Raw genomic sequence first — 57,671 nt, 5'->3', positions numbered from 1 at the left:
CGATAGTGGCGACGCTGCTTGCGGCCGAGCTTAATGCTCAGACTTTCGGGCCGCCGCCGACTGTGACCAGCGTTCGCATCGTGCACGAGCGCGGCGCTCCGGCGGTGGAGATTCTTTCCAGCGGCGGTCCGGTGATTCCCGAGGTGCAGATGATCGATTCGCCGCCGCGGCTGGTGATCGATCTGTCTAACTCGCGGTTGGGGCCTGCGATGCAAAAGCGCGTCGCCATTCACAAGGGGAACATCCTCGCGATTCGCATCGATCAATTTCAGCAGAAGCCGCCGGTCACCCGTATTGTTCTCGATCTGCTCGAGCCTTATGGCTATACCTGGGATGGCGCGGGCCCTCGGTTGATGGTTCGGCTGAAACCAGCCGGCGAAATGAGTGCCGGGCAGAAACTGCGCGTGGAACCGCCGACGGTTTCTGGATTATCGGTTTCTGGAATATCGGCGAAGGCTGTTCCTACTGTGGTACCGGTGACTGGCGGATCGGGGGCGATGGTGGTTCCGGGCAGCCGCATCGGTTCGGGATCGTCGGTGACCGCGGGTTCAGAAACGGCGGTGCTGCGGGTTACCGGCGGAGGGGAAGTTCGCATCTGCCCCGGCACCACGGTTTCCGTGACGCCCTCGCAGAGCAAGCGTGACCTGATGTTCGGCCTGAGCACGGGCGCGATCGAGGCGCACTATTCGCTGCATGCGTCGGCAGACGCAGTGCTCACGCCGGACTTCCGCATTCTGTTTGCGGGGCCGGGAGAATTCCATTTTGCCGTCAGCGCCGACGCTCACGGAACAACATGCGTGCGCGCGCTGAAGGGGAATACCTCATCTGCGATCGTCTCTGAGTTGATGGGCGACCGGATTTATCAGGTTAAGCCGGCCGAACAGGCGGTGTTTCATTCCGGACAGATCGATAAGGTAGATGGCGACGTTCCATTGGAGTGCGGGTGCCCGGCGCCGTCGCCGGTGATGCGGGCGCAGGCTGCGTATGCGCCGAATGTGCCGGAGTCGGAATTGCCGGAGAAAGTGCGGGTCGGAGGTAATGAGACGCCGGTTCCGCCTGGTCGGGTCGCGGCGGGACCGGGGGACTCCGCAAATGGAGGTTTGAGCGGGAGTTCGGTGAGCGCGTCGGCTTCGGGTTCGAGACTGTCCAGCGGACCCGAGACGGCCCCGCTGCCGCCATCACGGGCCGATGAAGTGCACGTGCAGGTGGATGCGCCGCTGGTATTCAACGCGAAGAACCGCGCTGCCGTGGCGCCCGCGCCGGTGCAGGCCGCGCAGGATTTGCCGACGGAGGATTCGCCGGCGCGGCAGGCTCATCTCGACATGGTGGTGCGGATGCCGCCAGAGAAGTCTGACCACCGCGGATTCTTTCGCCGGGTCGGGGGATTCTTCGGAACGTTGTTCAAGTAAGAGTCGGTTGGTCTTTTTCCCGCGTGGCCCCGGACGAATTCCTCCGGGCAAAGCAAGAGCGGATGGGGTGCGGGCGGACGAAAGCGTCCGCCGCTATGTGGTTCGGGCCTTGGATTCCGATTTTCCTGAGGGCCGAGGGCTGACGCCTGCTTCACCTTAGCTGCGGTTGATGGCGCGGCGCAGGGGTTCGACCTTGTCGCGCAGATCGTCGGCGAGATCGGCGCCGCGGCTGGCCACGTCGCGTACGCGGTCGCCAACGTCGCGCACCCGCTCTTTGGCTTCGTCGGTCCATTCGTCGAACGTGTCCCGTGCGTCTTCGTATCCGCGTTTCAGGTCGCGCCGAAGCTGCCTTCCGGTTTTGGGAGCGAGCAGGAGTCCGACAAGCGCTCCCGCGCCCAGTCCAATGAACAAGAATGTGATAGCCGTGCCAATGTTGCTGCCTTCTGACGATTCATACCTTCCGGTTCGCATGATAAATGACCTCTTTTCTGCCCGGTGATGCGGGGAGCATGGTCTTAAGTCCGGCCAGGTACGATTCTAGTCCTATAAAAGAGGTTGCTGCGAATCGAATTCGCGGGTCGGATTGCCAGCTTGCATGCGGCGAATTCAGATTTGGTCCTCGACAATTTCGCTCTTGATCCTGGCCATTGAACTCGCAGCAAGAGTCAAAGGCAGCGAACAAGAGTGTCCGCACTACACACTCGATTTCCTTTCCCTTGGGCCTCCGTGTAAAATGAAGCCTTACGCCACTATGGCAGCGGAACCTGTGGCTTGCCCACCTTCCGTTGTTCTGCAAGAGCAATCGTATTCATTTAAGAGCTTCATTGAACAGCAAGGAGATTTTTCTAAGCGATGTCGATCCCTGCCACCCAACTTCGTCCGGGCATGATCATTCGGCACAACAATGATCTGCATTCCGTTTTCAGCGTCGAGCACCGGACGCCCGGCAACCTGCGGGCGTTTATCCAGGCCAAGCTGCGCAATCTGCGCACCGGCGCCATGTTCGAGCACCGCTTCCGCTCCCCGGACCCCATCGAGAAGGTCAACGTGGACGAAGTTGAGATGCAGTTTCTCTACGCCGACGGCGACAGCTACTACTTCATGGACACCTCGAACTACGAGCAGACCCACCTCAGTAAGGAAATCCTGGGCGACGCCGTGGATTACCTGATTGCGAATCTCGAAATCAAAGTGGAGTTTTTCGACGGCAAGGCGGTCGGGATCGAACTGCCGCAGACCGTCATCCTGACCGTAGTCGAAACCGAGCCGGGATTGAAGAGCGCGACCGCTTCAAGCGTGACCAAGGCTGCCCGCACCGAGACCGGGCTGGTGGTGCAGGTTCCTCCATTCATCAATGAGGGCGAGAAGATTAAAGTGGACACGTCGGAAGGCGCGTATCTGTCCAGAGCGTAAGGCGATCGTCGATTGCAGATTTTAGATTTCAGATTGCAGATTGAAAACCGGACACACATTCGTGTGGATGGAATGTTCAATTTGCATTCTTAAATCATGAATCTGCAATCTGAAATCGTCAATCTGAAGTTTCTTCCAGAATGACCGCCAGCGAGAAACCCATCGAAGCCCGCCGCCTTATCGTCCGCGGACGCGTGCAGGGCGTCGGTTTCCGCTGGTTCGTCGAGCGCGAGGCGCACATTCTGGGCATCGCCGGATGGGTGCGCAACAATCATGATGGCAGCGTCGAAGTTCTGGCTCAGGGCACGCGCGACCAACTTTCGGGGCTTCATTCGCGTCTGCGTGAAGGGCCGCGCGCCGCTCGAGTGGACGCGGTCGAAGTAGCCGAGGCCAATCCAGTCGCGGGAATGAGTTCATTTCGTATTGAAGGGGCGTGGTAAGGCAAGGTTTCACAGTTGCCGGGTTTCAAAGTTTCAAGGTAAGTGCAGCGCCGTCGGTTTCACTTTGCAACCTTGAAACGCCGCAAGGTTTGAAACCGTGAAGATGAGAGAGGAAAATACCGGTGCCGTCCGTGTCTATGAATGCCGACCAATTGAAACATCTCATCCGCGAGATTCCCGATTTTCCGAAGAAGGGGATTCTCTTTTACGACATCACCACGCTGCTCAAGGATAAGACCGGCTTCGCGACGCTCATCGACAAACTGGCGGAGCATTATATTTCGCAGGATGTCGATCTGGTGCTGGGCATGGAAGCGCGCGGATTTATTTTTGCGCCGGCGCTGGCCTATCGCCTGAACGCGGGCTTCGTTCCCGTGCGCAAGCCGGGCAAGCTTCCGGCGGCATGCGTGAAATACGATTACGCGCTCGAATACGGGACGAATTCTTTGGAGATTCACAAGGACGCGATTCAGAAAGGGCAACGGGTGCTGATCGTCGACGATCTGCTGGCCACTGGCGGGACCGCGGAGGCGACCGCGAAACTCGCCTCCTCACTCGGTGCCGAGATCGCCGGCCTGGGATTTGTGGTGGAACTGAAATTCCTGAACGGCCGTGACCGGCTGAAAGAGTATGAAGTGATGTCGCTGCTGCGCTACGACAAATAGATCTTCGGTCTTAGGGCTGGATCTTAGGTACTGACGCAGAGGTATAACCTACCGCCAGACACGAGCGATCATCCAGGCAAGGCCGGCCCAGAAGGCTGTGCTGAAGCCAATCGACAGCGCCATTCCTGAAATCGCGCCCCAGTTGATGCGGCGGCCGCGTGCTTCGAATTCGGAGTCGGAGTCGAAGGCAAACCAGGAGGGTAAAAATCCGATGTCGAGTGTTACGTCCAGGGCCCTCGCCGAGCGCCTGCTGGAGCCAAGAACGTGGGTGCCTGCCGTAGAGGGAAACTGCAACATTCTGTAGCTCATGAAGCACCTCCTCCTCTGCACGAGCAACTTACTTGCCAACTTGGGGCGCGAACCAAACTACTGAAAATAAGAGGCTCGTTTCCGCTATCGGGTTGCCGGACTTCTCTGTTGTGTCAATAATCCCCATGCCGCACTCGATCTTTGCCGCATTTTGTGATTCCTTGCGGCAGCAGTTTCTTGCGCAGCAGAGTGCGCTGATGTAAGAAACCCGGCACCTCTACAGTAGTTTCGGCCGGGCTCTAGGGCTCTGCCAGTGACAAACGGGAGTCCTTGGGCAGGTAGCCCTTGCGCCGGAACCAGTCTTCCATGGCGTCTTTGAGTTGATCGAGAGGGACGCTGGAACCAATCTCCATCTGGCCGTCAGCGAGCGGGAGGGTGTCGTCAAAAACGCTGGCGTTGGTGAAGTTGCGCATGGAGAAGCTATCGAGCCACTTCAGCGGGCAGGGAAGCGGTCGGCCATCGGAGTCATACTCGACGCGAATCTTGCGGGCGAACATGAAATGATTTAATCACATGGGTGTTCTGACTGGCAGCGCTACGACTGGAATCCTTATCGTTCTAGTGCTGCGCCCGCGGTCCGGCCGCCTTCACTTCCGGCGGAGGATCGAAATTTTCGAAGTTCCTGGCGAAGCGGTTGCGCAGCTCTTCGGCGGCTTTGTCATAGGCGGCTTTGTCGGGCCAGGCATGGCGCGGGTTCAAGACATTTGCGGGCACGCCGTGACAATGCTTCGGAATGTTGAATCCGAATGTTGGCTCAATCTCAAACTCCTGCTTGATCAGCTCGCCCTCGACGGCGGCGTCGACCATGGCGCGGGTGTAAGGAATATCCATGCGCTTGCCGACGCCGTAGGGTCCGCCTTGCCAGCCGGTGTTGACCAGCCAGCATTGCGCATTATGTTCGCGCAGGCGGCGACCCAGCATCTCGGCATAAATTTTCGGAGGCAGTGGCATGAAGGGCGAGCCGAAGCAGGTCGAGAAGGTTGCGGACGGCTCTTTCACGCCCGCTTCGGTTCCGGCAACTTTGGCCGTGTATCCCGAAAGGAAGTGATACATGGCCTGCTCGGGCGTGAGCTTCGAAATCGGCGGCAGCACGCCGAAGGCGTCGGCGGTGAGGAATACGACATTCTTCGGATGCCCGCCAATGCCCGGAATCACGGCGTTTTCGATGAAATCTACGGGATACGCGGCGCGAGTATTCTCGGTCTTCGAGTCATCGTTGTAGTCGGGAATGCGCGTGTGCGGGTCGAGAGTGACGTTTTCGAGGACGCATCCGAAGCGCAGCGCGTTCCAGATTTGCGGCTCGTTCTTCTTCGAGAGCTTGATGCACTTGGCGTAACATCCGCCCTCGAAGTTGAAGACGCCGTTGGCGCTCCAGCCATGTTCATCGTCGCCGATCAGGTCGCGCGAGGGATCGGCCGAGAGCGTAGTCTTGCCGGTGCCCGACAGGCCGAAGAACAGGGCGCTCACTCCGTTGTGCCCGACGTTGGCGGAGCAGTGCATGGGGAAAACATTGCGCTGGGGCAGCAGAAAATTCATGATGCTGAAGATCGACTTCTTCATTTCGCCGGCGTAAGACGTTCCGCCGATCAGCACCGTGCGGCGGGTGAAGTTCAGCAGCACGAAAACTTCGGAGTTCACGCCGTCGCGCCGGGGATCGGCTTTGAACTCGGGCGCCGCGATCACGGTGAATTCGGCACGATGATGTTTGAGTTCTGCCGCCGTGGGACGCAGGAATAATTGCCGTACGAATAAATTGTGCCACGCGTATTCGTTCACGATGCGAACTGGCAGGCGATAGGCGGGATCGGCGCCGCAGAAAAGATCCTGCACGAAAAGCTCGCGCCCGCGCAGGTGCTCCATCACGCGCTCATAGAGAGCGTCAAATTTCTCCGCATCAATCGGCTGGTTTACGGCTCCCCAGGCGATCGAGTTCGCGGTGGTTTCATCCTTGATGATGAATTTGTCTTTAGGCGACCGGCCGGTGCGATTCGTATATCCGACAAGTGCGCCGTTGGCGGCCAACTTCGCCTCATTACGCCGGATGGAGTGCTCCACCAACAATGCCGGAGAAAGATTGAAGTGCGTCCGGCCTTCGCTCAGCAACTCGGCTACGTCGCTGACGTGCATCGTGGTAGCCATCGGAGGATCTCCTCTACGCGCCCGCAAAACAGTCACAAAAGCGCAAACATTATATTCTCCCTCAAAGAGACCCCGACTGCCAAATTTTGTGGCTTCGCCGATGCGTTGGTCTACCTGGAAATTCCAGACTTTGGTTTTACCTTCGTGAGCCTTAGTGTCCTTCGTGGTTAATGGTGTTGTTTTCAGCGGGGGAAAATCGATTCGCTATTGGGAGGTTTTGTAATCGCAGGCGCTGCGGCAGGGTTCACAATAGAGGAGACCGTCATTGCATAGACGGATGTCGATCACGGACTGGCAGAGGCAGCAGAATTTCTCGCACTGACACGAGGCCTCCTGTTGTTCGCACTGCGCGCATTTGTATCGGGCAGGGCCGGGTCGGGTGCTCACGAAATGACTGTAGCGCGAAGCGGCAAAGCGCGAAAATGACCTTGGTAACGATTGCCGATCGATTGCAGATTGTCGATTTCAGATTGCAGATTGAAAACCTTGGCGGCTTCAATCTAAAATCCGAAGTCCGGTTCACCGCCGCCCGCCAAACGCCCAATTTCCTCGTGGCCTATAATTCCAAACAATGACCTTCCAACAGTTGCTGGATGGCGCGGAGGTTCTCTCGCAAAGCGGAGACCCAAGCGTTAATGGTGTGGAATATGATTCGCGCCGGGTCAAGGCAGGTTGCGTATTCGTGGCCATGCACGGGGAGAGCTCCGACGGAAATCGTTTCATCGATCAGGCGATTCGGGCGGGCGCAGTCGCAGTGGTCACCGACTCGGCCGATGAAAAGCAGCGTGAGGGAGTTGCATGGGCGGTGGTGCCCCACGGCCGGCGGGCTCTGGCGCGGCTGAGCGCGAATTTTTATAAGCGTCCCGGCGAGCGGATTGCGGTTACGGGGATCACCGGGACGAACGGCAAGAGCACGACCGCATTTCTGATCGAGTCAATCTTTACAGCGGCGGGACGTAAGAGCGCCTTAATCGGGACGATTGAATATCACGTTGCGGGCAACATCTATCCCGCGCCCCACACTACGCCGGAAGCTCTCGAACTGACGCGCCTTTTCAACCAGGCGCTGGGTCTGGGGGCGACGGACGCGGTCATGGAAGTGTCGTCGCATGCGCTGGCGCAGGAACGTGTATTCGGCGTGCCGTTCGACGTGGCCGTATTCACCAACCTGACGCGCGATCATCTCGATTATCACAAGACGATGGACGAATATTTCGCGGCCAAGCGTGTGCTCTTCGAAGGCTGCAGTACCGATCCGCCGCGCGCGGTGGTGACGAATCTTGACGACGAATATGGAGCGAAGCTGGCCAGGTTCAGCCGCAAACGCAGCGCTGTCGTGCTGTCCTACGGCTGGACGCAAGGAGACTTTCACGCTGAGAACGTGGACATTAGTCCGCGCGGCACGCGCTTCGACATGGCCACGCCGCAGGATAAAATTCCGATTTTCTCTCCGCTGATCGGGCGGGTGAATGTGTACAACATTCTGGCTGCGGCGGCGGCCTGCTTCGCGCGCGGCTGCAATCCGCAGGCGATCGCGCGCGGAATCGAATCGCTCACGCACGTGCCTGGGAGATTCGAACGCGTCGATTGTGGGCAAGCCTTCACTGTGGTCGTCGATTACGCGCACACCGACGACGCGTTGCGCAATCTTACGGCGTTGGCCCGCGAGTTTGTGCAGCGCGATGGAGGCCACGCCAGAGTCGTGACCGTATTCGGTTGCGGCGGCGATCGCGATCGCGCCAAGCGTCCGCTGATGGGCGAGGCCGCCGGGCGCGGCAGCGATTTTGTCGTGCTCACTTCCGACAATCCCCGCAGCGAGGATGCGTGCGCCATCATAAACGACGCCATTGTCGGCCTCCAGAGGACCGGGGTGAAATACAGCGTTGAGCCGGATCGGCGTAAGGCGATTGCGCTGGCCATCGCAGAGGCGCGCCCTGGCGACATTGTGTTGCTGGCCGGAAAAGGACACGAAAAGATTCAGGTCACCCGCGAAGGCGCCCTGCCGTTTGACGACGTAGAAGTGTCTCGTGCGGCTCTGCGTTCGGCGGGATTCGAATGCGAAGAAGTGAGCGGCGGAAAGCGGGCATGAAGCTGACGCTCGCGAAAATCGCGGAATTCATTTCTGCCTGCGGTGAGTTTCCGCGGGAAGAAGTGGCGCAGGGCTATTCCATAGATTCGCGCACGATCGAGCGCGGTGAACTGTTCTTCGCGGTCAAGGGAGAACGCCTCGACGGCCACGACTATGTGGTCGCGGCTCTGGAAAAAGGTGCGGCGGCGGTCGTTCGTAAAGATCAACTGAATCGTTACTCGGACCAAAGCCGGCTCCTGGCGGTGGACGATACGCTCGCCGCGCTCCAAGACCTGGCCGGCGCAGTGCGCCAGCTTTGGGGCAAGCCTCTGGTGGGCGTTACCGGTTCGGCAGGAAAGACGACGACCAAAGAAGCGATTGCGCATGTTCTGAGCGCACGCTTCCGCGTGCTCAAGTCCGAGGGCAACTTTAACAATCATTTCGGCCTGCCGCTGATGCTCTTGAAACTGGAGCCGGGGCACGACATTGCTGTGATCGAGATGGGCATGTCACACGCCGGCGAAATTCGCGCCTTGGCTAAGATCGCGCGACCGGAGATCGGGGTGGTCACCAATGTCGCTCCGGTGCATCTGGAGTTTTTCGATTCGATCGGCGGAATCGCGCGGGCCAAGTATGAATTGATCGAGTCGCTCCCGGTCACTGGCATCGCTGTCCTCAATGCCGACGATGAATATGTCTCGCAGTTCGGGCGCGATTTCAAGGGCAAAATAATTACCTACGGCATGCGAGCCATCGCCAACATCCGCGCCGAGAATGTGCAGACGCGAGGCGACGGCGGTTCCGACTTTGACGTCGTGACGGCCGCTGGGCGCGAGCATGCCCATCTGCCCTTGGTCGGGGAACACAACATTCTGAATGTGCTGGCGGCGGTGGCCGTGGGAGTGGCTCGAGGATTGACGCCATCCGAAGCGGTTGCCTCGCTCGCGAGTCTCACCCCGCCCGACAAGCGTGGGCAGGTTCTCCAATTCGGCAACATCACGGTCATTAACGATTGCTACAATTCCAATCCGAAGGCGCTGCATGCCATGGTCGATGCGCTGGCCGCAATGAAAGCAGGTCGTCGCATTGTTGTTGCAGGAGAGATGCTGGAACTTGGTTCGTCGGCTGAGGAACTGCACCGCGCCGCCGGACAGCATATCGCCGGGAAAAAGATCGACGTTCTTATTGGCGTGCGCGGACTCGCCCAGTCGATGGTCGAGACCGCGCGGCAAGCAGGTGCGAAGGCCGAATTCGTGACGACGCCCGAAGAAGCTGGCGAATGGCTGGCCTGCGAAACGCGTTCGGCCGACGTGGTGCTGCTCAAGGCTTCGCGCGGGGTGAAGCTTGAGAAGGCGTTGGACGCATGGAAGAAATTGAAAGATTGAGTAATGGGGTAATTGAGTAATTGGGAAACTGCAGGACGCGACCGCGCCGAAATCCAATTGTCCAATTACTAAATTCCCCAATTACTCAATTCGTGGACGGAGGCTGATTGCTCTATTGGCTGTTGTTCGTCAAGCTGCAACATTATGTTGCGCCGTTCCGCATCTTTCGCTACGTCACGTTCCGCACGGCGTTTGCCAGCCTGACAGCTCTCTTCACCGCCTTGATTGTTGGGCCGCTGGTTATTGGCCGGCTGCGCGACTTTCAGATCGGACAGTATATTCGCGAAGAGGGTCCGAAAGCTCATCAGAAAAAAGCGGGCACGCCCACGATGGGTGGACTGCTGATCGTGATTGCAATCGTCGTCCCCACGCTGTTGTGGGCGGACCTGAGCAATCGCTTCGTGTGGATCGCCGTTTTCTCTACCTGCGCCTATGCCGCCATTGGATTCGCCGACGATTACACTAAGGTGACCCGACGCCGCAACCTCGGCCTCACCGCACGCGCCAAGTTAGGATTGCAGATCGCCACCGGCATTGTAGTTGCCTCGATGTTGATTGCCATGCAGGCCTACGGCATGTACTCCACCCGGTTGATCGTGCCGTTCTTCAAGCAATACCAACCCGATCTTGTAGTGCAAAGCCTGGAACGTTTTCCGCATGTTTGGTTTCTGGCATTTCTGCCGTTCATCGCTTTCGTCGCGTTCATCATCGTAGGGGCGAGCAACGCGGTGAATCTTACCGACGGGCTCGACGGACTCGCGATTGGCTGCACTGTAATCGCGGCCGGTGCGTTGACGGTGCTGACCTACGTCAGCGGCCACGCCACGTTCGCTACTTATCTCGAACTCCCGCGCATGCCGCAAGTCGCTGAGCTGACTATTTTTTGCGGGGCGATGGTGGGTTCGTCCATCGGATTTCTCTGGTACAACGCGCATCCCGCAGAAGTTTTCATGGGAGACGTCGGATCGCTGGCCCTGGGTGGCGCCATCGGCACGGTCGCGGTCATCATCAAGCAGGAGTTGCTGCTGCCATTTATCGGCGGCGTGTTTGTGATCGAAGCAGTCTCGGTGATCCTGCAAGTCGGCTCGTACAAGCTGCGCAAGAAGCGCATCTTTAAGATGGCGCCACTGCATCATCACTTCGAACTGATGGGCTGGTCCGAATCGAAGATCATCGTGCGGTTCTGGATCGCATCGTTGATTTTCGCGCTGTTCGCGCTGACGACGCTGAAATTGAGGTAGGAGAACCTGGCCACGGATCTTCACGGATTACACGGATAGGCCTTTAATTGTTTATTTTCTTGATCTGTGTGAATCCGCGTAAATCCGTGGCCGAGAATTTGACGCTGTGTGTCTGTGGGTCTGTGGTGAAATGGTTGCGATGGAACTGAACGGAAAACGCGTGCTCGTGGTCGGCCTGGGCAAGTCGGGCGTGGCCTCGGCTTTGTTTATGAAAGCGCGCGGCGCGCAGGTGACGGTTTCCGACACCAAGAGCGGCGACGAACTGCACAACGAAATTCCCGTGCTGCTCGATCACGGCATCGCGGTCGAAACCGGCGGACACGGCGAACGCACCTTTCGCGGCCAGGATTTAATCGTGGTCAGCCCGGGCGTCCCCGTGGATGCGCCGCCGCTGGTGCAAGCGCGCGCTCTTGGCGAGTCTGTGATTGGCGAGATTGAACTCGCGGCACAATTTCTTCCTGGGCCTATCGTCGCCATCACGGGATCGAATGGCAAGACGACCACTACGACTCTTACCGGCGAAATTATGACGGCCGCAGGTTTCGCGGCTCTGGTCGGCGGCAACATCGGAACGCCTGCCATCTCGCTGGCCGAGCGCGCCACGCCGGAGACCGTAATTGTGCTCGAGGTATCGAGCTTTCAACTGGAAACGATTCAAACCTTCCGCCCGAAAGTCGCCGTCGTGTTGAATGTCACGCCGGACCATCTCGATCGACATCGGACTTTTGATGCCTATGTGGACGCGAAAGCCCGCATCTTCGAGAACCAGCAGGGAAGCGATTTCGCGGTGCTCAATGCAGACGATCCCACGTGCGTCGAGATGGCGGCGAGGACCCCCGCGCAGGTCTTCTGGTTCAGCCGGCAGAAGGAAGTGCAACAAGGCGCATGGATGCGGGACGGCAACATCGTCTTCCGCAATGGCGGGGAAAAGCAGAAAAGCGATCAGCGTGAGATCATGCTGGTCTCAGAAATTCCGTTGAAGGGCGCGCACAATCTGGAGAACGTGCTGGCTGCGGTGTGCGCCAGCGCGCTGATGGGCTGCGCCCCCGAAAAAATTCGCCAGGCCGTGTGCGACTTCAAGGCGGTCGAGCATCGCCTGGAATTTGTCGCCACGATCCGCGGCGTAGATTACTACAACGACTCCAAAGCCACCAACGTCGATGCGACCATCAAAGCGCTGGAGTCGTTCCCCGCCAACATTCACCTGATTCTTGGCGGCAAGGACAAAGGCAGCGACTATAGCGTCCTTAACGACCTGCTGCGCCAGCGCGTGAAACGCGTGTATACGATCGGCGCCGCGGCGGCGAAGATCGAATCGCAAATTGGTTCTACTTCCGGAGGCCACGGGAAAGATGGCGGCCCAGAAATCGTCCACGCCGAGACACTGGAGAACGCCATCCGCAAAGCCCATGCCGTAGCGCAGCCTGGCGACGTTGTCCTGCTGGCCCCCGCCTGCGCCAGCTTCGATCAGTTTAAGAGCTACGAGCACAGGGGGCGGGTGTTCAAAGAGATCGTGCAGGGACTGGCCACGAACACCAGGTGACCCTTGAGCGAGTGGGACAAGTGACACATACCGTGCAGAACTGTAGCTTGACACCCGCTTTCGCGCCTCCTACCCTTATTTAATGGAAGTGCGCTTAACTCCCGATCAGGAAGCGTTTGTCCGCCAAGGCATTGCTGCCGGGCGATTTCGTAGTGAGGCCGATGCCGTTGCAGAGGCCTTGTCGCTGTGGGAGGAGCGGGAGCGTACCCGGGCCGAAATTCTTACGGCGGTGGACGCGGCCGAGGCTTCGCTTGCCCGGGGCGAAGGGTGCGTGATTGCGACTGAACAGGACGCGCGAGATTTGGCGAATAAGGTAAGCCAGCGAGGACGAGCACGGCTAGAAGCCGAGCAAGCACGGCTTCGCTGATGGCGATCCGATACGGCCCGCAGATCGAAGCGGAGCTTGACGACATTTGGGTTTACATCGCTCAAGAGAGTGGCAGCATAGATATCGCCGAGCGTCTGGTCGCGTCGATAACCGAACACTTCTTTTTGCTATCCAAGCATCCTCAACTTGGCCGTCATCGCGACCATGATCTTCGCCCCGGACTGCGAAGTCTGTCGGTCGGCGGCTATGTCGTCATTTATCGCATCGAGAACCTGGACGTTGTGATTCTCCATGTGCTGCACGGTCGTCGCGATATCAAGACACTGCTAGAAAGCTAAGGAGGCTTACCCCGTACCAAAACAATCAACAGTCAAAATTCAACCATCAACAATTCTTCTCCGTGCCTTCGCGTCTCCGTGGTGAAATGAATTCTCGCTGAAATAAACTTCGGCGGAATTAACCATGGCCAAACGCGTTTCTGTCGATCGCTGGTTGTTTACCGTAACCATGCTGCTGGTTTTTGTCGGGCTGGTGATGGTGTTCTCGGCGTCGGCAGTGATGGCGCGCGAGCGTTTTGGCTCGGAGTATGCATTTCTATCGAAGCAGTTGATCTGGGCGGTCGCGGGACTCGCCGCCATGGTCGTCACCATGCGCGTGGACTATCGCCGCTATAAGCATCCCGCGCTGGTCTTTTCGCTGATGGGATTCACGACGCTGCTGCTGATTTCTGTCTTCTTCCTCGATCGCTCTCACAACACCCATCGCTGGATCCACGCCGGCGGCTTTTCCTTTCAGCCATCGGAGCTGGCCAAGCCCGTTCTGATTCTGTTCCTCGCCTATTTTCTCGAGAGCCGCGCCAAGACTATCGACGATGTGCGGAACACGCTGCTGCCCGCGGCCACGCCGGTGCTCGTGTGTCTCGGGCTGATCGTACTGCAGCCCGATCTCGGCACCGCGATCGCTTGCGCCGGAATCGCGGCTTGCATTTTGTATGTCGCTGGAATGCGCCTGCGCTACTTCGCTTATGCATTTGGTGCGTCGCTGCTGCCGCTGTATTTTCTGATTTTTCACGTCGCTTTCCGGCGCGCCCGCATCCTGGCGTTTCTGAACCCCTACGCCGATAGCCAGAAGACCGGCTTCCACATTATTCAGTCGCTCATCGCCGTGGGCACCGGTGGCGTGACCGGCACTGGTCTGATGGAGGGCAAACAGAAGCTCTTCTATCTCCCAGAGCCGCACACCGATTTTATTTTCGCCGTCACCGCCGAGGAACTGGGCCTGGTCGGGGCGCTGTTCGTGGTCACACTGTTCGCCATATTTCTCTGGCGGGGCATGCGCGCTTCCTGGCGCACTGAAGACCTTTTCGGCCGCTACCTCGCCGTCGGCATCACCAGTATGGTCGTGCTGCAAGCCTTCATCAACATCAGCGTGGTCCTCGGCCTGATGCCAACCAAGGGCATCCCGCTGCCGCTGGTCTCGTATGGAGGATCGTCGCTGTTCGTGACATTGGCGTGCGTGGGCGTGTTGCTGAATATCACGAAGCAGGCAGAATAGAGCCCGCCGGAGCCCTCTTTCGATCCGGTCTAGTATACTTTCCACCTGCCATGACTGGCCCTGGCTCTTCGGCGGGACGGATTCTGAGGATCGTTGCGGGCACCGGGTTTCACCTGGCCTTTTGTTTATTTGCCAGTTTTGTTCTCACAGTAGCAATTACCCTTATCATTACCGCAATTTCCTTTGGCGAGGCAAGGAATACCGAGCTCGTTCTGGGGAGCACGGCGAGTGCGCTGGCAGCTGCGTTTGCAGCGCCAAGATGGTTTCGCGGCTCGGCACCTTGGGTCAGCGTCTTCGGGCTATTGGCCCTATTTGCCGGCGGCCAGGAACTGTATCTAGGATGGAGCCCAACCTGGTCGCATCAGACTCGCACCGACTACGTACTGTCACAGTTGTTCGGACTTCGGCCTGGTTGCGGCGCCAGCGAGTGTCTCTATATGCTCTTCTTCGGATATCCGTTCGTATGCCTGACCACATATGCCGTGGTGGGCGCAGTTGCGCTAGCTCTTACTAAGAAGAAGGCGAGTACCTAAGCTTCTATGCGCCTTACGTGTCCCCGAATCCAGTCCAGAATTTTGCCGAACCGAAACTCCCGACGTTCCAGCGAACCCTCGATAAAGGAGTGTCCCTCCGCGGCGGTTACTTCCAGATATAAACCGTTGCGGCGAAGAAAAACGTCGGCAGCGGTGAATGCGATGCGCTTGTTGCCGTCGATAAAGCCATGATTCATGCCTAGGGATTCCATCAAGGCGGCAGCCTCTTCCTCAATGGAATCGTAGTAGCCCGTCTGTGGACGAAATACCGCCGCCTCGATGGCCCCCGCATCGCGAACGCCATGAAGCCCACCAAACAGCTCAATCAGCCGATGCTGCATGCGGTAGACTTCAGCTACCGTCAGGTACTCAGGCATCTTATTTGGCCAGCCGCTCCAGCAATTCGCGGTTGCGAGCGACCGACTCTTCGAAGGCGTCCATGACTTCGCGACGCACGAGATGCTGCGATGGTACGACGTTATGAAGGTAGAAGCGTAATGCCTGCTCCAGCACGTGGCGCTTGGTCTGCCCGTTGCGGTCGGCCGTATCGACCAATTCTTTGTAGAGGGTGGCGTCAATCTCGGGGGTGAACTTCTTGGTTGCGGTCATGATCTGTTAGATTCTCTCCGTTTATTATATTGCTTTCTATTGATAAATCAAGATACATCATGATATTGCGTAGATAGTTGAAAAAGGATGGTTTATATTCACCACATGCGGGCAATCCTGGCGGGCGGCGGCACGGGAGGTCACGTCATCCCCGCGCTGGCCATCGCCAATCAACTCAAGAAAAGTTACGACGCCGAAGTGCTATTCATTGGAACGGCGCGCGGCATCGAGAACCGGCTCGTCCCCGCGGCGGGATTTTCTCTGCAATTAGTGCGCGTCGGCGCGTTGAAAAATGTCAGCCTTACCACGCGCCTGAAAACAGCTTTCGACCTACCCCGCGCACTCTGGGATGCATCCCGTATGCTCAACGAATTCGCCCCAGACGTGGTGATCGGCGTCGGCGGATACGCTTCCGGTCCGGCCATGCTGGCCGCGATCATCAAACACATCCCGACGCTCGCCTTCGAGCCTAACGTTGTACCGGGATTCGCCAATCGTATGGTCGCGCGATTCGTTTCAGGGGCAGCGGTGCATTTCGAGGAGACGGCCGAATATTTTCGTCACGCCGAAGTGACGGGCGTGCCGGTGCGGCAGGCATTTTTCGAGATCGTACCTAAACGCGTTGGCGCTCCCACCCTGCTGGTGTTCGGCGGCAGCCAGGGCGCCCACGCCATTAATGACGCCATGATGCGCTGCCTGCCGGTTTTGCAGCGCGAGGCGCCGGGCATTCACATCATTCACCAGACCGGCGAACGTGATTATAATGACGCGCTGGCGGCGTACGAGCGCTTGGGCGAGTCCGCCCCGATCTTCACGTTTGAAGTTTTCAAGTTCATCGAAGACATGCCGGCAGCGTTTGCCCGCGCCGACCTCGTGGTCTGCCGCTCGGGTGCGAGCACGGTCGCAGAAATTGCTGCGGCCCGCAAGCCGGCAGTCTTCGTTCCGTTCCCACGCGCGGCCGACGATCATCAACGCGTCAATGCCGAAGCGCTGGCGCGTCACGGAGCGGCCGTCGTGGTCGAGGAGTCGAAGCTGGAGGGAGTCTGGCTGGCGGAGACGATTGCCGCATTGTTACAAGATGCGGCACGCCTGCGGAAAATGAGCCAGGCCGCGCGGGAGTTATCGCATCCCAACGCGGCACGTGACATCGCAGCAATGGCCGCGCGGTTGGCCGGAATTGAAGACCCGGCCACGGTTTAACACGGATTTTCACGGATATTTCTTTCCTTTGTTTTTTGATCCGTGTGAATCCGCGTAAATCCGTGGCTAAGAATTTAGCCTTGTATGTTTGCCAAAATTCAGCGCATTCATTTCGTCGGCATTGGCGGAATCGGCATGAGCGGCATTGCCGAGGTGCTGCTGAATCTCGGGTACAAAGTCTCCGGCTCAGATCTGAAGAGTTCCACGGTGGCGCAACGGCTGGCCAGCCTGGGCGCGACAGTCTTTGAGGGACATCGCGCGGAAAATATCGCTGGCGCCGAAGTGGTCGTTACCAGTTCTGCCATCGCTGCGGAAAATCCTGAAGTCACTGAAGCCCACAAGCTGCACATTCCGGTCATTCAACGCGCAGAGATGCTCGCCGAGCTGATGCGGCTGAAATACGGCATTGCCATTGCCGGCATGCACGGCAAGACGACCACCACTTCGATGGTCGCCGCAGTGTTGGCCGCAGGCGGGCTCGACCCGACCGTCGTAGTCGGCGGCCGTGTCGATGCCATGGGATCGAACGCGCGGTTGGGAAAATCTCAATATCTCGTCGCCGAGGCCGATGAAAGCGATCGGTCCTTTCTCAAGTTGAGTCCCATACTTTCGGTGGTTACCAACATCGACCGCGAGCACATGGACACCTACCGCAACATGCGCGACGTGAAAAAAACATTTCTCGACTTCATGGATCGCGTACCCTTCTACGGGATGATCGTGGCCTGCAACGACGATCCGCTGCTGCGGCGTCTGTTGCCGGACGTCCAGCGGCGCACGGTGACGTATGGAACCAAGCGCGGGTCGGATTTCCTGATCAAAATCCCCACCCTTCGACAAGCTCAGGGCAGGCTTTCTGCCGCAAAGGACGCGGGAGAAATGGGGCGCCCACAGAATCTTTTTCGCGTGACCTACCGAACCAATGATCTCGGCGAGTTCACGCTACACGTGCCCGGGGTGCATAACGTTCTCAACGCGACCGCGGCCATTGCGGTGGGCGTGGGCCTCGATATCGACGGCGAAGCCATTCGCTCCGCGCTCGATCAATTCCGCGGCGTCGATCGCCGCTTCCAGTTGCGCGGACGCGCCGCCGGAGTGAGCGTCATCGACGATTACGGCCACCATCCCACCGAGATCAAAGCGACTCTCGCTGCCGCGCGGCAGTGCGGATTTCGGCGGGTGCATGTTATTTTTCAGCCGCATCGCTATACTCGGACGCGCGACCTGCTTGAGGAATTTACGACCGCCTTCGCCGACGCCGATTCGCTCTCCGTGCTCGACATCTACGCCGCGAGCGAGCCGCCGATCGAAGGCGTGACTGGCGAAGTGCTGGCGCAGCGCATCCGCGAGAAAAACGCGAAGAACACACGGTACGCGGCCTCTTTCGGAGACGCCGTAGAAGCCGCCGCCAACGTCGCCGAAGACGGGGACATGATTCTGACGCTGGGTGCAGGCAGTGTCTCGCAGTTAGGACCGATGATTGTCGAAAAGCTGAAGGAGCGCGAGGCGGCGCGGCATGGCGCAGCTTCCTCCGAAGAAAAAGGAGCCTAAACTACGAACGGCAAGAAGTAACACCAGGACTATGATTTCCCCGATTTTCGCTTGGTGGGGCTTCGGAGCGGGGCTTCGTGGTTGAGCATCTGAAAAAATCATTCGCGTGTCGGAGCCGGAAAGTCCAAGTCGCTGTAAGATGTGAGCCGCGGTTCGGGAGGAACAATTGAAGATCAAGAATCGGCTTCAGTCTCATAGCTTGTCCGCAGATGCAGTTTCGCGCCGTGAATTCCTCGGCCAATCGGCCGCCGCGGCGATTGGATTCTCCATCGTTCCGCGACACGTGCTTGGTGGCGTCGGATTTATTCCTCCCAGCGACAAGGTGAACATCGCTTTCATCGGCGTCGGCGCGCAGGGCCTGCGTGTCATGCTGCATTTTCTCAATGAGCCCGACGTGCAGGGCGTCGCCGTCTGCGACGTCACTAAATCCGGCGCGAACTATCCGCAGTGGGATACGCACGAGTTCTGCAAGTCGGTCCGCAAATTGATTGGCGTCGATAGTGGATGGGATTGGCTCAGTCCCGATCAGCCCCTTCAGTTGAGTCATACGCTGGCGGTGACTACTGGCGTGGCCGGCCGTGAGCCTTGCCAGAAAATTGTTGAAGGCTACTACGGCTCGAAACAGCGGTCCGGAAAGTACAGCGGCTGCGCGGCCTACATCGACTTCCGCGAGTTGCTTGAGAAACAGAAAGATCTGGACGCCGTTGTCGTCTGCACCACCGACAATCTGCATGCAGTGGTTTCTGCCGCGGCCATGAGGAAGGGCAAACATGTTTTCTGCCAGAAGCCGCTGACGCACACCATCTACGAGGCGCGTCGCGTCGCCGAAATTGCCCGCGAGACCGGCGTCGCTACGCAGATTGCCGTCGCCAACCAGGCCTCCGAATCCACCCGCCAGCTCTGCGAATGGATTTGGGACGGCGCCATCGGCCCGGTGCGCGAGGTGTATAACTGGTCGAGCCGACCCTTCTGGCCGCAAGGCATAGAGCGTCCCAAGGAAACTGATCCGGTGCCCGAAGGTTTGGATTGGGATCTTTGGCTCGGCCCGGCGCAGGAGCGGCCTTTCAACCACGCATATCTTCCGTTCGTCTGGCGCGGCTGGGCTGATTTCGGTTGCGGCGCGCTCGGCGACATGGGCTCTTACAGCTTCGACACAATTTTTCGCGTACTGAAACTGGAAGCTCCGTCCAGCGTTGAATCGAGTTCCAGCGATCGCTACGACGAAACGTATCCGCTAGCCTCGATCGTGCGCTATAACTTCCCGGCGCGTGGCGACATGCCGCCCGTGAAGTTCACCTGGTATGACGGCGGCCTGAAGCCGGCGCGCCCCGCCGATCTGGAACAAAATCGTCCATTCCAGAACGAGAAAGAAGGAGAGGTGGGGGAGGGGCTGCTCTTCGTCGGCGACCGCGGTAAAATCCTGTGCACCTTTAACGGCGGCAATCCGCAAATTATTCCCCAGTCGAAAATGGATGCCTACAAGCAGCCGCCGAAAACCTTGCCGCGCTCGCCCGGCAACGAGCGCGAATGGCTCGATGCCTGCAAAGGCGGCAAAGTAAAGCCGGGCGGCAATTTTGAGTTCGAGGGTCTGGTCACGGAAACGCTGCTGCTCGGAAACGTGGTGTCGCGGATGGGCCAAACACTGACGTGGGATCGCGCAAACCTGGCGGTGAACTCCGTCAAAGCGCAAACGTATGTCCGTCCCGAACGCCGCAAGGGATGGGAGTTGTAGGGAAGCTGTCAGCTATCAGCCATCAGCTGTCAGCAATCGGTCGCTCGAAGCCAGGGCCGGAAGCCTAGAGCCGGAAGCCGGCCGGGGCAGCGCCGGGTGGCAGTGGCATAAAACGAACGAGTCCCGTGAGGGACGGCACTGAATTATCAAGGAGCAATCCATGTCCGCAACACGACGAGAATTCCTCAAGACCGCCGCCACCTGCACGGCCGCAACAGTTGTTTCCAGCGCCCTCAAACTCGGCGCCAATCCGCTGGGCATGCCCATCGGTTGCCAGACCTGGCCCGTGCGGGAATCCATCGCCAAAGATTTTCCCGGCACCATCAAGCAACTCGCCGCCGCTGGATTTCAGAGGATCGAACTGTGCTCGCCTGTAGGCTACGAGGAATTCGGCTTCGGCGGACTCGCCAAATATAAAGGCCCCGAGCTGCGCAAAATTCTGGCCGAGGCCGGAGTCAGTTGCATCAGTTCGCACTTCGGCATCGACGAACTCAGGAAGGATCAGGCTCGCGCCATTGCCTGGGCCAAAGACGTCGGCCTCACCCAGATGCTGGTTCCCAGCCTCGGCGGCCCCAAGAATCCCACGATGGACGATGTTAAAAAAGCCGCCGACGAATACAACAAAATAGGCGAACAGGCCGCCAAAGCCGGGATTCAGCAGGGACTGCATAATGAAGACTTCGAAGTCTCAACCGTCGACGGCAAACGCACGTATGACGTGCTGTTCGAGTTGCTCGATCCCAAGCTGGTCCAATTCCAATTTCAGGTATCGACTATCGCCCAGGGATTCGACGCCGCCGAATATTTCAATAAATATCCCGGCCGTTTCGTCTCTATGCACGTGCAAGGTTGGTCGGCCGCGACCAAGAAAGTCGCACCCGTCGGTCAGGATTCTTTGGACTGGAAGAGAATTTTCAGCGCGGCCAAAACCGGCGGCATCAAGAACTACTTTGTCGAAATGAATCTCGATTTTATGAAAGCCAGCGTGCCGTACCTGCGCAGTCTGCAGGTTTGACCCGCCATTTTTCCTGGAACTTTAATTCTCTTTCGCCCGTACTTACCTTTGCTAACGGATTTCGCCTCGCTTCGTCTATTCAGCCATAAGGGGTTACGGCAATGAAAATCACACAAGCGTGGGGATGGTTGGTTGCCGGCGTGCTAGCCGCAGGATTGAACGCCGGTTATCACGACGGCGGCCTCGAATGGGCGCACCAACTTGCCGACCGCGTCCAGAATCGCGCGGAGATGGTGATCGACCGGGCCTCCGAAGGTGCAGAGCGGCTCGTGGCGCAGGCGCAGATGATCGCGGCACGAAACGAAACAGATTCCTGCCGTTTGTCTGGCGCGCTGGCGCAGCTTCAGAGCCGGATTGACCGGACCATGGCCACGAAAACAAGAATCGCCGACAACAGTCTCGACCGCTCCCAGCGAGCCTTCGACCGTTTTGAAGCCATGTCTGCTCGCGAACAGGCGCGACAACAAGCTCATCTCGACCGGTTCCTGGCCTCACGCGCAAGGATGCAGGCCAGAATCGCCGTTCAGGCGGCTCACATGCGGATGGCGGCGTTTGCTCCGACCGCCGTTAAAGTGGCTCCTATGGCTTGTCCGCGAGTGCACGTGAGTGTTCCGCGGATGCCGACGATTAAGGTTCCGGCGATTCCTGAAATGCACATCGAGACGGGGGCGGGCCCGGTTTAGCAGGCGAATTAGTTTTTCTTTGACTTTTGCCTCCCGGCAAACACTCGAAGATGAGAGCAGCGCGAAAAGCTGTCCCAGCCCCTTTTTTCAATCTCCTGATCTTTATTGGTCATTCCTCGTCGCCTTCGCTCCCCGGAATGACAAACTCAACCACGGGTGACCGCACGGCCCCGTCGTGCCCGTTCCCAATCCGGTTCCCGCCTGTGCAAAAGAATCCATCTTTTATCTTTCTCAACGCCGACAATGAAGCTATATTAAAGAGGCTCAGCGATTCCTCGACGACAACTGTCCTGAACTGATGGCGCGTAAATCCAGCGGCACCATCTTGCAGGAGGAGTTGTACCCATCCAGCCCGGAAACGTTTCGGGAAGCGCCTGCGCTCGACGACGCGCGCCTGGTCGATCTGGATGTAGACGAAGAATCGCCATTTCTGCGCGGGCAAAAGCGCGTCTCCGCCCGTCGCAGCTCACTTCCGAAGAAAACTGCCAACCGCCTGTTGTGGGCTTCAATCGTTGCCGCCGTTCTCTGCGTTGTCGCCATCGCCGTGGCCGGGCTTTACGAATATGGCGAACGCTCCTGGCGTTTCCGCGTCGACTCCAGCGACAACATCGACGTTACCGGCATGCAGAACGTGACCAAGGCGCAAATCATGGAAGTAATGGGCGCCGACATCGGGCGCAACATTTTCTTCATCCCGCTGGCTCAGCAAAAATCGCAGCTCGAACAGATTCCGTGGGTCGAATCGGCGAGCGTGATGCGCTTCGTCCCCAACCGCCTGCAAGTTGAAATTCACGAGCGCACGCCCGTGGCCTTCGCGCGCGTCGGCCCGCGAATTTTCCTGATCGATGCCGGCGGCACGCTGATGGAGTTGCCACATCAGCACAAATACTCCTTTCCCGTGATTCTCGGCATGAATCCCGGCGAGCCGCTTTCCACCCGCGCCCCGCGCATGAAGGCCTACAACGAACTTGTACAGGACCTCGACTCCGCGGGCGCACGCTACTCGCAGGATCTAAGCGAAGTGGATCTCACCGATCTCGACAATGTGAAAGTGCGCGTCAACGATCCCGCGGGCGACGTTCTGGTCGAACTCGGCCCGTCGGATTTTCTAAAGCGCTACAAAACGTATGTCAGTCATGTTCAGGAATGGCGGCAACAATTTCAAAAACTGGAGTCGGTAAATCTGCGCTATGACAATCAGGTGATCGTCAATCCTGACATAGAAGGTCATCCAAAACAGCTCGTCCTGGCGGCGTCCGCGGCGAAAGCAGCGGCGGCCGCGGGTGTGAAGCCGGCGGCGCTGATTACCCGCGTTCCTCCGCATGACGCCACGGTTCCCAAGTCTCTGCCCCGGCCTGCTTTCGAGTTGACCGAGAAAAAACTTGATCCGAAGGCCGCGGCTGCGAAAAAGCCGGCGTCGAAAACAAAGGCCAAGAAATCCATCGACAATCCGAAGGCTCGTGCTGTTAAGAGACCGACACCTAAAGCCTCAGCAGCGAACGGGAAGACGACAGGAGCGGGGACGAAGACTGCGGCTTCCCGGAGAACCGATGCGAAGGCGTCGGCGAAATCCGCGCCGTCCGCAACGGGGAAAACCGTCATTCCGAAGCCCAGTCCGGCGATTGCAAAGCAACCGGCGAATGATATTTCAGATTAGAACCGAATCTAAGAATTGGAAGCGGATTTCAGATTGATTGGTCGAGGAATTCATAAGCGATGGGGAACCAGCAAGGAAGCTTTCTGACGGCGATCGACGTAGGCAGTGCCAAGACCTGCGCGCTGATGGCGGAGTTGAGCGACACCGGCCTGCGCTACCGCGGACACGGCGTTGCCGAATCGCGCGGCTCGCGCAAAGGCGTCATCGTCGAACTTGACAAGGCCGTCGACGCCATCCAAAAAGCGTGCGAGGCCGCGGAAGATGTTGCCGGAGCTCCGGTAGAGAACGCCATCGTCGGCATCGGCGGAGCGCACGTTCGCGGCGTGAATAGTCACGGCGGCATCAGCCTGGGCACGCGTCCGCGCGAAATCGGACGCGACGAGATCAAGCAGGCCGTCGATCGCGCCCGCGCCATTCCTCTGCCCACCGACCGCGAAATTCTTCATCTGCTGCCGCAGGAGTTTATTCTCGACGATCAGTCCGGAGTGCACGACCCGCTGGGTATGATGGCCGCGCGCCTCGAAGTGCGAGTGCACATGGTGACCGCCGCCACCAGCGCCACGCAAAACGTGATCACGGCGGTGAACCGAGCAGGTGTGCACGTTGACGATACGGTCTTCGAGCCCCTCGCAGCCGCCGATTCGGTGCTGCGCAACGACGAGCGCGAGCTCGGCGTGTGCCTCGCCGACATCGGCGCGGGATCGACCGAACTGATTGTTTTTCAGCAGGGTGGTGTCGCTTTTACTGGCGTGATCCCCGTCGGCGGAGATCATTTCACCAGCGACCTTTCCGTCGGCCTATGCACGCCGCTCGCCGAGGCGGAAAAAATAAAAAAAATCTACGGCAACGCCATCGTCACTCTGATTCCCGAAGGCAATGAAGTCGAAGTTCCTTCGGTCGGCGATCGTCCGTCGCGCCTGATGCCGCAGCGCCTGGTCGCGGAAATTCTCGAGCCCCGCGCGCGAGAGTTATTCGAGATGATGCGCGAGCAACTACGTCACAGCGGAATGTTCGACCGCTGCCTCGCCGGCATCGTCCTCACCGGCGGCGCGTCGCGGCTGCCCGGAATCTTCGACGTAGCCGAGTCGGTTCTGCGCCGCTCGGTGCGGCTTTCATGGCCCGCGCCGCTGGCGAAGATGCCGTCGACGTTATCGGAACCCGAATTCGCCACCGTGCTCGGCATGGTGAACTACGGCCAGCGCGCGAGAATCGCTCGCGGCCTGCAAGAGGATCGATGGGGAACGAGATTGAAAGCGATGTTAGTGGGAAAGGGAGCGTAGAACAGTCGTCGGTCGTCAGTCGTTGGTCGTCGGCAACACCGGGTTCAATTTGCCGACGACCGACGACTGACGACTAACGACTAATAAGCAACGATCAAAACATCCGAGGCAGACTTATGACCAACGATTCCAGCATTCGCATCAGCTTCAACGAAGACACCCGCAACGACGCCAAGATTAAAGTGATCGGCGTGGGCGGCGGCGGCGGCAATGCGGTCAACCGCATGATCGATGCCGGCGTTGAAGGCATTGAATTCATTGTCGCCAACACCGACCTGCAGGCGCTGCGCATGTCGCACGCGCCCGTGAAATTGCAACTTGGTGTGAAGCTGACCAACGGCCTTGGCGCAGGCGCGAACCCTGAAGTCGGCCGCAAAGCCGCGCTCGAAGATTCCGACAAAATTATCGAAGCCCTCGAAGGCGCCGACATGGTGTTCGTCACTACCGGCCTCGGCGGCGGCACTGGCACCGGAGCCGCTCCCATCATCGCGTCGCTGGCCTGCGAAATGGGCGCGCTCACGGTGGCAGTCGTCACGAAGCCGTTTTCGTTTGAAGGCAAACGCCGCATGCAGCAAGCTGAGCGCGGTATTGCCGAACTCATGGAGTCGGTCGATACGACCATCGTCATTCCCAACGAAAAACTGCTGGCCGTCGCCGAAGATGCCGGCTTCTTCGAATCCTTCCGCATCGCCGACGACATTCTTCGCCAGGGCGTGCAGGGCATCTCCGACATCATTACCATTCCCGGCATCATCAACCGCGACTTCGCCGACGTGAAGACCATCATGGCGCGAATGGGATATGCGGTCATGGGCACGGCCTCGGCCAGCGGCCCCCAGCGCACGATCGAGGCCGCGCAGAAAGCTATTGCGTCGCCGCTGCTCGAAGCCGGAGCCATCGATGGCGCGCGCGGCATTCTCATCAACATTACTGGATCGACGTCGCTCAAACTCGCCGAAGTGCAGCAGGCGTGCACTATTATTCAGAGCGCCGCCCACGAAGACGCCAACATCATCTTCGGCGCTGTCATGGACGAGAAGATGAAAGATGCGGTCAAAATTACCGTGATCGCCACCGGCTTCCGCGAAGCTCCGACCTCGCGCCATCGCGCGCCCGAAGTTCGCACCTCGTTCGCGGCAGCGCATGAGGACGCGATGGAATTTCCCGAACAGCAGAGTTCGTCGGACCCCATGCCCGCGGTTATGCCCAAGCACATTATGGAGTCATCGGTTTCTGAAGACACCATGTCGGCCGACTTCGTGAATGATGACCACCACTACGCGGACGACGTAGCCCCCGAACCGATCGCGCATGCGTCCGATCGCATGGCCGGCGAAGTGATCTCGCTCGACACCATGCGCAGCGCCATCGTCACGAATATGTCCTCAAATTTCGAGCAGGACGACCTCGACGTGCCGGCATTTCTGCGCAAGCGCAATGAGGTGATGTGACCTGCGAGACTCTTGATTTCCGGACGCACTGTGTCCAGAAAACGGGATGAGGCCTAAGAAATCTATTTCTTACCCGGGGGGGATTTCGGCGGGGGTGGCGGTGGGGGAGGCGGGCGGAATGCGCTTAGGAATCGGAGGCCAACTCTTGTAGGCATCGTGGGTCTTCGTCATGCAGCTGATGTCAACCCATGCTGTTGTTCGACATAGTTCTGCCACTTGAGCATCGTGCGGCTCTTGTTGGGAATAGCCAGGCTACTTTTCGAGAGCTCGGATTCCCTTTCCTCGACTTCAATTAGGCGTACAGGGGCGTCGTCCGAATACATCTCCTCCCACAGAGATTTGTATTCGCTGGCAAGCTTGTTCCATCGGAAATGCAGATCAGCGCATTCGGTGACTCGTTTCTGATTCTGTTGAAGGAGCATGCAAAAACTTACGCCAGCGGTTAGTAGAGCGAGGGCCGGTTTCACCCATTGTAGATCTGATGGGAGCCAATCGGTGATGAATGTGGCCGCCGCGCCGGAGGAAAGCAAGAGAGTCATCCAAGTCAGGATTTTCTGTTGGGTCTGGTAGTGCTGCGCCATATCGGCGAAATAGTTGGCACGAATTTCGGAGCCAATCCAGCCTTCCCACACATCTCTCTGTTTGAGTTCGGATAGCATACGTTCATTCTAGCTTGGTTGTGAAGAGTGTACAAAGACCCAAGATGCCATCGCTCTCAGATACACGGATTTTGATATGGCCTTGGGAAATTTCTCAGGTAGGAAAAGCTTTTCACCCCGGAAGAACCTTTCCAGTAACCGGGTAACGCGTTACCGAAGGCACTCGGCCCGACGTAATCGCCTCGCAACCCATTGTTCCATAATGGGTTAAAGTAAAAATAATGTTTTTCGCGATGGAAATTTTTCCGTTGCCAGAATTGCAACAACTCCCTTACTATCAGCACAGTTCAATGATCTGGCCGGTTACTGTCTGCTGGCAATCTGCGTGCATCGAACTCCGTACAAGTATCCGGGGAGTGAATCAGGGGAGTGAATCAGCAAGATGTCGAAAGCAACGAGGCTGCTTCGTCGATTGGTTTTCTCGCTGGTGGCGTACTTGGCGCTCGCGAGCGTGAGCTTTGCGGCACACATCAATACCAGCGCGCACGCCACCAAGAAAACAACGAACTCCAAGCTTGGCGAAAAAAAGATCTCTGAAACTCCGCACACGCGGCGTCGCCTGCACCATCTCGCGCGCAGCCGCAGTGCGACGCCCGTCACTCGGGTCTCTGCATCGACTCGCCGCCATCGCTATTACGAGCGCTTTCACATGAGTTCGTTCGCCGAAGACATTACCGCCGGAGACATCACCACTGGAGAAGATCCGGTCGTCCGCCAGGCCGCGGTTGACGCGCTGGGCAACATGAATGGCACTGTCGTCGCCATCGAACCCACCAGCGGACGTGTTCTCGCCATGGTCAACCAGAGACTGGCGCTCTCCAGCGGGGCGCAGCCTTGCTCGACCATCAAACTCTCCGTCGCTCTGGCCGCCCTCAGCGAAGGCGTGGTCTCGAAAGAAACCGAAGTTGCGCTCGGCGGCCGCAGCCGCATGAATTTAACCACCGCCATCGCCCACTCCAACAATGCATATTTCGAGGCTCTCGGTCGCAGGCTCGGTTTCGAAAAAGTTGCCTACTATGCCCACGAATACGGGCTGGGCGAACTCGCCGGCTACGACATTCCCGGCGAGCAGCTCGGCAGCTATCCCGATGAGCCAATCTCCGATAAGCTCGGCGGCGTCGGAAAAATGTGCTCTTTCGGCGAAGGCGTTTCCATGACGCCGCTGCAACTCGGCGCGATGGTCTCCGCCATCGCCAACGGCGGCACGCTCTATTATCTGCAACACCCAATCACGCCTGAAGAAGTCGCCGGCTTTCAGCCGCGCGTGAAGCGTCAGCTCGACATTGCCCCGATAATTCCCGAACTTTCTGACGGCATGGCCGGCGCCGTTCAATACGGTACCGCCCGCAGCCTGCGCCTGAACTTCAACGAAGAGGAAATTCTCGGCAAGACGGGAACCTGTTCTCACGCCGGAACCCGCTTCGGCTGGTTCGCCTCTTACGCCAACACCAGCGTCGGCCGCATCGTTGTGGTCGTCTTCCTGCAAGGCGGACGCCCCACCTTCGGTCCTAAGGCCGCCGAAATTGCAGGACGCATCTACCGCAATATGTACGATCACAACTTCTTCATCGCCGGCCCGGCCGCGCCGGCCGACACTGCCGCCGTGAAGACGGTTAGCACAACTCCATAACGATCTTTAATAGCCCTTAAAATCGCTTTCGCATAGAGACGTGTTCACCTACCTCTTTTGCCCTCTGAAATTCCCCTCGTTCTGTCACTTTCTTACCGATTTCTAACTCCAAGAAAAGCCGGCGCTGCCGATATTCCCTCCAGGGCTCGGGCGAGGTTTGCTCGTCTAGTCTTCGCCGTTGTCGATATACGTGTCATAGAGAGAAAGGGAATACGTCAGGTTCAGCGATGCTTTGTGGAAGTGGGGAATACGGCTCGGTAGCGCTCTCCATCCTTTATCACAATCCCACGGTGGTCGCGTCGTTGCTGGCGCTGGCCGCGGTCTCTGTGGTCGGCATCCTTGCTTATCGGGGAGCGCGGAGGCGCGAGCGCATCGCTGCGAATACCGATGCCGACGGCGAGGTTGTATTCCGCACATTGGCCGAGGCGATTCCGCAGATCGTCTGGACTGCCGTGCCCGAAGGCGGAACCGACTACTGTAATAGCCGCTGGTACGAACTGACTGGGTTCAGCGAAGAGCAGACCCTGGGGTCAGGCTGGTCCAACGCGCTTCATCCTGACGATCAGCCCATCGCGTCGCGGAATTGGGAAAACGTGCTTCGTAGTGGGGAGCCGTTCGAAATGGAATATCGCCTGCAAAATGCGGCCGGAGGTTTCCGCTGGCAACTGGTCCGCGCAACGCCCATGCGCGATTCCGCCGGCGCCATCGTGCGCTGGTTCGGGACCTGCACCGACATCGAGGAGCAACGTCACACCCAACAAGTGCTGGAACGGGAAATCAAAGATCGGACCGCCGAGCTTGCCGACGCCAACACCCGCCTTCAGCAAGAAATGCGGGAACGAGACCAGGCTCGCCGCAAGCTGGATGAGCAAAACGGCAAAATGGTCCTCGAACTCACCGAGCGCTCGCAGCGGGCTACGCTGTTGGCGAAAATGGGCGAACTGCTCCAGAGTTGCATCAGCAAAGACGAGGTTTTCGCGGCAGCCCTGGGTTTTGCTCCCAGAATCTTTCCTGACCGCCGCGGCGCCATAGCCCTGCTGAATCCCGAGCGTAGCCTGGTCGAGATCGCGGGCTCGTGGCATGACTGCGAACGGCCGGTATCGGTGTTTGAGGCCGCCGATTGCTGGGCTCTGCGCACCGGCCATCCCCACCTCGTCGTCGCCGGCGACCCGACGGCTCGCTGCCCTCACGCCGCCGGCGTGGAACATACCTACCTCTGCATTCCCATCCTGGCGCAGGGCGAAGCACTCGGTATTCTTCATTTTCAGGCAACCGATGAGGTTCCCGTTCTGGCGGATGCCGAACATTCACTGAAAAATACTTTTGCCGGGCAAGTTGGACTTTCGGTGGCCAACATCCGATTACGCGAAGCCTTGCGCTCGCAGTCGATTAAAGACCCCTTAACCGGGTTGTACAATCGCCGCTTCCTCACGGAAATAATGGACCGCGAAATCCGCCGCGCCGTGCGCGCCGAACAATCCGTCGGTGTGCTCATGCTCGATCTCGACCACTTCAAAAAGTTCAACGATACCTACGGCCACGAGGCGGGCGACACCATCTTGCGCGAGGCGGCGGCTTTTTTCACCAAGAGCATTCGGGTCGAAGACACCGTGTGCCGAGTCGGAGGCGAGGAATTTGTGATTATCCTGCCGACCGCCGACTTGAACGCCGCGCACGGCCGCGCCGAACGCATTCGCTCGAAATTGCGCGAAGTGACGGTCCTGCACCAGGGCAAGTCCCTGGGCATGATCACCGTATCCGTGGGCGTGGCTGCGCTTCCCATGCATGGCACTTCCGCGCAGGAACTGCTCGAGGCAGCCGATGCCGCCCTCTACCGCGCCAAGCGCGAAGGCCGCGATCGAGTCGTAAATGCCGTTCCCACAGCAGAAAAAGCGCAACTGAAAGCCATCGCGACGTAGCGCTGGCGTCGCGAGGGCGACACGGCTTCGCACTATTCAGCTCGGAGTACGCCCGACAGTCTTGTGAATCGTCCAGTCCGGGTCGCCAAAATTCGTGCCGTGAAACTCGCAACAGTCGGAACTCTGTAGGCGGGTGGCGGCGGGACGCCGCCACGACAGCCGCCGGGATGGCGGCGCTACAAAAACGGCGCTACAAAAAGAAAATGCCCAGCCTCGCGGCCGGGCGCTGTGAAAATGAAATCTTAACTCCGTTGCCCGGGCCCCTTGCTCTCATCGCTCGCGATCACGCCGTCTTTGATGTGAATCACCCGGTGGGCATATTCCGCGATGTCGCCTTCGTGAGTAACCAGAATGATCGTGTTACCTTCGGCCTGGAGCCGGTCAAACAGAGCCATGATTTCAATGCCCGTCTGCGAATCCAGATTGCCCGTAGGCTCGTCGGCCAGAATAATCGACGGCCGGTTCACCAGGGCGCGCGCAATGGCCACACGCTGCCTCTGCCCGCCGGAGAGTTCGTTCGGCTTGTGGCTCATCCGGGCTTCCATGCCCACCGCCGCCAGCGATGCCTTGGCGCGCTCCATGCGCTCTTCGGTCGGAACGCCGGCGTAGATCAGCGGCAGCTCCACATTATGCAGCGCCGTAGCCCGGGCTAGCAGGTTGAAAGTCTGGAATACAAAGCCAATTTCCTTATTGCGGATGCGTGCCAGTTCGTCGTCGTCCAGTTCGCTGACCAATTGGCTGTTGAGCCAGTACTTTCCCTTCGAGGGCGTGTCGAGGCAGCCGATCAGATTCATCAGCGTCGATTTCCCCGAGCCCGATGGCCCCATGATGGCGACATATTCATTGCGCTGGATCCGCAGATTCACGCCGCGCAAGGCATGCACCTGCTGCTCCGAACCCATGTCGTAAGTTTTCCAGAGATCCTCGGCCGCAATCATGCACGATTCCGGCGGCGCCAGATTCGCGGTGGGGGGCATGCTGATGACTTCTGCCGTTGCCATGTTTCTCTCCTGATCTTTATCTGTGCGCAATTCTTCCGGTGCCACTGGGTTCTCCGAGATTAGATTCGACTCCGAGAGCTCCGCTGGTATTCCGGTCCTGTGGTCTTACCTGTAAAAGGACTAGCCTGTAAAAGGACTAGGCAATGAAAGTTCAAAGCCTAAGACCCAATAGCAAGACCCGGCTCTCCGTTGGACGCATGAAACCAACGAACGTTACGACTCTTCTTCTTTCTTCGGCACCGTATTATCGATCTTTACGCTGGTCCCCGGACGCAGGGTGCGCAAGACCTTATAACTCCCGGTAATTACCTCGTCGCCTTCTTTTAGCCCGTCGAGTACTTCGATGTCGGTCGTCCCAGTAATTCCCGTGGTCACGGGTACGAACATTGCCTTCTTATTTCGGATGACGAAAACCCCCTGCAAGTCATCCCCTTTCTTCGTCTTCGATGCAGCTTCTGCCGCCGCCGGCGCCGCGGCATGGACCGAGCCCGGCGGATTATTCTGCTGCTCGATTTGCTCTTTACTCCGCAGCGTCAGCGCCTGAATCGGCAGCGCCACGGCGTTGCTCCGGTTTGCGGTCGTGATCTTGGCAGTGGTCGAAAGCCCAGGGCGCAAGTCCTGAGGCGCATCCTGTAAAGTCACGACGACTTTGAAATCTTTCGCCTCTTCGCTGGCCGTCGTCGACTGCGAGGTTGAGACGCCACTGGAGCGCACAATTGCGTTGTCTCCGATTTCCGAAACCGTGCCGTGAAAAATCTTTTTGGGAATGGCATCAATGGTCACATCCGCAGGTTGACCCAGATGCACATTTACGATGTCGGTCTCATCGACTTTGACTTCGGCGGTGATCACCGACATATCGGCAATGGTCATCAGCGTACTGCCTTGCGCATTCTGAATGCCGATCACCACCGTCTCCCCTTCGCGCACCGGCAGGTTCGTAATCACGCCATCAAAGGGCGCCGGATACGTCGTCTTCTGCAACAAATCCGTATAGTGCGTCAGGGTAGCCTTGGCCTGCGCGATGTGTCCATCAGCCGAGTCTTCCTGCGCTTTGGCCTGCGCTACGCGAGCCTGCGCCTGCCCCAGCCCCGCTTCGGCAGTCGCCCATGCATTCTTGCGGCTGTCGAAATCCGATTTGGAAATCAGGCCGTCCTTGAACAGGCTCTGCGCCCGTTCCCAGTCGAGCTTGTTGCGGTCGTAGTCCGCTTGCGCACGCACCAGATCGGCCTGCGAGGTCTTGAGATTCGCTTCCGCCGCCAACGCGTCCGTCTGCGCCGCCTGCAACGATGCTTCGTTGGCATTCACGTCGGCCGAAGACTGCACGTTTTCCAGTTGCGCCAACAATTGTCCCTTCTTTACGTGCTCACCCTCGCGTACATACAAGTGGGTGATCTTGCCAAAGGCGTTAGCGCCGATGTTTACGTACGTCTTGGGCTTAATCTCGCCCGAGGCGCTTACCACCGTCGCCAGATCCTGCCGCGACAGCTTGGCGGTTTGCACCGTGACCACATTCTTGCTGCTCTGGCTCACGGTGAAGCCGACAATGATTATTAGTAGAACCGCGATCCCGACGCCGATTGCAATTTTTTTCCAAGGTTTCATAATTCCGTCACAAGTCCGGGTGCTTTCCGCAATTACGGCCAAGTCCTGCCATAACGTTATTTGCGGTCGTTACCTAACATGCGATTGGCCCACGCTGCCGCGCCCGGAGTGACGGACACACCCTCTGTTACGATCCTGCCGCCGAGAAAGTTCCCGATCAGGAATAGAAAAGAAGTGGCCGAGACCCGTTACGCGTGGCGAGTGATAGTAATTCGAACTGCCCCCGGGACTCACCATTATAGCCCGGACCCCTCCTCCTGGTCTTACAAGATTCGGTGGTAATTCTGACCGGAGCCGTTCTTTAGGTGGGGAGGGATCTCCCGTGCCAGCAGTGCGGTGTAGTGTTTCCCTCTGACAACGTCCTCCGCCGCAATTTGCTTCCCCGGCGGGCAACTCCGGCGAACCTCCACCGCTTCCAAGTACACGGTGGTTGTTCGTATAGTCGGTTCTCCGGGCACGACTTAACCTTGCTTTCACACAACGAACGGGCCTAAAATAGGCAGACGACGGTTGTCTGGCAGGAGTCCCTCTCATGTTCCGGGTAAATTCTAATCAGGCTGTTCTCCGCAATTTGGTCGTGTCTGTGGCTTTACTAATCTGTGTCGTGGCCTGCGCCGCCATTGCCCCCGCCATTGCCCAGGACCAACGCGATCAAGTCTCCCCAGACAAGCCTGCCGCTGCCAACGCCAATGATTCCGCCAGCACGGCTCAGACCAAGCCTGCCCCCGATGCCGTCGACCCGCTCACGCGCCCCATCAACGAGAAGCAGAAGAAAAAGAATGAGCGCGCTTTCAAGCAGGAAGTGAGCAAGGTCTACAAGAAGTGGCTGGAAGAGGACGTCGTTTACATTATCACCGACGAAGAGCGCGCCGCCTTCAAACAGCTCTCCAACGACGAAGAGCGCGACAACTTCATTGAAGCTTTCTGGCAACGCCGCGATCCCACTCCCGACACCGAAGAGAACGAATACAAAGAAGAGCACTACCAGCGCATAGCCTACGCCAACGAGCACTTCGCCGCCGGCGTTCAGGGCTGGCGTACCGACCGCGGCCGCATCTACATTGTCTTCGGCAAGCCCGACGAAATCGACTCCCACCCCTCGGGCGGAACCTACGAGCGTCCCATGGAAGAGGGCGGCGGCGAGACTTCGACCTTCCCCTTTGAAGACTGGCGTTATCGTTATATTGAAGGTATCGGCCAGGAAGTCATCATCGAATTCGTCGATACTTGCATGTGCGGCGAGTTTCACATGACCATGGACCGCTCCGAAAAAGATGCCCTGCTCATGACCCCTAACGCCGGCCTGACACTTTATGAATCGATGGGCATGGCAAGCAAGGCCCAGCGCTTCACGGGGAACGGCATCGAGCGCCTCGGCGCTGGCCCGGACAGCGCTCAACAGGCGACCAAGGAATTTGATCGACTCGAACAGTTCGCCAAGCTGCAGGCCGCTCCCAAAGTTAAATTCACCGACCTGGAAGAAGCCGTCAACTCCAAGATCATTCTCAACCCGATGCCTTTCGATGTGCGCTGGGATTTCGTGAAGGTGACCAGCGACACGGTCCTGGTTCCGGTTACGATCCAATTGCGCAATCGCGACGTGACGTTCGTCAATAAAGACGGCATTCAGCGCGGCACGGTTAACATCTTCGCCCGCCTGACCACGTTGACCGACAAGGTTGTCCAAACTTTTGAGGATACGGTTCAGGTTGACGTGCCCGCCGAACTCCTGCCTCGCACCACCGAGAACGCCTCGGTGTACTGGAAGGCTTTGCCGCTGCGTCCCGGCCGCTACAAACTAAGCATCGCGGTAAAAGACGTCAATGGCGACCGCAAGGGAGTATTCAGCAAGAGCGTCAACGTTCCGGAATTTTCCGAAGATAAACTTGCTACCTCAAGTCTGATCGTCGCGGATGACATGGAACCGGTTCCCACCAAAGCCATTGGCACCGGCATGTTCGTGATCGGCACTACGAAGGTTCGCCCCCGCGTACCTTCCGCCAATGGCAAACCCGCGCTGTTCAAGAAAGATAAAGACCAGAAGCTGAATTTCTGGATGCAGGTCTATAATCTCGGCGTGGACGAGAAGACCCACAAGCCTTCCGCCACTTTCGAATACAACATCACCAATCTTGCCACCAATAAGTCGGTGATCCAGAAAACCGAAAGCACTGACACGATGGGCAATGTCGGCGATCAGGTCACGCTGCAAAAATCGATCGTTGCCGCCAACCTTCAGCCCGGTACCTATAAGATCGAAATCAAAGTGAACGACAATATTTCCAAGCAGACGATTGATCCGTCGGCGGTGTTTGCAGTAGAGTAACTCCCTGCAAGTTTCCCCCCCAGGGGGTGGGGTGGAGTGAAACTGGGTCGAGTGAAATTGGGTGGAGTGAAATTCGGCCGAATTAAGTTGGGTAATCTGGGGACTTGGACGCTCCTGATTGCTTCCGCGCTGCCCGTTTTTGCCAGCGGCGCGGAGCGGCCCGGAGCGATCACGGGATACGTTCGCAATCTCGCCGGTACTCCCCAGATGGGCGCAGTGGTGCAGATTCTAGGCGTGGCCAATCGCACCTTCACCGTATTCACCGATGGCGAGGGCTATTACGCCGCCACCGGCTTGCTCCCCGGCCTCTACAGCGTCAAAGTTACCGCCCCATCATTCCTTCCTGCCTTCCGCGAGAAAGTCGGCCTTCGGCCCGGCGCCAGCCTCAATGTCAATGTCACTCTCAGCACTTTGCTGGGTGCCATGCAGCTTGGTCCCGCACGCAATCTGCCCGACGATGACGACTGGAAGTGGACTCTTCGCTCGGTCGCGAACCGGCCCATTCTGCGCGTCTTTGACGACCCCGTTCTCGGCCCCGAAAAGCAGCCGCACGACCTCAGCGGATCCCTGTCCTTCCTGGCCAACTCCACCGCCGGAGGCTACGGTCCCGGCTCCGACATGACTACCGGCTTCAGCCTGGAGCGCTCGATCTTCTCCGACGGACACCTCGCCTTCAGCGGCAATGTCGCATACGGCCAAGGCGTGCCCGCCGGAGTGCTGCGCACCAGCTATTCGCGCCGTCTGATGAATGGCTCTGAGCCCACGGTCGGGCTCACCGTCCGCCGCTTTGCCCCATCGGACCCGAATCTGCACAACGCCGCACTTCAGGCTCTCGCGCTCTCTGCGGCCGACGACTTCAGTGCCGGCGACATTCTCGAATTCAGGTTCGGCAGCGAACTGCAAACCATTCAGTTTCTCGGCCACGTCACCGCCTTCCGTCCCTACGGTTCCGCCGATCTTCACCTCTCCCCCGATACGCTTCTCGAATACGCGTACGCCACGTCGCGTCCCGATCTCCGGGCCGAAAAAGGTTTCGATTCGGCGCCTGCCGATCTCAGCGAATCGAATCCGCGAGTCAGCCTCCAGAATTTCGCTCCCAAGCTGGAGAGCGCGCGGCACCAGGAACTCAGCCTCTCGCACCGCCTGGGCAAGAACAATCTTCAGGTGGCAGTATTCACCGATCGCGTCGCCAACCCCGCTCTGCTCGGCACTGGCCAAACTACCGCCGCCGGCGGATTCCTCCTGCCCGACATCACCTCCGGCACGTTCAACTTTGCTGGGAACACCCTCGACACCAACGGCCTGCGCGTCGTGCTGCAGCGCAAGTTTTCCGAAGACTTGACTGGGACTCTCGATTACGCCTTCGGCGGCGTCCTCGATCTCACTCACCCCGACGTTTCCTTGCAGGAAGCTCAGCAATTCATGACTACGCAGCGACGCCACGCTCTCTCCGCCAAACTGAGTGGGACACTCTCCCGGACCCACACCCGTTGGATCGCCTCCTATCGCTGGGTCAATGGCACGGGCATCACCCCTGTTGACATGTTCAACGCGTCCCCCGGACAAAGCGATCCCTTCCTCAACATTTTCCTGCGCCAGCCCATTCCGGCGCTGGGCGGCCACGTCGAAGCCATCATCGATCTTCGCAATTTGCTGGCTCAGGGCTACGTTCCCGTCCTTGGCCAGGACGGACAGACCGTCTATTTGGTTCAATCCCCGCGCTGCGTCCGCGGCGGGGTAGCTTTTACGTTCTAAGAGCAGCTCTCAGCTTTCAGCTCTCAGCCAAACCGTTGCCACAAATCATCGCATGCGCCCTGAATCCTGATCGACAGGAAGCCGAGAGCCAGAAGCCTGAGGTTTGAAGCCTAACGCGCGCGCCTTCCCGTACCTCATTCGTAAAATCTATAGTAACCATCCATAACTCTTTGGTTGACTCTTGGGATTGCCTTTCGATAATGTTTCAGTGCTGACCTTTGCGGGCTCGGCGGCGCATCTTGTTAGCATGCAAGGAATTGCAAGCCTTCCCAGACGAGGGCGCAAGCACTCGGTCGCCTGCAAGGATTCATCACTCCCCGACAATTGAACCCGTTTCAAGAGGAGACCACATGAGAGCGCGTATCGTCCCGGTGTCGATAAAAAAGGTGTCGATGAGCAATTTTTCAATAGGGAAGCCGTCGATCAATCTGGTGTCGAGCAGTCTGGTGTTCATTCTCCTGGCCGCAGCCACCTTGTCGGCACAGACCTTCCGCGGAACCATCCTCGGGACCGTCACCGACCCTTCCGGCGCCGTTATCGCCGGAGCCAAGGTTACCGCGAAAAACACCGGCACCGGACTGGAGCGCTCCACCGAAACCAGCGCCGACGGCAGCTATTCTCTGCCCGAACTTCCCATCGGCACCTATAGCGTGACCATCACTCAGACCGGCTTCCAGACCTACCACGCCACCGGCGTGACCGTCGACGTAGCCACCGAACGCCGCGTCGACGCCCCCATGAAGACGGGCCAAATCTCCACTCAGGTCGAAGTCTCCGCCGACGAGTTGCCTCTGATCGAGACCACCACCAACACCCTGGGAGGGGTGCTCACGGCGCAGACCGTCGAGAATATGCCCGTCAACGGGCGCGACTATACCAAGCTGATCTACATGAATCCGGGTGTTTCGGGATCGCCCGATCAGATTTCCGATTCTCCCGGCTCTTTCGGTGAGTTTTCGATGAACGGCGCCCGCGGCCGCTCCAATAACTATCTACTCGACGGCACCGACATGAACGACGGCTACCGCAACGACCCCGCCATCAACCAGGCCGGAGTGTTCGGTACGCCCTCAACGATTCTGCCCATCGATGCGGTCGCCGAAGTCAATGTCCTCTCCAACTTCCAGCCGGAATACGGCCGCAATGCCGGCGCGGTGGTCAATATCGTGACCAAGAGCGGAACCAATGCAATCCACGGAAGCGCCGCGGAATATTTCCGCAACAGCGCCTTGGACGCGAGGAATTATTTCAATAGCGCCAGCCAGCCAAAAGCGCCTTTCCACAACAACCAGTTCGGCGCTTCGATGGGTGGGCCCATCGTCAAGGACAAGACGTTCTTCTATGCCGACTATGAGGGCCAGCGGGAGCCGGTGGGAGTAGTTACTCTCTCCTGCGTCCCAGATCCAGCGCAGATCGCAGCGGATGGCGGCGCGACCAATCCCGTCATTGCAGCTTTGTTGGCACGGAATCCGTGGCCGACGCCCAACATTCCAGGAACCTTCGGCGGTTCGCTAGTGGGCTCGGAAAACAGCGGTTGCCCGAACGGCCCCAACGCTTCGATCGTCTCGCCCTCATTTAACGATCTGACCAGCTTCATCGCCAAAATCGATCAGAACTTCAATGCCAGCAACATTCTCACGGGCCGATACTTCTTTGGCGACAGCATTCAGTCCTTCCCGCTGGCCTTGACGGCTTCGGGCGGCCAGTTGCCGGGCTTCAACACCTTCACTCCGACGCGCGTGCAGCTCGTATCGCTTTCTTACACGCACACCATCGGCTCGAATAAGGTGAATGAACTGCGCTATGGCTGGAACCGTTTTGCAGAGGGCTTTTTCCCGCAGGATCAGAGTTTCCGGCCGAGTTCGATTGGACTTTGCGCCGCGACCAGCACCGCGCTTTGCAACGGCGGTGTCTCGGATTCCGGCATGCCGATTACCTATGTGGGAAGTTTCGCGCAACTGGGCGCTACCAGCAGCACACCCCGTCACCGCTATGACAGCAACAATCAGGTTCTCGATAATTTCTCGTGGAAAGTGAACAAGCACGACGTGAAGTTCGGCGTCGACTTTCATCGGACATCGGTTCAGCAATACTTCGACAAATATTTTCGCGGACGTCTCAGGTTCAGGGACACAACCGGCAACCCTGGGGGCCTACTTCCACTTCAGAATTTCCTCGCCGGCGATGTTACGGACGGCTTCCAGTATTTCGGCGATACCACTCGCCATACGCATGAGAACAATATTGGCTTCTATGGGCAGGACAGCTTCCGTGTGACTTCCAGGTTGACCTTCAACTACGGTCTGCGCTGGGATTACTTCGGAGTGGTACAGGAGAAGAACAACCTTCTCACCAACATAACCAGCATTTCTCCAGCCCCGGGAACGGGAACCTTTACTCTGACGCAGGTTGGTCAGCCCGGACTCAGCGGCCTGTATAAGCCGGACAAGAAAGATTTCGCGCCGCGCGTGAGCGCTGCGTGGGACGTGACCGGGAAAGGCAAGACTGTGGTCCGTGCCGGTTTCGGAATGTTCTACGACGCGTTCTCGCAGGATATGATTCTCGGACACCTGCCGTATGCACCATTCTTTGGACCTGGCCCGGCCTACAACAACGCCGGTCCCGATCCAATCCTTTCGACCGGTGCGATCGGTGGGCCGATCACGGCTGGGCAGCCCGTATATGCCGCAACCACAACTTGCAGCTATGAGTGTGATGCCTTCGCCTTCGACCAGAACATCAAGTCGCCTTACATGGAGAACTACAACCTGAACATCCAGCAGCAACTCTCCAGCAAAGCGGTAATTCAGATCAGCTACGTGGGCTCGCAGGGACATCGGCTGTGGCGCTTCTTCGACATCAGCCAGCCCAGCACGGCGCAGATCAACGCGGCAGATGCCGCGTGTGATTGCATCACCGATTTCAGTGGAGCGGCCCGGCCCCTCAACGGCAACCCGTACGGCGCGTTCTACGTGCTGCAAGAGAACTCGACCGGCAAGTCGAATTACAACGCCCTGCAAACCAGCTACCGCGTCACCGGATGGCATGGGGTGACCTCGATTCTGAACTACGTCTATTCCAAGTCGCTCGACAATTCGAGCGACGGCGAAGACTTCGAGCCGAACGAGGCGCAACCGAACGACAGCACCCGGCCTTATCTGGAATACGGCCCGTCCGGGTTCAACCTTACCCACCGTTTCACGTGGAATTTTGCGTACGACTTCCCAGCCATGGGCGGCAGCATGCAGAAGCTCAAGAATGGTTGGGGCATCAATAGTATAGCTACTCTTCAGAGCGGCCAGCCCTTCCACTTGAATTACAACTTTGAAGATGATTTCAGCGGCAGCGGCAACGCATTCGATCGGCCTGACGTGGTGGGTCCGATCGTCTACCACAAGAGCAATCCGGCGAACTTCCTCGACCTCAGCGCTTTTGCCATCCCTTGCACGGTTGACCCGAGTCAGGGAGCAAACGGCTCCGCTACTGATTGTGCTTTGCCTTCCTCCGGCAACTACAATCGCCACTTCGGCGACATGGGGCGCAATTCCTTGACGGGGCCAACTTTCAAAGAGTGGAACTTCTCCATCTACAAGAAGACGGATATCACGGAACGGCTTAGCATGAAGCTGGGCGTTGACTTCTTTAACTTGCTTAATCATCCGAATTTCTCCAACCCGCTGCTGCCCGCATTTATCGCCGATCCGGGCGCTGCGGGCTTTAAGCTGGACAGCACCGGTACCCGCGAAGTAGGCGCTGGACCGCTTCCCATCACCGCTACCGGCGACGTGGGCATCGGAAACCCGTTCATCGGAGGCGGTGGGCCGCGCGGCATTCAGTTGTCGGCCGTGTTCAAATTCTAACCACTTGCCGGGTCTCAACCTTTTTCTGCGCGCAAAAAATCCCGCCCTGCAACAGGCGAACAGAGCCCGACGTAGGGCGGGAAAAGTATCGCTCTTCGAATTCGCAACCTGCGCCAGCGGTTAGTGCCGCGCGACCACGACGATCATGAACGTCCCCGGCTTGGCCTTCGGACGCCCCGTGTCTCCGGGCTTCTGCTCCTCAAATTCGAAAGTTGGGAGATATGCCTTGTGCGTCGCCGTGTCAACGTCCATCGTCTTGGCGCCGAAGGCAGTCTTCACGGTCTGCACGATTTCGAATTTGCCAGCCTTCTCGCCTACCACAGTAAGATTGCCGTCACGGGTACTGGCGAACGCTTGAGTGCCGTCGAACTTGGTCGCATCCACGCCGGCGCCAATCGGCAGATCGGCGAGCACCTTGCCGTCATCCGCGCTCATCACGATCATTTTCTGCGGATTTCGACATCCGATGAAAAGCCGACGCTTCTTCGTGTCCATCGCCATCCCCGTCGGCGAACCGCCAGGAGCGACGGACCAGTGCGCCAGCACCTTCCTGGCCTTGATATCGACCACCGCAACTTCGTTCTTGTCCACGAGGTTGATGTAGATTTTCCCGGCTCCGTCAGAAGCCAGAAACTCAGGCTTGCCGCCCAGTTCAATGGGTGCGTCAATGCTTCCGGTCTTGGGATCCACATCTGGCTTGACGGTCATTAATATTCCGTCGTCGCCGGAAACGACCAGTACCAGCCCGCTGGCTTCGTCGTAGATAATTCCGTCGGCGTCCGGGTGGGCCTTGAGGGTGCCCAACGCGGCGTTCGTCTTGAGATCAAAGACCACGACCGCGCCCTCGCCGTCGCTGATGAATCCCCGTCCGGCGCTCGGAACCAGCGCCACTCCGTGGTTGTGCTTCTGGCCGGGAATGTCTGCGACCGTCTTGCCCGACTCAGTGTCGATGACCATCGTATGCGTGCTTCGTGGGACGTACAGCAGGTGATTCTTGTCGTCCACGGTGATGTAGTCCATTCCGCCCTCACCGCCAATGTGAAAGGTTTTTTCGACGGCCCAGGTCTGCGCGGCTGCGTGTCCGATAAACGTGAATGAGATCACAGTCAACCCAGCCAGGATTAACGGAAGTGTGAAGGCTTTCCGAACGTTCATAATTTTCCTCCCAGGGAATTGCGGCGTCAGAATACCACCGGTGACCTGCTCCGCACTGCCTGAGGATCATTTTTTTGACTGCGAGTTTAGGCAAATTTATTTTCAGTTTTTCAGCGAAACTTCAGAATGGAGTTGCGGCCGAAGTTTACCGTGGTGACGTGCCCAGCGTGCGCGCCCGTGCAGCGTCTTTCGTCACCTCGCCGACCCGTTACGCCGATGTTACCCTCTTCTTCGTCGTTCCCTCCCCACTAATCTCTGTTTGGAGATCCGTGATGCGCCGCGCTTTCATGAAGATGTACGCTGTCTTCGTCCTCACCGTGTATCTCGCTGCGCCTCTGTATGCGCATCACCTGAAAGCTGGTGAATCCGTCACGCTGCCAATCAGTACCTCATCGGCTCAGGCGCGCAGCCTTTACGAAAAGGGAATCACCGACTACGAGAATCTTTATCTGGAGCGCTGCAACGACGATTGGCGCGCCGCCGTCAAAGAAGATCCTAATCTTGCCGTCGCCTGGGCCCTCCTGGCCATGAATAGCAGCAATATTGACGAAGTCAGCACAGCTCGGGCCAAGGCCCGCGAAATCGCACCCAAGCTCACGCCCGGCGAGCACTTGCTGATTGCCTGGATCGCCAAAGTGCAGGACGGCGACTTCCTCGGCGGCATCACCGCCATGAACGATCTGCTTGAGATGTATCCCCGCGATAAGCATCTGCTCTATCTAGCCGGCAATTGGCTGATGGGAGAAAACGGCAACGACCAGGCCCAGCACATGATGGAAAAGGCCCTCGCCATCGACAAAAATTTTCCTCCCGCGCTGAACGATCTGGCCTATGTCGAGGCTCGCAATCGCCAGTTCGACAAAGCCTTCGCCCACATGGACCGCTACGTCGCCCTGCTTCCCAAAGAGCCCAACCCACAGGATTCTTACGGAGAACTCAAGCGCATGGCCGGCGACTTTGAAGGCTCGCTCCAGCACTATCGCGCCGCGCTTGCGCTCGACCCTGATTTCGTGACTTCGCAACTCGGCCTCGGCGACACCTACGCCCTCATGGGCAATCAGCAGCAGGCTCGCGTGGAATACGACAAGGCTATCCGCTTTGCCAAGACCGAAGCCGACCGCTTGACCTATCGCATGCAGCAGGCCATGACCTTTGTCCGCGACGGCAACTACGCCGCCGCCGACAAAGAATTTCAGGATATCGCCACGACCGGCCACGCCAAAGAACAGGAGTTGCAGGAAGCCCAGGCGCTCCGCCACATGGCGGAGTACCAGACCGACGCCAGCGTCGCTCTGAAGCATCTGAAGCTGGCCGAAGAATCGCTCAGCCATCGCCCGACGATTTCCGCCTCCGACCGCGACGACGAGCTGTCGCGCATCTTGCGCGCGCGCGCCGTCTTCGCCGCCTCCTCCGGCAACCAGCAGTTGGCCGATCAGACCTTGCGCCGCCTCGAGGCTATGGCCAACGGCAACCGCAACCGCGTGATTCAAAGTTCCTATCATGGCGCCGCTGGAGCCCTGCTCATGAACCGGAACGATCCCAAGAAATATAACGAGGCCATTGCCCATCTCGAAGAAGACCAGGACAATCCCTTCACCATGCAATTGCTGGTGCAGGCCTATTACCAGACCGATCAGCCGGAAAAGCTGCACGAAGCCGAAGCCAAACTCCGCGGCACCAACGTACCAACGATGGAGCAGGCCTTGGTAGTCCCTGCCGCCCGCAGCAGGCGGCCGAACATCTAAGTTTTGGTAGTGTCATTTCGAGCGTAACAAAAGGGCGCGTCCCACGCGCCCTTTTGCGAAGTCGAGAAACCTGCTTTTCCCGCGGGAGAAATTCGGGCCGGCCCAGTCCCAATTTGGTTCCAGATTCGTCATGCCCTCCACCAATTCCCCGGAACTCCTCGCTCAATCCCGAGACATTGGTGTACAGTAGGTGGTCACTTCGCCCCATGAAAGCTGACAGCGAGCGCCGCGCCGGCCGAAGAATTCCCACCCGGGTTGCTGCGCGCGTGCGCAATTCTCACGGCGCCGACCAGACCGCGCAGACCCGCGACGTCAGCGCCAACGGCGTTTTTCTCTATTCGAAGTCCCGCATGGAGAAGGGAACTGACGTCGAACTCGTGCTGATTCTACCCCCCGAACTTACCTCCGGCGAAAAGTGCTGGGTGTGCTGCCAGGCGAAGATTGTGCGCGTGGAAGAAGAGGGGGCGGAATTTGGCTTAGCTGCTCAGATTACCCGCATGGAAATCCTTCCCGAAGCCACCGTTTAGCTCTGGCGGAGCGCCCGTTTCCGAACCTATGCGTGGGAAAAAATTCCCGAATATGCACTGCCGGGTGGAAGCCCGGCCCGCGAATCGTCTAATATATTCCTAAATCTCACGAAAAGGCTTCCCATTGCATTCCGCGCGGTGCAATAATGGCGGCCCTAGAATTGCTCTGGCCAATTTGAGTTTCCAGGTGGGCCCACGTTATGTTGATCGAAAAACTAGCGGCCGGTGTGGTGCAGGTGCAGACACCGATCGGTCCGCGTTATGTAATGCCTTCATTCCTACAGCGCGTTTATCTGCTGTGGATGTTTCGCAATTTCCCCATTCTTCCTCACGCCGTTTTGAATCGGCGCCAACAACGCATGATCGACCGCATGTGCGGCGAGCAACGCTTCGCTTCCATGGCGTACGCGAATGGCATGTACGAAGCCCCGGTGATCGGTACGGTCGAACGTCGTCCGCCGCTCGCCGAGACCCAGTTCCCTCCGCGACGCCCCATGGCCGGCGAGGCTTCTGGACTGGCAGCAGAAGTTCGCCAACGTTCCTAACGCCTCTCGCACCCCTTGGCGCCGATGCGCGCTAGAGCTGCGTGAATGAGGATTCCTGCGTCGCCGTTCGCTCACGGCACCGCGAAAGCTCGTGCGCAAGTACAGCAACGATTGCGCCCCAAGCTGAGCACAATTTTGTCATGGGAAATCTATGCGCAAGAGGATTGTCGTTCCGAGCGCAGCATGACTTCCCGCGAAGCGGGAAATCATGCGTAGTCGAGGAACCTGCTTTTTCCCCAGTGCGTACTAATTGCTCGACGGCGGATTCGCCGGAGGAGTGCTGCCATTTCCCGACGGCCGGTTCGAAGGCCGCCCGCCCGGCATCTCGCCGCATCCGTTACCCATGCCTTCGTGCATGCCGCCGCCATTAGGATGGTTCCCGCCACGTTCCTGCTGACACGCCGCCAGCGACTTCTGTTGATCCGGAGTCAGCAACTTCTCTCGCTTCTGCATCGCCTGTTCGCGAATCTCATGCGCCTGCTGATGTTTCTGCTCGGCCGTGAGCGAAGAATTCGAGCACACCGCTTCGATCTGCGAACGCGCATCGTGGCTGATGGTATGAATTTGCTCCATCACCGACTTCTCAATGCCCGCCTGCTGAAAGCAATTTCCCCCGCCGCCGCGGCGCGCCGGCTGCGTCTGCGAGGCCGGATTGTTGGCGGGCGCAGTGCTTTGGCCCAGCACCATCCCAGCACAAAGAAAAAGAAGAACAACGAATGTCGAACGAAAAACTTTCCTAGACATGATGAAACCTCCGAGAACATGCCGCCACAGGCGGGAGAGTCGGACCGATACTTTGCAGCGAAGGCAGCGAACGTCGATGCCGAACGTCCAGGCTGAATGCCCAAGCTAGTGTAGCGCACCCGCCTTCGCGATACTCCAGCCGAGTCCTATCGCCAGGACATGCCCGGATTCCAGCTCGCCAGGAATGTCCGTCGTCGACCTTCGTGCCCTGAGTTTCAAGACCTGGATTGCGTTAGGTGAGTTTCGTGCCCTGGGTAGGGTCTTTGACCCGGCTGTGATAAGGATTACGAATTGTGACTCCGCCGGCCCGAGCCCTCGCGCAACGTCTGCGCAACGCCCAGCCATGATGCTATAATTTTCGTTCGTCCTACCAGCCAAATCCCACCCGTGGGCGCGTAGCTCAATTGGCAGAGCAACTGACTCTTAATCAGTAGGTTGAAGGTTCGATTCCTTCCGCGCTCACCATCTTTTCAAGCGGTTACAGAAATTGCGATCCGCTCTGCAATCCGTTAAGACTGCGGTAGGGCTAAACGCACGATCTTTCCATGCGCTTCCGCCATTTCTGCGCTTGCAGCGTCGCCGTATACGTTCATCGTTGTACGGATGTCCGCATGCCGCATAAGCTTCTGCTGCACGCCGACAGGTGTACCAACCGAATCCAACCACGACCTGTACGTATGACGCAACGCATGAGTGCCAAGTCCGCCGATCCCCGCTTTGCCAGCTGCTTTCTGGTACGTACGCCAGACTTGATCGTAAGACCAAGGCAATCTGCCAAGCTGCACCGGTGAGGCAAACATCCAATCCTCACTAGCTGAGAACTGGGTTAATTGCTTCAGGGTCTTAACGGTATACAGCAGTTCGCGGCTAATCACCAGTATCTTACGTGACTCTGCGGTTTTCACATCGTCAACTTGCTGGCACACCACGCCTCGTTCGACCGTCAGCCTTTCATTGATCCAGTCCACGTCGGACCATTTTAATCCGAGGCACTCGCTGATTCGCAGGCCAAGGCAACAGCAGAGCAAAGCCATCGTGCGGAACGGTTCTTCCAGATGGTGTGTGAACTTCTGGAATTCTTCCACAGTCAGACTTCGCGGTTGCCGTTTGCGCTTGGTCGCACCCTTAACGGTCACCAGTTCCATTGGATTTCGCTGCATCGGGATTTCCCCGCGCCAAACAGCGAAGTCCCATAGAATGCTGAGTACGCCACGGATGTGCGCCTTGCTCTTGGGAGCAAGTAGCAAAGATTCCAACCATAGTTCTACCGGGCGTGCCTGTACTTGGGATAGCGAGCAATCACCCCATCGTGGCATTATGTGATTCCTCAGCCAAACTTCGTAGGAACGTCGAGTATCGACTCGCTTAGGCATCTTCTCTAATCGGTATTGTTGAACGAGCGTGTTGACGGTTAGCACATTGCTTACACGTTTTGATTGGTCTTCCAAAGCGTCCTGGAGTGCCTTGGCTGCACGCCAAGCGCTTGCCTTGGTGCGATGTTGGCTTACGGTCCCGATCAGCATCGAGCGCCGTTTGCCTTCTTCCCACCACAAGAAATTCCATGTCTTACGTCGTTTATCGAACACTACACTTCCGGTTTTGTGCCGTGCTGCCCTTTTCATTGATCCATCCTTTCGGCAGGGCGCACGGATGGCGATTCGGATGGTAGCACGGCAGGTTCCAGGAGAACGGCGTCCAAGTCCGCATGGCGAAAGCGCCAGACGCGCCTCTTGACGCCTGAGAGTGCAAAGGCTTTCACTTTGCCGAGCCGGACCCAAAGCAAGAGCGTGCGGACCTTGACCTTAAGGTATCCGGCGGCTTCCGTGGCCGTCAGCCATTCCGATTGTCGGTTCATGGAAGAACTCCGGCCTTCGGCTCTATTCGTGACCTTAGAAAACGCAAACGCTCGATTCCGCGTTGAGAAATGTGATATGCGATCCGGCCATGAACTGTTTGACGCAGAAGCAAGCCTTGTTTGTGTAGACGAAACAAGTAGCTGTAGACAGAACTGCGATGATGAAATCCGCGTAGTTGTCTACAAACGCTATCCGGCGTCATGGAACATCCGGTCGTCGCCAATATTCCCAGCACCTCTTGTTTAGACATGACGACCTGCTAGTGTGTAATGACCGTCCGACTGCACGTATCTCAGGCTCTTGGTGATATAGAAGTGATACAAGAGCTTGCGAATGTAGACAGAAGCCGGAATTTTCAATTGCTCAGTTGCCGATTGAAGCCTTTCAAACGTAAGGAGCGGGATACGCACATCCAGCTTTGAATTCAAGAAGTCCGGGCAATCGGCCAAATCGAATAGTAGCTGGCAATTGTCAAAGGAATTACGCAACAGCAAATCCAACCCGGCTGAGTCGGACAAACCTGCGTCGGAGGTAGATCGTGCTAGGGCCGCGTCTACGGCGGCGGGAACTCGAAGCGAAACCACCCGGCTTTTCATAAGCGTTCTCTCCCTACCGTCGAAGATTCACTGAGCTTTGGCAGTAGCCCGTTCGTGTTCATTTGAGCCAACCGCCTTTCTTCGGAGCCTTGATCTGGTTTTTCAATAGCTCCATTGACCTGGAGCCGTTGTAGAAGATTCGAGCCGAACAGAAGCCGCAATTGATAAAGGGCCGCTTGGTTCGGGTCACGAAGACGGCAACCCGATGCCCGCACACGGGGCAGGGAGCGATGCCCAGTTCAGGCATGGCGGGCTTGAGTTCCAACGGTTCCTTCTCTGGGTCGGCCTTCGTTTGTTCGGAAAGTTTTTGCCCAAAGCGTCTTAAAATGCTCTGCGGTGGTTTGGCGTTATCCATATCAGAAACCTGTCCCTCTTTCTTGAAGTTCGCGGATTGTGCTTGCGGTCTTTAGAGATGTATCTCTAAACGCGGGCTATTATGAGGCTGGTTTTCAGAAAATAGCTCTGTTGGAGCAGACGGAGAATCTGCACTCGCGGAATTTCAGAGAAGGCAGGGCATGACTCACGGCAGAAATGCTAAAGCGGGCGTCAATCGACGAAACAAAAAGCGTGCTTCCCTATTGACGGGGCATTCGCAAAAGCCGAAGAAATCGCTGGAAAGCCGAGTAGCGAGCCTGGAAGCGAGAATCGAACAGATGCAAGAAGAGATTGATCGCGCGTCGGGCGTACTGCCTGCTCACTTCTCGGAGGCTATCTATGGCACAGAGAAAAAGCGCCCTGGCCCGAGCGCAAAGATTAGCGACACAGAGCTTTTCCTAAACCGCGACAACCTAATTGAGTGGCTGGAAGAGCACTGGCCTCATATCGTGAAGAGGCTTCTTGCAGCCAAGAATCCGCGCGGAGTTGCTACCGTGTTAAGACCCATCGCCGCAACACGAGATATCCGCCCCACATGGCAGGGCAGAATCGTCGATCACCCTGCCAAACTGCTGGAATTCCTGCGGAGCGACAAATTCAGAATCAGACCGCCGAAGAAAACGGTTATTGACGCGCTGCGTCCTCTCGATTCCGAAATACGCCGGAAAGCAGCGAATCGCCTTCCAACAAGGCAAATTGCGAATGCAATGGCAGGGGTGCCGAACCTCAAGTGGCGGACATCGCTGGATAAGTGCTCAAAAACTCCATCGTCTTACCGGGTCGGCCACGATACCGCAAAGCACTATCGAATGACTTTCGGCATCACGGAAGAGCAAGCCTATTTTCAATAATGAGTTTTCCGTTCTGACACCGAAAGCGGTGCAAGCCAATCTCACACTGAAGTACGCGAAATAGTGGGAGATTTGATTGTTTCCTGCGTGACCTTCTGACTGTTGTACCGGTCAATACGGGATCGGCCAATGACGTGACGATAATCAATTTTGTCGACGACACTACCCTTGGAGTTCCGTTCTTTTACGAGACGCAGCGGCAGATATACCAGGGAAGCGCCACCGGAACGCCCCTTGCCACGATTACTACCTGCTACAACGGAAATTATGCGGCGTGTTCGGGCGTCACGTCGTCAGTGTTGCCAATCAAACAAACAGACGTTTATACACAACTCGGGAGCGGCCAGAATCGTTTATCAGAGGTCCAGTACAATACCACGGGGCTTGACGACAAGGAATACGACTACGGCGTCGCACTGGGCGCGGCACCGTCGGCAAGTTTACTTGTCCGCGAAACAGCTACTTCTTATGGAAGCTACAGCGGCTCAACCTGCACGCCTCTCAGCAACGGGATGACGGTGCCGTGTCAGGTGCTTGTCTACGACTGGAGCAGCGGCAGTCAGGTCAAGCTGAAGTCCACCTCGTACACGTACGATCAGGGAACGCCTACTCAAACCACGGGCACCCCGCAACATACGTCCATTTCGGGCGCGCGGGGTAATCTGACAACCCTTGCTACTCAGGCCAACGCGAGCACCACGCTTTACCAAACTTACACATACTTCGACACTGGAAACCTGCAGACGGTGAGTCAACTCGGAACGACCAGCACGGGCCTTGCCGCCATGTATACGTACAATTATCCCAATTCCACTTCAACGTGCGGGAACGCATTTCCGACGAGTGTGACAGAGCCACTAAGTCTTTCACGTTCGTATAGCTGGAATTGCATCGGCGGAGTGATGCTCACGGCTGGCGACGAAAATGGCAAGACGGTAACGAGCGACTACACTACCGACGCCAGTTTCTGGCGTCCGGACTGGACTCAAGACCAACTATTGAATACTACAAACTTCACTTACGCCGGCCAAACCACGACGGAAAGTGCCCTCACTTTCAACAGCCAAAATTCCGTGTCCGATCTTCGAACTACGGTCGAAGGATTTGGACGACCCAGCCTAAGCCAGCGGGGGCAGACTCCAAGTTTGGCCGAATATGACTCGACCGAAACTGACTACAACATCATGGGTCAGGCTTCACGATTAACGATGCCGTTTCAGGCAGCGGCTGGCGCAACCAACTCGACGGCTCCCAGCACTACAACCACGTATGACGCGCTTGGCAGGCCCTTGACGGTCACTGACGGCGGCGGCGGAACCATTACGTATCAATACATTCAGAACGACATGCTTCAGACTCTCGGCCCCGCTCCCACCAATGAGCACACGAAGGTAAAGCAGTTCGAATATGACGGATTGGGACGGCTCGCTTCCGTGTGCGAAGTGACTCCGGGAACCAGCCCCTGGCTGGGTGGCACTTGCGGCCAATCAAATTCGAAGACCGGATATTGGACCAAGTACACTTACGATGCTCTTGGGAATCTGCTTGCCGTCACGCAGAACGCACAGTCAACATCAAACCAGCAAACCCGCACCTATACGTACGATATGCTGAGCCGTCTGAAAACTGAAAGCAACCCGGAATCTTCCACAACGACATATTCTTACGATACGTATTCAGGGGTAACGACTTCGCCCGGGGACCTTCTTGCTGCGGTCAAGAACAATGGAGATGGGTCCTATTTCTATTACGACGCCTTACATCGCGTGACGGATGTTGGTTGGAGTGGCCCTGACGCGTACTACTGCAAGCGTTTCCGCTATGACAACACGAACGGAGTCCTCGGTTCAAAACCCACGGGCGTAACTGTCACCAATACACTCGCGCGTTTGGCGGAGGCGGAAACGGACAATTGTACAGGTTACGGAACTGCCGCCGGAGTTATTACCGATGAGTGGTACGGCTACGACGCCGATGGCCATCTCACGGATGTCTACGAATCTACCCCTCACTCCGCGGGCTACTACCACTCGCAGGCTTCCTATTGGGCGAACGGAGCCGTTAATGCGCTGATAGCCCTCACCGCGAGTTCGACCGCAATATTCCCGACGATCTACTACGGTGCCAGCAATGGAGCCGGGTTGGATGGCGAAGGCCGCTTCACGAAAGTCAACGCCGCTTCTGGAACGAACCCGGTCACCGGAGTCACCTACGTCGCCAGTGGGACAAGTGAACCAATCGGAGCCCTGACCAAGGTCACGCTCGGCACTGCTGATAACGACAACTTCACGTTCGACCCCAATACCGGACGCTTAGAGACCTATAGCTTTGCGGTGAACGGGGTGAACGACAAAGGTACGCTCACCTGGAATGCAGACGGAACGCTACAGAAGCTGGTGATCGCCGACAGCCTTTCGAGCACTACCGATAGCCAGACTTGCAATTTCCTTTATGACGACTTGGGCAGGGTCGGTCTTGAACCGGGCCTCACTGGTCCTCCGACGAACTACGCCGACAACTGCTCGACCCCGTGGCAACAAAACTTCACCTATGATCCGTTCGGCAATATCACGAAAGCGGGTTCCGGGGCCTTTAGCCCGACCTACTCGACCGCAACCAACCAGTACACGGCGATTCCGGGCGTTAGCGCGCCATACTACGATGGTAACGGCAATCTGATAAAAGACAATTTGAACACCTACACTTGGGACGTTTTCGGGAATCCTGCCAGGATCAATACCACGAATTTGATTTATGATGCCAATGGCCTCATGGTGGAACAGCAGAATGGATCGGCCAATACTCAGATTCTGTATGGTCCAGCAGGCAAGACGGCCATTATGAACGGTCAAACGTTGGTGAAGGCGTTCGTCAATCTTCCGGGCGGCGGCATGGCTATTTATAATTCGTCCAGTGGCAGCCCTGCATATTACCGCCATGCGGACTGGCTCGGTAGTGCGCGGCTGACTAGCACGGCGGCGCGAGGAGTCTACTCCGACCTAGCGTATGCTCCGTTCGGCGAGCAGTATACGACCACGGGCACTGCCGATCCTTCATTCACGGGCCAGAATGCCGACACGGTGAGTACCCTTTACGACTTCCCATTCCGCGAACACAGCCCAACGCAGGGGCGTTGGATTTCTCCTGACCCTGCGGGCATGGCAGCGGTGAACCCAATGAATCCGCAGACGTGGAACAGATATGCGTACGTGATGGACGATCCTTTGCTCTTTTTTGACCCGCTGGGGCTTTGCGGCGAGCCGGGCTATGGTTACTACAGCGGTGGAGTTCTTGTAATCGTAACCTTTGCATCTTGTCCAAATCCAGACGCCAATCCAGGCTATAGCCCGTGTCCAGGGCAAGGTTACGCAATAGTGGGTGGTTATCTCATCTGCGGACCACCAGCGAATTTGTCTTTCCTGACATCGCAGGCCCAGCTCGCGCTAGGCGCCACAAACAACAATGGAGTCACTGCGACAATCAGTGCGGGGCCCCCGGACTATAAGAAGAACTATTGTTCGGATCAAGCAAACCAGGCGGCCCTGGAGGCACTTCTTCCAGGTATTACTCACGGAAATTACGCGCCCACAATTAGACACGTTTCCATGGACGTCGGAGCGCATTTAGCGTTAGATGCAATGGCTGGCAGCACCGCGATCAAGTATGCCATTCGGTCCAACACTGATATTGCGATGTCCACTAGCTCCAAGATATTCGGAGGCGTAGCTGGACTCTTGATGTTATACAGTGGCTACGATGCTTTGAAGGCTGCCCAAGAGGAAACCAAAGCGTGCATGGAGTAGGTCAGGAACCGGGGATACAAATGGCGAGGCAACAAAACTTCACGATTCTCGAATGGACTATCCTCTTGGGGCTAGTTGCTTCTGCGATTGCAGTTTCTGAACTGATCGGCTTAGCACACCGTTGGGAAGACGGCGTTGTCTATACGGTCGCTGTGTTTGCTGTGGTAGCAACCGCTTTGCGACGATTATGGGGCCGGGCAACGTTCTGGCGAAGTCTCGCCCTCATTTTCACGATGCATGTCATCCTTGTCCTCGTTGCCATCCAGTCGTTGCCTCCTTGGCGATTTGGTATCCCTAAGCTTCTTCTAATCCCAATTGGCGGAGCGGAGGGCGTCTTTATAGCGGTCGTTTTGAGGAAAAGAATGGCGAGGTTAAGACATTGACTATTCGATTCAATTCTCAACGTGATCCTGCAAACGATTCTCCAGCGGCGCAACTCGGTGGCTCCCAACTATAAGAAACAATACTGTTTGCATCAAGCGAATATGGCAGCAGCAGAGACAGTGATCCCCTATGGACATGTCCTGCTTGGTAGCGACTATAGCCCCACTGCTGTTGTGGGTGGTACCGCGGAGATTGCCTCACACGTGGGACCCGGAGATTGCTGCGGGTAGCACCGCTCTCCAGTATTCCATTCGGGCAAATACAGGAGTACCGATGTCGATAGCGAAAAATTTCTTCGAATACGCCGGGTATGCGGCATTGGCGTATACGGGCTATTCCGCATTAAAGGCACTACAGGACGAATACAAGGCCTGTATGAGTAACTGAGATGGCTGCTGACAAGACTAAGAAATTCACGTTCTGGCAGGGAGCAATCGTGTTCGGTCTAATGGCTGCGTCCATTGTCGTTAGCGAGAGCGTGGGCCTCACGCAGAAATGGGAAGATGGCGTTGTCTACACAGTGACCCTATTTGCGCTCGTAATCACAGTCTTACGTTCTCTCTGGGGCCGTGCACATTTTCTGCGGGATTTGGCTTTCCTATTTGGACTCCATATTGTGGGTATCATCGTCTTGCTTTCTGCATTATCGTTGGGAAGATATGGAGTTCCGAAACTCATCTGGAGTATGGCGCTTATCGCTGAAGGGTTCCTAATAATCAGCGTTTTGTGGAGAAGGCTAGACAAGGCCAAGTCTCAAGGGGGCACCAGAATAATGCCACCTCACAAATGAAGAAGTGGCCTCCTCGATTTGAAGAAGATCGTGGCCAGGGCGGGACGTTTCACCGTTTTTCCCGGAATCGAAAGCACGGATACAATGGCAGCGTACCGAAACCGTGCTGCTGGCCCGAGTCTCCGTAACTTCCCTTACACATGGGGCAGCACTAATATCGGGTTCGGACTAGCGTGTTAATATGACGTTGGGAACTCAAACGATGAAGTGGAGTTTTCGGCAAACTGGCCTTCGGGCTTCTTCTTTTGAGGTTTTAAGGATAATCGCTCGTGATCTGCGATCCGTTCGCAATCCGTTAGCAGGTTTAGTGATGCTCTTCATGGACTACAGTGCCATCCGTGGCCTTGCATGTTGTTGATTTTACGTTTAAGCGTGGATTCGATTCCTTCCGCGCTCACCACTTTCGATTGCTTCGACTCTCGTATTTTTTACTTGGCGTTCCCGACCGGATCCTGCCACAGGTCGGTGCGGAACGGAGACGCCGGAAGTCCTTCTGCATTGAAGAGATTGCATTCAGGGCTATCGCCCCATGCGTAGCGCACGGCAACGGGAGCGGCGACCTGGGGGCTGGAAACTACGACCGAATCTCGGTCGATTTGCGCTTCGGCCCAATGGAACACGCGGTCCTCGCCGGCGATAGCAAATCCGCGCAGAGCGCCGTCGTCGTTCGCTTTCAAGCCGCCCCCGGTGTGGGCGAAGCGGATTCTGATCGTGCCGCGCTCTACCGCCATGGATTCATACATTGGCCCGGAATAAACAATGGATTTGTGGTACGTGGTCCCGAGCGCCCAGAGGGCCAAACGCTCTCCGACCTCGGCTTTGCGATGGGGATGCAAATCCTTGGGGTCACCCACATCGATGGTCACCGCTAAGCCCGTGCCTGGCATCTGCTTCACGGTCAGTAGTTGTGCTTCGCGCAATTCCGCCCAGGCCGACTCCCCCGGTTGAGCGGGCACGGCTCCATGATTGGGCAATTGCACGATCAGAAACTGCATATCGGGCTGGCGAGACGCCGAGCGCCAGCTTTCGATGAGATCGGGGAGAAGCGTTCGATATTGAGCGGGCTTCCATCCGTTGCTCTCGCCTTGGTACCAGATCGCGCCACGAAAGGGATACGGCAACAGCGGCGCAATCATGCCTTGAAATAATCCGGTTGCCGGACGCGAAGGATAGCCCGACGCGGGCACGCTCTCTATGACGAAACCAATTAACGAATTCGGAGTGAAGTCCTCGGTTACGCCCCACCCCTCCTGCCGCAGATCTCGGAACCAGATGGTGACCGGTCTCCAGTCTGACGACGCGGGAAGCAAGTGTGTGGAATAGTCATCCCAATCGGTGATCGTCGGTTGCAGGGAACGAATGCGAAACCTGCCGTCTCCGCGAACCCAGAATCGAACTCCCGCATATCCACTGAGATCCGTCGCAGAGCCGTCAGTCTGATATCGCACGCTCAGGCGAGAGTCGTCGGACGCATCGAGTTGGCCCGCCACATGCGCGGCGTATCCTTGTCCACTACGGCCGGGCGTTTCGAGTTCGAATGAAGTCGCGGGAGCATCTCGGAAATCGTAGGAAAAATATCCGCCCAGCGAGTTTCGCGCGCTGCCATCGTCAAAATCGGCGAACGGCGTCGGCTTGCCCTGGCTGGCTGGATCGGGAAGCAATTCGAAATCGTCGAACTCCAGGTCGAACCTGGCGCCAGCGAATCCCTTGTTTTCATGGCGGTTCCATTCGTCGAACATCGGCTTGATCTGCGGGTCCCGCTCAATCTCCTCCGGGGCGATCCACTCTTCCGCCGCAGTTCCTGGCCACGCGCTTTCGATGATTCCGATCGGGACATTGAGTTTGCGGTGAAGGTCGCGTGCAAAGTAATACGCCACCGCGGAGAACTCCTTGGCTGTGTCGGGCGTACAAAGCTGCCATGAGGCCGCCAGCGTGTCCGATTGTGGAGATTGAGCAACTCTTTTCGGAACCGTGAACAGGCGAATGCCCGGATAGTCGGCCTTGGGAATTTCTTCTGCAGCGCCCGTGGAGCCACTCAGCGCGAATGTCATGTTCGATTGGCCGGAAGCCACCCACACCTCACCGATCATTACGTCTTTAATGACAACTTCTTTTTTCCCGAGGACTCTCAACGTAAATGGGCCACCGGCTCGCATGGCCGGCAGCAGGACGCTCCAATGGCCACCCGGATCGGCGTGCGTGGCTCGAGTGTTTTTCCCCAGCGTGACCGCAATTGGCTCGCCGGGATCGGCTGTACCCCATACGTGAATCTCGCGGTCTTGTTGAAACACCGCATGATCGCTGATCGCATGGGGAAGGGCAGGATCAGCCCATGCCAGGGCGAGAAAAAATCCAAAAAACAGAAAGAACGGAAATATACGAAACCGCAAATGAGATTTACGCATTTCTGTGCTCTCCGCTGCGCGTTCGCGCTCCCGTTCCCGGGGCCATGGCTGTCGACTCTCGCAGCACCAAACTGGTCTGAAGAACGTATTCTGTGCCATGCGGTGCCGAAGCCTCGCTTTGCACATCGGACAGAAGCGCTTCAAATGCCAGGCGTGCCAGTTCCGCCTGCGACATTTGCACGGTCGCGAGTGGCGGCAAGACGAACTGTGCCAGGCGAATGTTGTCAAAGCCGACAACCGACAAGTCGCGGGGAATCGAGATTTTGGCGTCGTAGCTCTGCCGCATAACCCCGATCGCCGTCATGTCATTGGAGCACATGACTGCGGTGGGCCGAGTACGGCCCCGTGGCAGCGCTGCCATCGCTTTCATTCCTCCTTCGAGCGTGTGATCCCCCTCGATGATCAGATCGGGTTTCGCGGTGAGCCCGATCTCTTCCATCGACTGCACGAATGCATTCTTACGGGCCGCCGCGGATTTGAGCGCGAGCGGTCCGGTGATGAAAGCGATTCGCTCGTGGCGCAGAGCCGCCAGATGTTGCACCGCCTGCCGTATGCCATGAAGGTAATCGATCCGGATATTGCTCACTCTCGGCCGCGCGGGCCCGACGTCCACAAACACCAGCGGCACATTGCGTATCTTCAGGTCTTCGAGAAGAAGTTCTTCCATGCCGAATGTCATTACCGCAACGCCGTCCACCCGGCGCTCGATCATGCGTCGAACCGAAGTCTCCATGCGTTTTGGATCGTTGACGGTCGAGGTCAGCAGGATTTCGTAGTGATGCTGAACCGCAATGGTCTCGAACACCTGCACAATCTCAGGAAAGAACGGATTGACCATCTCAGAGACGATGAGGCCAAAAATCCGGCTGCGCCCCGATACCAGCGATCTGGCCTGGGTGTTGGGATAGTATCCCAGTTCGTCTACGACCTTCCAA

At 57.7% G+C, this 57,671-nt stretch carries 47 protein-coding genes and 1 tRNA gene (1 of these 48 cut by a window edge); 32 read left to right on the top strand and 16 right to left on the bottom strand.

The annotated features are described in order from the left end of the window. Positions 1-5 precede the first annotated feature (5 nt). Positions 6-1,409 carry an AMIN domain-containing protein gene (locus VGM18_10925; protein ID HEY3973509.1) on the top strand — a complete coding sequence of 468 codons (1,404 nt, stop codon included), beginning with the start codon at positions 6-8 and terminating at the stop codon, positions 1,407-1,409. A gap of 156 nt (positions 1,410-1,565) precedes the next feature. Here VGM18_10925 and VGM18_10920 read toward each other — a convergent pair whose 3' ends face one another. Further along, a complete protein-coding gene (locus VGM18_10920; GenBank protein ID HEY3973508.1) occupies positions 1,566-1,880 on the bottom strand; it encodes a YtxH domain-containing protein in 315 nt (104 codons plus the stop codon). A gap of 381 nt (positions 1,881-2,261) precedes the next feature. On the opposite strand from VGM18_10920, the gene efp reads away from it, so the two are divergent. The 3 genes from efp to VGM18_10905 all read left to right on the top strand — a co-directional run bounded on the left by efp (position 2,262) and on the right by VGM18_10905 (position 3,927). After that, on the top strand, positions 2,262-2,822 hold the full coding sequence (gene efp, locus VGM18_10915) for an elongation factor P (protein HEY3973507.1): 561 nt from the start codon (positions 2,262-2,264) through the stop codon (positions 2,820-2,822). A gap of 140 nt (positions 2,823-2,962) precedes the next feature. Continuing rightward, positions 2,963-3,262, top strand: a complete 300-nt coding sequence (locus VGM18_10910; GenBank protein HEY3973506.1) for an acylphosphatase — start codon at positions 2,963-2,965, stop codon at positions 3,260-3,262. A 137-nt stretch (positions 3,263-3,399) separates the two neighbouring features. Next, positions 3,400-3,927, top strand: coding sequence for an adenine phosphoribosyltransferase (locus VGM18_10905; protein HEY3973505.1), 528 nt, complete (start codon positions 3,400-3,402; stop codon positions 3,925-3,927). Positions 3,928-3,975: 48 nt separating this feature from the next. Here VGM18_10905 and VGM18_10900 read toward each other — a convergent pair whose 3' ends face one another. From VGM18_10900 to pckA, 3 genes are all read right to left on the bottom strand, one after another. Continuing rightward, positions 3,976-4,236 (bottom strand): hypothetical protein, encoded by a 261-nt coding sequence (locus tag VGM18_10900; GenBank protein ID HEY3973504.1) that lies wholly within the window; start codon positions 4,234-4,236, stop codon positions 3,976-3,978. Positions 4,237-4,475: 239 nt separating this feature from the next. Beyond that, a complete protein-coding gene (locus VGM18_10895) occupies positions 4,476-4,733 on the bottom strand; it encodes a hypothetical protein (protein HEY3973503.1) in 258 nt (85 codons plus the stop codon). A gap of 61 nt (positions 4,734-4,794) precedes the next feature. After that, complete coding sequence (pckA, locus tag VGM18_10890) at positions 4,795-6,375, bottom strand: phosphoenolpyruvate carboxykinase (ATP) (GenBank protein ID HEY3973502.1); 1,581 nt, start codon at positions 6,373-6,375, stop codon at positions 4,795-4,797. A gap of 571 nt (positions 6,376-6,946) precedes the next feature. Between pckA and VGM18_10885 the strand changes: the two genes are divergently transcribed. The 8 genes from VGM18_10885 to VGM18_10850 all read left to right on the top strand — a co-directional run bounded on the left by VGM18_10885 (position 6,947) and on the right by VGM18_10850 (position 15,027). Then, the gene (locus VGM18_10885) at positions 6,947-8,464 is read left to right on the top strand and encodes a UDP-N-acetylmuramoyl-L-alanyl-D-glutamate--2,6-diaminopimelate ligase (protein HEY3973501.1); all 1,518 of its coding nucleotides are present in this window, start codon (positions 6,947-6,949) and stop codon (positions 8,462-8,464) included. Then, a complete protein-coding gene (gene murF / locus VGM18_10880) occupies positions 8,461-9,828 on the top strand; it encodes a UDP-N-acetylmuramoyl-tripeptide--D-alanyl-D-alanine ligase (GenBank protein ID HEY3973500.1) in 1,368 nt (455 codons plus the stop codon). Before VGM18_10885 ends, murF begins: the two co-directional genes overlap by 4 nt. Positions 9,829-9,935: 107 nt before the next feature. Further along, positions 9,936-11,069 (top strand): phospho-N-acetylmuramoyl-pentapeptide-transferase, encoded by a 1,134-nt coding sequence (gene mraY / locus VGM18_10875; GenBank protein ID HEY3973499.1) that lies wholly within the window; start codon positions 9,936-9,938, stop codon positions 11,067-11,069. Positions 11,070-11,208: 139 nt separating this feature from the next. After that, the gene (murD, locus tag VGM18_10870) at positions 11,209-12,612 is read left to right on the top strand and encodes a UDP-N-acetylmuramoyl-L-alanine--D-glutamate ligase (GenBank protein ID HEY3973498.1); all 1,404 of its coding nucleotides are present in this window, start codon (positions 11,209-11,211) and stop codon (positions 12,610-12,612) included. 82 nt (positions 12,613-12,694) lie between these two features. Beyond that, the gene (locus VGM18_10865; protein ID HEY3973497.1) at positions 12,695-12,979 is read left to right on the top strand and encodes a type II toxin-antitoxin system ParD family antitoxin; all 285 of its coding nucleotides are present in this window, start codon (positions 12,695-12,697) and stop codon (positions 12,977-12,979) included. After that, the gene (locus VGM18_10860; GenBank protein ID HEY3973496.1) at positions 12,979-13,278 is read left to right on the top strand and encodes a type II toxin-antitoxin system RelE/ParE family toxin; all 300 of its coding nucleotides are present in this window, start codon (positions 12,979-12,981) and stop codon (positions 13,276-13,278) included. Before VGM18_10865 ends, VGM18_10860 begins: the two co-directional genes overlap by 1 nt. A gap of 124 nt (positions 13,279-13,402) precedes the next feature. Further along, entirely contained in the window at positions 13,403-14,494 is a 1,092-nt protein-coding gene (gene ftsW / locus VGM18_10855; GenBank protein HEY3973495.1) for a putative lipid II flippase FtsW, read from the top strand. Positions 14,495-14,544: 50 nt separating this feature from the next. Then, entirely contained in the window at positions 14,545-15,027 is a 483-nt protein-coding gene (locus VGM18_10850; protein HEY3973494.1) for a hypothetical protein, read from the top strand. Here the strand turns inward: VGM18_10850 and VGM18_10845 are convergent. Together VGM18_10845 and VGM18_10840 are read right to left on the bottom strand one after the other, a co-directional pair. Continuing rightward, positions 15,024-15,404, bottom strand: coding sequence for a type II toxin-antitoxin system death-on-curing family toxin (locus VGM18_10845; GenBank protein ID HEY3973493.1), 381 nt, complete (start codon positions 15,402-15,404; stop codon positions 15,024-15,026). The two genes, VGM18_10850 and VGM18_10845, sit on opposite strands and share 4 nt — an antisense overlap. A gap of 1 nt (position 15,405) precedes the next feature. Next, complete coding sequence (locus VGM18_10840) at positions 15,406-15,636, bottom strand: hypothetical protein (GenBank protein ID HEY3973492.1); 231 nt, start codon at positions 15,634-15,636, stop codon at positions 15,406-15,408. Positions 15,637-15,741: 105 nt separating this feature from the next. Here VGM18_10840 and murG point away from each other — a divergent pair, with 105 nt between their 5' ends. The 8 genes from murG to ftsZ all read left to right on the top strand — a co-directional run bounded on the left by murG (position 15,742) and on the right by ftsZ (position 26,205). Further along, complete coding sequence (murG, locus tag VGM18_10835) at positions 15,742-16,836, top strand: undecaprenyldiphospho-muramoylpentapeptide beta-N-acetylglucosaminyltransferase (GenBank protein ID HEY3973491.1); 1,095 nt, start codon at positions 15,742-15,744, stop codon at positions 16,834-16,836. 84 nt (positions 16,837-16,920) lie between these two features. After that, the gene (murC, locus tag VGM18_10830) at positions 16,921-18,387 is read left to right on the top strand and encodes a UDP-N-acetylmuramate--L-alanine ligase (protein ID HEY3973490.1); all 1,467 of its coding nucleotides are present in this window, start codon (positions 16,921-16,923) and stop codon (positions 18,385-18,387) included. A 166-nt stretch (positions 18,388-18,553) separates the two neighbouring features. Beyond that, positions 18,554-20,119, top strand: coding sequence for a Gfo/Idh/MocA family oxidoreductase (locus VGM18_10825; protein HEY3973489.1), 1,566 nt, complete (start codon positions 18,554-18,556; stop codon positions 20,117-20,119). Between the two features lie 160 nt (positions 20,120-20,279). After that, a complete protein-coding gene (locus tag VGM18_10820) occupies positions 20,280-21,134 on the top strand; it encodes a sugar phosphate isomerase/epimerase (GenBank protein ID HEY3973488.1) in 855 nt (284 codons plus the stop codon). A 101-nt stretch (positions 21,135-21,235) separates the two neighbouring features. Next, positions 21,236-21,817 carry a hypothetical protein gene (locus tag VGM18_10815; GenBank protein HEY3973487.1) on the top strand — a complete coding sequence of 194 codons (582 nt, stop codon included), beginning with the start codon at positions 21,236-21,238 and terminating at the stop codon, positions 21,815-21,817. Between the two features lie 298 nt (positions 21,818-22,115). Continuing rightward, a complete protein-coding gene (locus VGM18_10810) occupies positions 22,116-23,474 on the top strand; it encodes an FtsQ-type POTRA domain-containing protein (protein ID HEY3973486.1) in 1,359 nt (452 codons plus the stop codon). A 59-nt stretch (positions 23,475-23,533) separates the two neighbouring features. Beyond that, on the top strand, positions 23,534-24,754 hold the full coding sequence (gene ftsA, locus VGM18_10805) for a cell division protein FtsA (protein HEY3973485.1): 1,221 nt from the start codon (positions 23,534-23,536) through the stop codon (positions 24,752-24,754). A 116-nt stretch (positions 24,755-24,870) separates the two neighbouring features. Further along, positions 24,871-26,205, top strand: a complete 1,335-nt coding sequence (ftsZ, locus tag VGM18_10800) for a cell division protein FtsZ (protein HEY3973484.1) — start codon at positions 24,871-24,873, stop codon at positions 26,203-26,205. A gap of 167 nt (positions 26,206-26,372) precedes the next feature. Here the strand turns inward: ftsZ and VGM18_10795 are convergent, their stop codons facing one another. Continuing rightward, positions 26,373-26,864: a hypothetical protein gene (locus tag VGM18_10795; GenBank protein ID HEY3973483.1), complete on the bottom strand. Its 492-nt coding sequence runs from the start codon at positions 26,862-26,864 to the stop codon at positions 26,373-26,375. A gap of 382 nt (positions 26,865-27,246) precedes the next feature. Between VGM18_10795 and VGM18_10790 the strand changes: the two genes are divergently transcribed. Then, positions 27,247-28,494, top strand: coding sequence for a penicillin-binding transpeptidase domain-containing protein (locus VGM18_10790; GenBank protein HEY3973482.1), 1,248 nt, complete (start codon positions 27,247-27,249; stop codon positions 28,492-28,494). 227 nt (positions 28,495-28,721) lie between these two features. Beyond that, positions 28,722-30,413 (top strand): diguanylate cyclase, encoded by a 1,692-nt coding sequence (locus VGM18_10785; protein ID HEY3973481.1) that lies wholly within the window; start codon positions 28,722-28,724, stop codon positions 30,411-30,413. Positions 30,414-30,655: 242 nt separating this feature from the next. Here the strand turns inward: VGM18_10785 and VGM18_10780 are convergent, their stop codons facing one another. Both VGM18_10780 and VGM18_10775 read right to left on the bottom strand, forming a co-directional pair. Continuing rightward, a complete protein-coding gene (locus VGM18_10780) occupies positions 30,656-31,390 on the bottom strand; it encodes an ABC transporter ATP-binding protein (protein ID HEY3973480.1) in 735 nt (244 codons plus the stop codon). Positions 31,391-31,627: 237 nt separating this feature from the next. Continuing rightward, positions 31,628-33,019 carry an efflux RND transporter periplasmic adaptor subunit gene (locus VGM18_10775; GenBank protein HEY3973479.1) on the bottom strand — a complete coding sequence of 464 codons (1,392 nt, stop codon included), beginning with the start codon at positions 33,017-33,019 and terminating at the stop codon, positions 31,628-31,630. Between the two features lie 577 nt (positions 33,020-33,596). Here VGM18_10775 and VGM18_10770 point away from each other — a divergent pair. The 3 genes from VGM18_10770 to VGM18_10760 all read left to right on the top strand — a co-directional run bounded on the left by VGM18_10770 (position 33,597) and on the right by VGM18_10760 (position 40,960). After that, positions 33,597-35,345: a GWxTD domain-containing protein gene (locus VGM18_10770; GenBank protein ID HEY3973478.1), complete on the top strand. Its 1,749-nt coding sequence runs from the start codon at positions 33,597-33,599 to the stop codon at positions 35,343-35,345. Positions 35,346-35,381: 36 nt separating this feature from the next. Then, positions 35,382-37,100 (top strand): carboxypeptidase-like regulatory domain-containing protein, encoded by a 1,719-nt coding sequence (locus VGM18_10765; GenBank protein ID HEY3973477.1) that lies wholly within the window; start codon positions 35,382-35,384, stop codon positions 37,098-37,100. A 350-nt stretch (positions 37,101-37,450) separates the two neighbouring features. Then, complete coding sequence (locus tag VGM18_10760) at positions 37,451-40,960, top strand: TonB-dependent receptor (protein ID HEY3973476.1); 3,510 nt, start codon at positions 37,451-37,453, stop codon at positions 40,958-40,960. A gap of 120 nt (positions 40,961-41,080) precedes the next feature. On the opposite strand, the gene VGM18_10755 is transcribed toward VGM18_10760, so the two are convergent. Beyond that, a complete protein-coding gene (locus tag VGM18_10755) occupies positions 41,081-42,115 on the bottom strand; it encodes a YncE family protein (protein ID HEY3973475.1) in 1,035 nt (344 codons plus the stop codon). Positions 42,116-42,387: 272 nt separating this feature from the next. Between VGM18_10755 and VGM18_10750 the strand changes: the two genes are divergently transcribed. The 3 genes from VGM18_10750 (at position 42,388) to VGM18_10740 (ending at position 44,932) form a co-directional block, all read left to right on the top strand. Then, entirely contained in the window at positions 42,388-43,860 is a 1,473-nt protein-coding gene (locus VGM18_10750) for a tetratricopeptide repeat protein (GenBank protein HEY3973474.1), read from the top strand. Between the two features lie 206 nt (positions 43,861-44,066). Then, positions 44,067-44,387, top strand: a complete 321-nt coding sequence (locus VGM18_10745) for a PilZ domain-containing protein (protein ID HEY3973473.1) — start codon at positions 44,067-44,069, stop codon at positions 44,385-44,387. A 200-nt stretch (positions 44,388-44,587) separates the two neighbouring features. Continuing rightward, positions 44,588-44,932, top strand: coding sequence for a hypothetical protein (locus VGM18_10740; protein HEY3973472.1), 345 nt, complete (start codon positions 44,588-44,590; stop codon positions 44,930-44,932). Positions 44,933-45,178: 246 nt separating this feature from the next. On the opposite strand, the gene VGM18_10735 is transcribed toward VGM18_10740, so the two are convergent. Beyond that, positions 45,179-45,676 carry a hypothetical protein gene (locus VGM18_10735; protein ID HEY3973471.1) on the bottom strand — a complete coding sequence of 166 codons (498 nt, stop codon included), beginning with the start codon at positions 45,674-45,676 and terminating at the stop codon, positions 45,179-45,181. A gap of 389 nt (positions 45,677-46,065) precedes the next feature. Between VGM18_10735 and VGM18_10730 the strand changes: the two genes are divergently transcribed. Then, positions 46,066-46,141 (top strand) — tRNA-Lys (locus VGM18_10730). A gap of 44 nt (positions 46,142-46,185) precedes the next feature. On the opposite strand, the gene VGM18_10725 is transcribed toward VGM18_10730, so the two are convergent. From VGM18_10725 to VGM18_10715, 3 genes are all read right to left on the bottom strand, one after another. Continuing rightward, positions 46,186-47,298, bottom strand: a complete 1,113-nt coding sequence (locus VGM18_10725; GenBank protein HEY3973470.1) for a site-specific integrase — start codon at positions 47,296-47,298, stop codon at positions 46,186-46,188. 476 nt (positions 47,299-47,774) lie between these two features. After that, complete coding sequence (locus VGM18_10720; protein HEY3973469.1) at positions 47,775-48,128, bottom strand: hypothetical protein; 354 nt, start codon at positions 48,126-48,128, stop codon at positions 47,775-47,777. 58 nt (positions 48,129-48,186) lie between these two features. Then, positions 48,187-48,483 (bottom strand): hypothetical protein, encoded by a 297-nt coding sequence (locus VGM18_10715; protein ID HEY3973468.1) that lies wholly within the window; start codon positions 48,481-48,483, stop codon positions 48,187-48,189. A gap of 160 nt (positions 48,484-48,643) precedes the next feature. On the opposite strand from VGM18_10715, the gene VGM18_10710 reads away from it, so the two are divergent. From VGM18_10710 to VGM18_10700, 3 genes are all read left to right on the top strand, one after another. After that, entirely contained in the window at positions 48,644-49,354 is a 711-nt protein-coding gene (locus tag VGM18_10710) for a hypothetical protein (protein HEY3973467.1), read from the top strand. Between the two features lie 134 nt (positions 49,355-49,488). Then, positions 49,489-53,157, top strand: a complete 3,669-nt coding sequence (locus VGM18_10705; GenBank protein ID HEY3973466.1) for an RHS repeat-associated core domain-containing protein — start codon at positions 49,489-49,491, stop codon at positions 53,155-53,157. Positions 53,158-53,929: 772 nt separating this feature from the next. Beyond that, positions 53,930-54,331 (top strand): hypothetical protein, encoded by a 402-nt coding sequence (locus tag VGM18_10700; protein HEY3973465.1) that lies wholly within the window; start codon positions 53,930-53,932, stop codon positions 54,329-54,331. Between the two features lie 428 nt (positions 54,332-54,759). Here the strand turns inward: VGM18_10700 and VGM18_10695 are convergent, their stop codons facing one another. After that, a complete protein-coding gene (locus tag VGM18_10695) occupies positions 54,760-56,736 on the bottom strand; it encodes a sialate O-acetylesterase (GenBank protein ID HEY3973464.1) in 1,977 nt (658 codons plus the stop codon). Beyond that, positions 56,729-57,671, bottom strand: the 3' portion of a protein-coding gene (locus VGM18_10690) for a LacI family DNA-binding transcriptional regulator (GenBank protein HEY3973463.1). Its footprint extends 104 nt past the window's final position; the window shows 943 of its 1,047 coding nt (coding positions 105-1,047); its start codon lies off the right edge, out of view; it ends in the stop codon at positions 56,729-56,731. The genes VGM18_10695 and VGM18_10690 overlap by 8 nt, the downstream gene beginning before the upstream one ends.

The sequence above is a fragment of the Candidatus Sulfotelmatobacter sp. genome, from assembly GCA_036500765.1.
In the GTDB taxonomy this organism is placed as follows: domain Bacteria; phylum Acidobacteriota; class Terriglobia; order Terriglobales; family Acidobacteriaceae; genus Sulfotelmatobacter.
Note: the sequence above shows the minus strand (reverse complement) of the source record. Positions and strands in the feature narration are given on the sequence as shown.

What these genes read in the sequence shown, in the direction of transcription:
- VGM18_10920 (HEY3973508.1), bottom strand. Translation starts at nt 1,880, where the DNA reads ATGCGAACCGGAAGGTATGAATCGTCAGAAGGCAGCAACATTGGCACG.
- efp (HEY3973507.1), top strand. Translation starts at nt 2,262, where the DNA reads ATGTCGATCCCTGCCACCCAACTTCGTCCGGGCATGATCATTCGGCAC.
- VGM18_10910 (HEY3973506.1), top strand. Translation starts at nt 2,963, where the DNA reads ATGACCGCCAGCGAGAAACCCATCGAAGCCCGCCGCCTTATCGTCCGC.
- VGM18_10905 (HEY3973505.1), top strand. Translation starts at nt 3,400, where the DNA reads ATGAATGCCGACCAATTGAAACATCTCATCCGCGAGATTCCCGATTTT.
- VGM18_10900 (HEY3973504.1), bottom strand. Translation starts at nt 4,236, where the DNA reads ATGAGCTACAGAATGTTGCAGTTTCCCTCTACGGCAGGCACCCACGTT.
- VGM18_10895 (HEY3973503.1), bottom strand. Translation starts at nt 4,733, where the DNA reads ATGTTCGCCCGCAAGATTCGCGTCGAGTATGACTCCGATGGCCGACCG.
- pckA (HEY3973502.1), bottom strand. Translation starts at nt 6,375, where the DNA reads ATGGCTACCACGATGCACGTCAGCGACGTAGCCGAGTTGCTGAGCGAA.
- VGM18_10885 (HEY3973501.1), top strand. Translation starts at nt 6,947, where the DNA reads ATGACCTTCCAACAGTTGCTGGATGGCGCGGAGGTTCTCTCGCAAAGC.
- murF (HEY3973500.1), top strand. Translation starts at nt 8,461, where the DNA reads ATGAAGCTGACGCTCGCGAAAATCGCGGAATTCATTTCTGCCTGCGGT.
- murD (HEY3973498.1), top strand. Translation starts at nt 11,209, where the DNA reads ATGGAACTGAACGGAAAACGCGTGCTCGTGGTCGGCCTGGGCAAGTCG.
- VGM18_10865 (HEY3973497.1), top strand. Translation starts at nt 12,695, where the DNA reads ATGGAAGTGCGCTTAACTCCCGATCAGGAAGCGTTTGTCCGCCAAGGC.
- VGM18_10860 (HEY3973496.1), top strand. Translation starts at nt 12,979, where the DNA reads ATGGCGATCCGATACGGCCCGCAGATCGAAGCGGAGCTTGACGACATT.
- ftsW (HEY3973495.1), top strand. Translation starts at nt 13,403, where the DNA reads ATGGCCAAACGCGTTTCTGTCGATCGCTGGTTGTTTACCGTAACCATG.
- VGM18_10850 (HEY3973494.1), top strand. Translation starts at nt 14,545, where the DNA reads ATGACTGGCCCTGGCTCTTCGGCGGGACGGATTCTGAGGATCGTTGCG.
- VGM18_10845 (HEY3973493.1), bottom strand. Translation starts at nt 15,404, where the DNA reads ATGCCTGAGTACCTGACGGTAGCTGAAGTCTACCGCATGCAGCATCGG.
- VGM18_10840 (HEY3973492.1), bottom strand. Translation starts at nt 15,636, where the DNA reads ATGACCGCAACCAAGAAGTTCACCCCCGAGATTGACGCCACCCTCTAC.
- murG (HEY3973491.1), top strand. Translation starts at nt 15,742, where the DNA reads ATGCGGGCAATCCTGGCGGGCGGCGGCACGGGAGGTCACGTCATCCCC.
- murC (HEY3973490.1), top strand. Translation starts at nt 16,921, where the DNA reads ATGTTTGCCAAAATTCAGCGCATTCATTTCGTCGGCATTGGCGGAATC.
- VGM18_10820 (HEY3973488.1), top strand. Translation starts at nt 20,280, where the DNA reads ATGTCCGCAACACGACGAGAATTCCTCAAGACCGCCGCCACCTGCACG.
- VGM18_10815 (HEY3973487.1), top strand. Translation starts at nt 21,236, where the DNA reads ATGAAAATCACACAAGCGTGGGGATGGTTGGTTGCCGGCGTGCTAGCC.
- VGM18_10810 (HEY3973486.1), top strand. Translation starts at nt 22,116, where the DNA reads ATGGCGCGTAAATCCAGCGGCACCATCTTGCAGGAGGAGTTGTACCCA.
- ftsA (HEY3973485.1), top strand. Translation starts at nt 23,534, where the DNA reads ATGGGGAACCAGCAAGGAAGCTTTCTGACGGCGATCGACGTAGGCAGT.
- ftsZ (HEY3973484.1), top strand. Translation starts at nt 24,871, where the DNA reads ATGACCAACGATTCCAGCATTCGCATCAGCTTCAACGAAGACACCCGC.
- VGM18_10795 (HEY3973483.1), bottom strand. Translation starts at nt 26,864, where the DNA reads ATGCTATCCGAACTCAAACAGAGAGATGTGTGGGAAGGCTGGATTGGC.
- VGM18_10790 (HEY3973482.1), top strand. Translation starts at nt 27,247, where the DNA reads ATGTCGAAAGCAACGAGGCTGCTTCGTCGATTGGTTTTCTCGCTGGTG.
- VGM18_10785 (HEY3973481.1), top strand. Translation starts at nt 28,722, where the DNA reads ATGCTTTGTGGAAGTGGGGAATACGGCTCGGTAGCGCTCTCCATCCTT.
- VGM18_10780 (HEY3973480.1), bottom strand. Translation starts at nt 31,390, where the DNA reads ATGCCCCCCACCGCGAATCTGGCGCCGCCGGAATCGTGCATGATTGCG.
- VGM18_10775 (HEY3973479.1), bottom strand. Translation starts at nt 33,019, where the DNA reads ATGAAACCTTGGAAAAAAATTGCAATCGGCGTCGGGATCGCGGTTCTA.
- VGM18_10760 (HEY3973476.1), top strand. Translation starts at nt 37,451, where the DNA reads ATGAGAGCGCGTATCGTCCCGGTGTCGATAAAAAAGGTGTCGATGAGC.
- VGM18_10755 (HEY3973475.1), bottom strand. Translation starts at nt 42,115, where the DNA reads ATGAACGTTCGGAAAGCCTTCACACTTCCGTTAATCCTGGCTGGGTTG.
- VGM18_10750 (HEY3973474.1), top strand. Translation starts at nt 42,388, where the DNA reads ATGCGCCGCGCTTTCATGAAGATGTACGCTGTCTTCGTCCTCACCGTG.
- VGM18_10745 (HEY3973473.1), top strand. Translation starts at nt 44,067, where the DNA reads ATGAAAGCTGACAGCGAGCGCCGCGCCGGCCGAAGAATTCCCACCCGG.
- VGM18_10740 (HEY3973472.1), top strand. Translation starts at nt 44,588, where the DNA reads ATGTTGATCGAAAAACTAGCGGCCGGTGTGGTGCAGGTGCAGACACCG.
- VGM18_10735 (HEY3973471.1), bottom strand. Translation starts at nt 45,676, where the DNA reads ATGTCTAGGAAAGTTTTTCGTTCGACATTCGTTGTTCTTCTTTTTCTT.
- VGM18_10725 (HEY3973470.1), bottom strand. Translation starts at nt 47,298, where the DNA reads ATGAAAAGGGCAGCACGGCACAAAACCGGAAGTGTAGTGTTCGATAAA.
- VGM18_10720 (HEY3973469.1), bottom strand. Translation starts at nt 48,128, where the DNA reads ATGAAAAGCCGGGTGGTTTCGCTTCGAGTTCCCGCCGCCGTAGACGCG.
- VGM18_10715 (HEY3973468.1), bottom strand. Translation starts at nt 48,483, where the DNA reads ATGGATAACGCCAAACCACCGCAGAGCATTTTAAGACGCTTTGGGCAA.
- VGM18_10710 (HEY3973467.1), top strand. Translation starts at nt 48,644, where the DNA reads ATGACTCACGGCAGAAATGCTAAAGCGGGCGTCAATCGACGAAACAAA.
- VGM18_10700 (HEY3973465.1), top strand. Translation starts at nt 53,930, where the DNA reads ATGGCTGCTGACAAGACTAAGAAATTCACGTTCTGGCAGGGAGCAATC.
- VGM18_10695 (HEY3973464.1), bottom strand. Translation starts at nt 56,736, where the DNA reads ATGCGTAAATCTCATTTGCGGTTTCGTATATTTCCGTTCTTTCTGTTT.